At 64.9% G+C, this 40,657-nt stretch carries 43 protein-coding genes; 26 read left to right on the top strand and 17 right to left on the bottom strand.

The window, feature by feature from the left end; genetic code table 11:
* From flhF to motD, 5 genes are all read left to right on the top strand, one after another.
* Nucleotides 1–1,145: flagellar biosynthesis protein FlhF (flhF, locus tag J0L98_RS11785; protein WP_296411985.1), on the top strand; the 1,145-nt coding region annotated here is incomplete at its 5' end.
* 1 nt (nt 1,146) lies between these two features.
* Entirely contained in the window at nt 1,147–1,932 is a 786-nt protein-coding gene (locus J0L98_RS11780) for a flagellar FleN (protein WP_296411984.1), read from the top strand.
* 113 nt (nt 1,933–2,045) lie between these two features.
* Nucleotides 2,046–2,819, top strand: a complete 774-nt coding sequence (locus tag J0L98_RS11775; RefSeq protein ID WP_296408642.1) for an RNA polymerase sigma factor FliA — start codon at nt 2,046–2,048, stop codon at nt 2,817–2,819.
* Between the two features lie 20 nt (nt 2,820–2,839).
* The gene (locus J0L98_RS11770) at nt 2,840–3,580 is read left to right on the top strand and encodes a flagellar motor protein (RefSeq protein ID WP_296411983.1); all 741 of its coding nucleotides are present in this window, start codon (nt 2,840–2,842) and stop codon (nt 3,578–3,580) included.
* Between the two features lie 3 nt (nt 3,581–3,583).
* Nucleotides 3,584–4,435, top strand: coding sequence for a flagellar motor protein MotD (gene motD, locus J0L98_RS11765; protein ID WP_296411982.1), 852 nt, complete (start codon nt 3,584–3,586; stop codon nt 4,433–4,435).
* A 50-nt stretch (nt 4,436–4,485) separates the two neighbouring features.
* Here the strand turns inward: motD and J0L98_RS11760 are convergent, their stop codons facing one another.
* The 3 genes from J0L98_RS11760 to flgA form a co-directional block, all read right to left on the bottom strand.
* Nucleotides 4,486–4,962, bottom strand: a complete 477-nt coding sequence (locus J0L98_RS11760) for a flagellar protein FlgN (protein WP_296411981.1) — start codon at nt 4,960–4,962, stop codon at nt 4,486–4,488.
* Nucleotide 4,963: 1 nt separating this feature from the next.
* Nucleotides 4,964–5,278, bottom strand: a complete 315-nt coding sequence (gene flgM, locus J0L98_RS11755) for a flagellar biosynthesis anti-sigma factor FlgM (RefSeq protein ID WP_296411980.1) — start codon at nt 5,276–5,278, stop codon at nt 4,964–4,966.
* 90 nt (nt 5,279–5,368) lie between these two features.
* On the bottom strand, nt 5,369–6,061 hold the full coding sequence (gene flgA / locus J0L98_RS11750) for a flagellar basal body P-ring formation chaperone FlgA (RefSeq protein ID WP_296411979.1): 693 nt from the start codon (nt 6,059–6,061) through the stop codon (nt 5,369–5,371).
* A gap of 333 nt (nt 6,062–6,394) precedes the next feature.
* Between flgA and flgB the strand changes: the two genes are divergently transcribed.
* The 13 genes from flgB (at nt 6,395) to J0L98_RS11685 (ending at nt 18,104) form a co-directional block, all read left to right on the top strand.
* Nucleotides 6,395–6,799 carry a flagellar basal body rod protein FlgB gene (flgB, locus tag J0L98_RS11745; protein WP_296411978.1) on the top strand — a complete coding sequence of 135 codons (405 nt, stop codon included), beginning with the start codon at nt 6,395–6,397 and terminating at the stop codon, nt 6,797–6,799.
* A 10-nt stretch (nt 6,800–6,809) separates the two neighbouring features.
* A complete protein-coding gene (gene flgC, locus J0L98_RS11740; protein ID WP_296411977.1) occupies nt 6,810–7,214 on the top strand; it encodes a flagellar basal body rod protein FlgC in 405 nt (134 codons plus the stop codon).
* A 16-nt stretch (nt 7,215–7,230) separates the two neighbouring features.
* On the top strand, nt 7,231–7,902 hold the full coding sequence (locus J0L98_RS11735; RefSeq protein WP_296411976.1) for a flagellar hook assembly protein FlgD: 672 nt from the start codon (nt 7,231–7,233) through the stop codon (nt 7,900–7,902).
* A gap of 12 nt (nt 7,903–7,914) precedes the next feature.
* Complete coding sequence (locus J0L98_RS11730) at nt 7,915–9,480, top strand: flagellar hook protein FlgE (protein WP_296411975.1); 1,566 nt, start codon at nt 7,915–7,917, stop codon at nt 9,478–9,480.
* 20 nt (nt 9,481–9,500) lie between these two features.
* Nucleotides 9,501–10,241, top strand: a complete 741-nt coding sequence (gene flgF, locus J0L98_RS11725; protein WP_296411974.1) for a flagellar basal-body rod protein FlgF — start codon at nt 9,501–9,503, stop codon at nt 10,239–10,241.
* 151 nt (nt 10,242–10,392) lie between these two features.
* The gene (flgG, locus tag J0L98_RS11720; protein ID WP_296411973.1) at nt 10,393–11,175 is read left to right on the top strand and encodes a flagellar basal-body rod protein FlgG; all 783 of its coding nucleotides are present in this window, start codon (nt 10,393–10,395) and stop codon (nt 11,173–11,175) included.
* 24 nt (nt 11,176–11,199) lie between these two features.
* A complete protein-coding gene (locus tag J0L98_RS11715; RefSeq protein WP_296411972.1) occupies nt 11,200–11,874 on the top strand; it encodes a flagellar basal body L-ring protein FlgH in 675 nt (224 codons plus the stop codon).
* Between the two features lie 11 nt (nt 11,875–11,885).
* Nucleotides 11,886–12,995, top strand: a complete 1,110-nt coding sequence (locus J0L98_RS11710; protein ID WP_296411971.1) for a flagellar basal body P-ring protein FlgI — start codon at nt 11,886–11,888, stop codon at nt 12,993–12,995.
* A gap of 1 nt (nt 12,996) precedes the next feature.
* The gene (gene flgJ, locus J0L98_RS11705) at nt 12,997–13,989 is read left to right on the top strand and encodes a flagellar assembly peptidoglycan hydrolase FlgJ (protein ID WP_296411970.1); all 993 of its coding nucleotides are present in this window, start codon (nt 12,997–12,999) and stop codon (nt 13,987–13,989) included.
* A gap of 80 nt (nt 13,990–14,069) precedes the next feature.
* The gene (gene flgK, locus J0L98_RS11700) at nt 14,070–16,022 is read left to right on the top strand and encodes a flagellar hook-associated protein FlgK (protein ID WP_296411969.1); all 1,953 of its coding nucleotides are present in this window, start codon (nt 14,070–14,072) and stop codon (nt 16,020–16,022) included.
* 17 nt (nt 16,023–16,039) lie between these two features.
* Entirely contained in the window at nt 16,040–17,233 is a 1,194-nt protein-coding gene (gene flgL / locus J0L98_RS11695; RefSeq protein WP_296411968.1) for a flagellar hook-associated protein FlgL, read from the top strand.
* A gap of 3 nt (nt 17,234–17,236) precedes the next feature.
* A complete protein-coding gene (locus J0L98_RS11690; RefSeq protein ID WP_296411967.1) occupies nt 17,237–17,710 on the top strand; it encodes a hypothetical protein in 474 nt (157 codons plus the stop codon).
* 91 nt (nt 17,711–17,801) lie between these two features.
* Complete coding sequence (locus tag J0L98_RS11685; protein ID WP_296408624.1) at nt 17,802–18,104, top strand: PilZ domain-containing protein; 303 nt, start codon at nt 17,802–17,804, stop codon at nt 18,102–18,104.
* A gap of 15 nt (nt 18,105–18,119) precedes the next feature.
* Here J0L98_RS11685 and J0L98_RS11680 read toward each other — a convergent pair whose 3' ends face one another.
* From J0L98_RS11680 to J0L98_RS11665, 4 genes are all read right to left on the bottom strand, one after another.
* The gene (locus J0L98_RS11680) at nt 18,120–19,757 is read right to left on the bottom strand and encodes an acyl CoA:acetate/3-ketoacid CoA transferase (RefSeq protein WP_296411966.1); all 1,638 of its coding nucleotides are present in this window, start codon (nt 19,755–19,757) and stop codon (nt 18,120–18,122) included.
* A gap of 23 nt (nt 19,758–19,780) precedes the next feature.
* Nucleotides 19,781–21,181 (bottom strand): GntP family permease, encoded by a 1,401-nt coding sequence (locus J0L98_RS11675; protein ID WP_296411965.1) that lies wholly within the window; start codon nt 21,179–21,181, stop codon nt 19,781–19,783.
* Between the two features lie 155 nt (nt 21,182–21,336).
* Entirely contained in the window at nt 21,337–22,761 is a 1,425-nt protein-coding gene (locus tag J0L98_RS11670) for a sigma 54-interacting transcriptional regulator (protein WP_296411964.1), read from the bottom strand.
* A gap of 114 nt (nt 22,762–22,875) precedes the next feature.
* Nucleotides 22,876–23,814, bottom strand: a complete 939-nt coding sequence (locus J0L98_RS11665; protein WP_296411963.1) for a LysR family transcriptional regulator — start codon at nt 23,812–23,814, stop codon at nt 22,876–22,878.
* A gap of 113 nt (nt 23,815–23,927) precedes the next feature.
* Between J0L98_RS11665 and J0L98_RS11660 the strand changes: the two genes are divergently transcribed.
* The 3 genes from J0L98_RS11660 to J0L98_RS11650 are packed head-to-tail and all read left to right on the top strand — an operon-like array spanning nt 23,928 to nt 25,661.
* Nucleotides 23,928–24,362 (top strand): TerB family tellurite resistance protein, encoded by a 435-nt coding sequence (locus J0L98_RS11660; protein WP_296411962.1) that lies wholly within the window; start codon nt 23,928–23,930, stop codon nt 24,360–24,362.
* Nucleotides 24,363–24,411: 49 nt separating this feature from the next.
* The gene (locus J0L98_RS11655; RefSeq protein WP_296411961.1) at nt 24,412–25,356 is read left to right on the top strand and encodes a sodium-dependent bicarbonate transport family permease; all 945 of its coding nucleotides are present in this window, start codon (nt 24,412–24,414) and stop codon (nt 25,354–25,356) included.
* Nucleotides 25,353–25,661, top strand: coding sequence for a transcriptional regulator (locus tag J0L98_RS11650; protein ID WP_296411960.1), 309 nt, complete (start codon nt 25,353–25,355; stop codon nt 25,659–25,661). Before J0L98_RS11655 ends, J0L98_RS11650 begins: the two co-directional genes overlap by 4 nt.
* Here J0L98_RS11650 and J0L98_RS11645 read toward each other — a convergent pair whose 3' ends face one another.
* Together J0L98_RS11645 and J0L98_RS11640 are read right to left on the bottom strand one after the other, a co-directional pair.
* Nucleotides 25,662–26,330 (bottom strand): Crp/Fnr family transcriptional regulator, encoded by a 669-nt coding sequence (locus J0L98_RS11645; protein ID WP_296411959.1) that lies wholly within the window; start codon nt 26,328–26,330, stop codon nt 25,662–25,664.
* Nucleotides 26,331–26,356: 26 nt separating this feature from the next.
* A complete protein-coding gene (locus J0L98_RS11640; protein ID WP_296411958.1) occupies nt 26,357–27,460 on the bottom strand; it encodes a cytochrome c peroxidase in 1,104 nt (367 codons plus the stop codon).
* 200 nt (nt 27,461–27,660) lie between these two features.
* Between J0L98_RS11640 and J0L98_RS11635 the strand changes: the two genes are divergently transcribed.
* Nucleotides 27,661–28,347, top strand: coding sequence for a cysteine hydrolase (locus J0L98_RS11635; protein ID WP_296411957.1), 687 nt, complete (start codon nt 27,661–27,663; stop codon nt 28,345–28,347).
* An 18-nt stretch (nt 28,348–28,365) separates the two neighbouring features.
* Here the strand turns inward: J0L98_RS11635 and J0L98_RS11630 are convergent, their stop codons facing one another.
* The 3 genes from J0L98_RS11630 to J0L98_RS11620 form a co-directional block, all read right to left on the bottom strand.
* A complete protein-coding gene (locus J0L98_RS11630; protein WP_296411956.1) occupies nt 28,366–29,139 on the bottom strand; it encodes a hypothetical protein in 774 nt (257 codons plus the stop codon).
* Between the two features lie 70 nt (nt 29,140–29,209).
* Nucleotides 29,210–30,745 (bottom strand): fumarate hydratase, encoded by a 1,536-nt coding sequence (locus J0L98_RS11625; protein ID WP_296411955.1) that lies wholly within the window; start codon nt 30,743–30,745, stop codon nt 29,210–29,212.
* An 18-nt stretch (nt 30,746–30,763) separates the two neighbouring features.
* Complete coding sequence (locus J0L98_RS11620; RefSeq protein ID WP_296411954.1) at nt 30,764–31,294, bottom strand: TIGR00645 family protein; 531 nt, start codon at nt 31,292–31,294, stop codon at nt 30,764–30,766.
* Between the two features lie 105 nt (nt 31,295–31,399).
* On the opposite strand from J0L98_RS11620, the gene purB reads away from it, so the two are divergent.
* Together purB and J0L98_RS11610 are read left to right on the top strand one after the other, a co-directional pair.
* Nucleotides 31,400–32,767: an adenylosuccinate lyase gene (purB, locus tag J0L98_RS11615; RefSeq protein ID WP_296411953.1), complete on the top strand. Its 1,368-nt coding sequence runs from the start codon at nt 31,400–31,402 to the stop codon at nt 32,765–32,767.
* Between the two features lie 159 nt (nt 32,768–32,926).
* On the top strand, nt 32,927–33,244 hold the full coding sequence (locus tag J0L98_RS11610; RefSeq protein ID WP_296411952.1) for a DUF2322 family protein: 318 nt from the start codon (nt 32,927–32,929) through the stop codon (nt 33,242–33,244).
* Nucleotides 33,245–33,330: 86 nt separating this feature from the next.
* Here J0L98_RS11610 and J0L98_RS11605 read toward each other — a convergent pair whose 3' ends face one another.
* The 5 genes from J0L98_RS11605 to J0L98_RS11585 all read right to left on the bottom strand — a co-directional run bounded on the left by J0L98_RS11605 (nt 33,331) and on the right by J0L98_RS11585 (nt 38,032).
* On the bottom strand, nt 33,331–33,690 hold the full coding sequence (locus J0L98_RS11605; RefSeq protein ID WP_296411951.1) for a VanZ family protein: 360 nt from the start codon (nt 33,688–33,690) through the stop codon (nt 33,331–33,333).
* A gap of 50 nt (nt 33,691–33,740) precedes the next feature.
* A complete protein-coding gene (locus J0L98_RS11600; RefSeq protein WP_296411950.1) occupies nt 33,741–35,477 on the bottom strand; it encodes a potassium channel protein in 1,737 nt (578 codons plus the stop codon).
* A gap of 4 nt (nt 35,478–35,481) precedes the next feature.
* The gene (locus tag J0L98_RS11595; RefSeq protein ID WP_296411949.1) at nt 35,482–35,865 is read right to left on the bottom strand and encodes a DUF6394 family protein; all 384 of its coding nucleotides are present in this window, start codon (nt 35,863–35,865) and stop codon (nt 35,482–35,484) included.
* Nucleotides 35,866–35,896: 31 nt separating this feature from the next.
* Nucleotides 35,897–37,321 carry a tetratricopeptide repeat protein gene (locus tag J0L98_RS11590; protein WP_296411948.1) on the bottom strand — a complete coding sequence of 475 codons (1,425 nt, stop codon included), beginning with the start codon at nt 37,319–37,321 and terminating at the stop codon, nt 35,897–35,899.
* A gap of 66 nt (nt 37,322–37,387) precedes the next feature.
* On the bottom strand, nt 37,388–38,032 hold the full coding sequence (locus tag J0L98_RS11585) for a TetR/AcrR family transcriptional regulator (protein ID WP_296411947.1): 645 nt from the start codon (nt 38,030–38,032) through the stop codon (nt 37,388–37,390).
* A gap of 99 nt (nt 38,033–38,131) precedes the next feature.
* Here J0L98_RS11585 and J0L98_RS11580 point away from each other — a divergent pair, with 99 nt between their 5' ends.
* Complete coding sequence (locus J0L98_RS11580) at nt 38,132–39,697, top strand: 4-hydroxyphenylacetate 3-hydroxylase N-terminal domain-containing protein (protein ID WP_296411946.1); 1,566 nt, start codon at nt 38,132–38,134, stop codon at nt 39,695–39,697.
* A 198-nt stretch (nt 39,698–39,895) separates the two neighbouring features.
* Nucleotides 39,896–40,657, top strand: a 762-nt coding sequence (locus tag J0L98_RS11575) for a lyase family protein (RefSeq protein WP_296411945.1), incomplete at its 3' end; no start/stop codon positions are given.

Below are 40,657 nucleotides of genomic sequence, written 5' to 3'. Positions count from 1 at the left end.
CCGTTCTTCCCTGGTGCGCCGCTGCGTTTCCAAGTCCAGCAAGCGCCTCTTCAAGTCCGCCGGCCGACCCCGTGGCGCCTTCTCCGCGCTCCCCGCTGCGTACCGATGCGGCCCCTCCCCGGGAGGCGCCGCCGCGCCAGCGCCCCACGGGGGTGGAGGAGGAGGCCCGCATCCGCGCCCTCGAATCCGCCAACTCCCAGATGGCCAACGAGCTGGCGGCCATTCGCGGGATGATCGAGCGTCAGCTCGCCGGCTTTGCCTGGGGCGAGATGGGGCGCAGTGCCCCCGGACGTACCCGCCTCATCGGTGATCTGCTGGAGGCGGGCTTCTCCGCCGTGCTGGCGAGGGAGCTGGCCGAAAGCGTCCCCGAGGACGAAGCCCCGGAAGATGCCCACCGCCTGCTTCACGATGCACTGGATCGGCGTTTCCGTGCCATGGCAAGCGACGCAGACATCATTGACCGCGGGGGGGTGTTCGCCCTGGTTGGTCCGACCGGCGTCGGAAAGACCACGACTACCGCCAAGTTGGCGGCGCGCTGCGTCGTGCGCCATGGCGCCGACAAGCTGGCCCTCATCACGACGGATGGATACCGGATTGGCGCCCACGAGCAATTGCGCATTTACGGGCGTATTCTCGGCGTGCCCGTGTTCGTCGTGCGTGATGCCACCGATCTGCGTGAAACGCTGGCCAGTTTGCGCGACAAGCACATGGTGCTGATCGACACCATGGGCATGAGCCAGCGCGACAAGATGGTGACCGAGCAGGCCGCCATGCTCACTGGCGCCGGCAAGGTTTCCCGCCTGCTGCTGCTCAATGCGACCAGCCGTGGCGACACCCTCGACGATGTGGTGCGGGCGTACGCGGGTGATGATCTGGCCGGTGTCATCCTGACCAAGATGGACGAAGCCATGTCCATGGCGCCGGTTCTGGACGTGGCCATTCGTCACCATGTCGAGGTGTTTTATGTGGCTAACGGCCAGCGCGTTCCGGAGGATCTTCACCTGCCCAACCGCGACACCTTGCTGTCCCAAGCACTCCAGGAACTGCCCGCTGCATCGCCCTTTCGTCTCGAGGCCCTCGAGGCCGGCTTGCTGATGGCGTCCGCAACCAAGCCGTCCACGTCATCCCTTCGCGGGGGGCTCTGAAATGTTGCACGCTTCCGACCAAGCCGCCGGCCTGCGCCGTTTGTTCCGTCGCACGCCCTCCGCTGTCGTCGCCTTGTTCGCCTCAGGTCGCGCCCCTCGAGCACTGGCACTGCAGACGCTGGTGGCGCTGACTGAAGGTGCGCGCAGGGTGGTGGTCATCGATGAGCATGCGCCCGATGAAGGCTCCCTGCTGAGCGCCTTTGGCTTCCCGGAGGGGGGCGACCTGCTTGGTGCCCTGCAAGGCCAACAGGATGTCACCGAGAACATGCGAGAGGTGGCTGACGGCCTGTGGGTCGTCCCTGCGGCAGCCACCGTCCATGCCGTTTCCCTGCTGGATGAGGCCCATCATGCCCGCCTCGAAGCGGGAATCACCGAGCTTCAGCGGCGTGCCGACCTTTTGGCCATTCACTCCGTGGGTGATGCCCGGTCGCTGACGCCCTTTGCCCGTGCCGCCGGAAGGCGTTTGCTGGTCGTCGAGGCGAGCGGCGTGGGTGCGCGCGGGGCCTGTCAGTGGATAAAGGGGCTGGCGGTTGCAGGGGCGGGCTCCCTCGAGGTGGCGGTTAGCGGGGCGCGAGATCGGGCCGATGCCACCGCCCTCTTTGCCAGCCTCAGCGATTTCACGTCCCGCCACGTGGGGCTGCCTCTTGTGTGGCGGGGCGAGGTGGAGCGCGACGGTCTGGCCGAGTCCATGGCCACGCCCCTGGGTGAGCGTCACCCGGCCGAAGGGGCCAGCGCCTTCATCCGTCGCTTGCGTGCCTGGTCGGTCCAGGCAAGTGTGGCCGGCTGAGGCCTGGATTGTGATTTTTTGTTTCCTTGGTAACGTAGAAGCCTATCGGTGCCGATGAAACGCATGAGACCTCGCGTATCGCCCGGACAACCAGATCAGAAAGCTGAGTAAAGATGTACACCGCATCCGGTACCCTCGACAAGGAACAGCTCGTCGTCCAGTACGCGCCTCTGGTCAAGCGCATTGCCTATCATCTGATGGCCAAGCTGCCAGCCAGCGTGCAGGTCGAAGACATCATCCAGAATGGCATGCTCGGCCTGCTCGATGCCATCAACCGATACGAGGAAGGGCTGGGCGCTCAGTTCGAGACCTACGCCGTGCAACGTATTCGCGGTGCCATGCTGGATGGCCTGCGTGAGAATGACTGGCTGCCTCGCAGCCTGCGCCGCGACATGCGGCGCATTGAGGCTGCTGTTCACCAGCTTGAACAGCAGAATGGCCGTCATCCCACTGAAAAGGAATTGGCCGAGTCCCTGGGCCTGCCGCTTTCCGACTATCAGCACATGCTGCAGGAGGCGCGGGGCTACCAACTGGTTTATTTCGAGGATTTCTCCGGCGAGGGTGAGGATGACTACCTGGAGCGTCATATCACCCTTGAGGGCAATGATCCGCTTACTCTCCTTCTTGAAGGCAACATGCGTGATGTCCTGATCAAGGCCATCGACGATCTGCCCGACCGGGAGAAGACCGTGATGGGGCTCTACTACGAGCAGGATATGAACCTGCGTGAGATCGGTGAGGTTCTGGGCGTGTCCGAGTCGCGGGTGTGCCAGTTACACAGCCAGGCCATCGCCCGCCTGCGCTCGCGTATCTCAGGTGCCATTCAGAACGCGCCCAAGACCAAGGGCGAAGGCCGGGGCCGCGGACGCCGGGCGGCTGCCACCTGAGTTTCCGGGCGGACATTTCCATGGACAGCATCAGCCTCATTGGCATCACCCTGGCCCTCGCCGCCATTCTTGTCGGCCAGGTGTTGGAGGGGGGCCATGTGGGGTCTCTCATCCAACCCACGGCTTTCCTCATTGTCATCGGGGGTACCCTGGGGGCGGTGATGTTGCAAAGTTCCCTTGCGGTCTTCCGCAGCGGTATGCAGATGGTACGGTGGGTCTTCATTCCCCCAAGGCTCGACCACGCCATCCTCATCGAGCAGGTCGTGAACTGGAGCCACGTGGCCCGCAAGGAAGGCTTACTGTCACTGGAGAGCCAGATCCCGGCCATTGACGATCCCTTCATCCGGAAGGGCCTGCAGTTGCTGGTCGATGGCGTGGAGCCGGAGCGCCTGCGTGAAGTCCTGGAGGTCGAGATCGACAGTTGGGAGGGGCAGTTGAAGCAGGGCGCCAAGATCTGGGAGGCTGCAGGCGGCTATGCCCCGACGATCGGTATCCTGGGGGCGGTGATGGGGCTGATCCACGTGATGGAGAACCTCTCCGACCCCTCCAAGCTGGGCTCCGGGATTGCCGTTGCTTTTGTGGCCACCATCTACGGGGTGGGGTCCGCCAACCTCATCTTTCTGCCGGTAGCCAAGAAGCTGCTCGGGGTTGTCGGCACCCTCGTGTCCTTGCGGGAAATGGTGGTGGATGGTCTCGTCGGTATTGCCAATGGCGACAACCCGCGGATCATCGAAAGCCGCTTGAAGGGTTACGGGGGTTGAGGTATGGCACGTCGCCGCAAGGGGGAGGACGAGCACGAGAATCATGAGCGCTGGCTTGTTTCCTATGCTGACTTCATCACGCTGCTGTTCGCCTTCTTCGTGGTGATGTACTCGCTGTCGTCCCTCAATGAAGGCAAGTACCGGATCATGTCCGATTCAGTGGTGAGTGCCTTTCGTAATATCGCCAGCAATAGCGACAGTCCGCGGATCATTTCCAGCCCGATTCCGTCGATTCGGCCCCAGGCCTCCCCGCCGCCTTCCAGTTCATCGGAAGCCGAAGAGGCCCGGAAGTCCAGGGCAGAGCGGGTCAAGAACATGGCCGAGGAGATCCGCAAGGTGCTTGCGCCGCTTGTGGCCGACGGGCAGGTGCGGGTGACGGAGGGCGCTTTTGGCATCACGGTCGAGATCAATGCCAGTGTGCTCTTCGCGCCCGGCGAGGCTCAGCTCGGCGCGGATGCGGTACGCGCCCTGCGGGCCGTGGCCGAGGTTGTGGCGGGTGCCGAGTTCCCGATCACCGTGGAGGGGCATACCGACATCACGCCCATTGCCACGGCCATGTTCCCGTCCAACTGGGAGCTCTCTGCCGTCCGTGCCTCAAGCGTTGTGCGATTGTTTGTGGATGGCGGGGTGAGGCCTTCGCGCCTGACGGCAGCAGGCTATGGCGACCAACGGCCGGTGGCCGACAACACAACGCCGGATGGTCGGGCGCGCAATCGGCGGGTCACCATTCTCATCGAGTCCCGCGTTGTCGAAGCCGAAGTCAGTAAGCCGGTGAAGGCGTCCGGCATTACCGATTCCATTCTGCCGCCAGATGCGGCGACACCTCTTCCGCAGGCACCCGCTGCCGGGCGCTGACGGAAACGCTGCCCGCTGAGGGCGCCCGGGCGGTATGTCGGATGAGGCGCTTAGACGGACCCGAGGTGCCGGCTTGAGGCCGTGGGGCGCGACTGCCCGTCAGGCCCGTAGATCTGGGGGTGTTCTGCGGCGGCAAGGAGCGTGCTGAGAGCCTGCTGATTGTTCTGCAGGCGTTCAGTGATCAGTTGCCCGTTGATCCGGTTCCGCTCCTTGGCGTCAGCGGCCAGGGTGACAACAACATCCCAAGCCGCCAGCGCGTCCGGTGAGTCTGCGAGGACAATCCGGATATTTTCCTTGCTTACTTTTGCCCCAAGTCGGGCGAACATCACCGTGCGGTCATCTGAAAGACGTTGTAGCGAACGGTATAGCTTGGTTTTCTCTTCCGCCAACGCGGTCAGGGCATCGATCTGGCCTTCCACAAGCAGCGCTTCCTCCCGTTGCAGCAGGGAAATGAAAGCCTTCAAGCCGGCCTGTTCGTCATGGATCAGGCGAGCAAGACGCTGGGTGAGGCCCGGATCAACGGACACGTCAGGCGGGCCCCGTTTGCGCGCGAAGCATCTGGCGGACACTCTCGATCAGGCCATCAGCAACCTTATCGGTGTCGACCTTGAAACGACCTTCGGTGATGGCCTGTTTGATCTCGTCCACCTTTGCACTATCCACTACCGGGGTGTTGGCGATCGTTTCCTCCATCTGCTGCAGTCGGGCAGACAGGGAGGACAGTTCAACCTTCTCACCACTGCCGCTGGCCGACTCGGCCTTTGGCGACTCTTTGGCAGAGCGGGTCCGGCCGTCGTTGGGCGGGAGGCCTGCTGCTGACTTGACGGAGTTATCAATTTTCATGGCATTGCCCTTTCTTCCATATGTCGATGGGGTCAACGACCGACGAAAGCGAAACTTTAACCGATTCGGGCAAATGCGGGAGTCCCATCCTCAGGGCAGGGTGACCTCCACGATGCCGCCGTTGCGGGCTGTGCCGCGGATGACCTGCCCATTGGCCAGGCGCACTTGTGCCCCCTGGCCGTCGGTGGCGTTGTTGAGGGCCACACCATCATTGGCCACCTGGAAGCCGGCGCCGCGGGAGACCACTTTAACGGGTTGCCCCTGAAGGATGGCGGGTGGCTGGCGCAGGTGACTGGCCGCCAGGGGGCGGCCGCCGGCAAGGCTGATGCGCGCTGCGTGCCCGACCGCCTGACTGGGATCGGTGAGGACATCGGCGACCTGGGCGGTGAGCTCCCCGGCCTCCCGGCGGACATCTGCCGGGCCCAGCACCTGGCCCGCGGAGATCGGCCCTGCGCTGACGAGATAGAGCCCCCTGACCTTCACCTCTGCCGGAACATAGGCCGTCCACGTCGTCGGTGCCAGGCAGCGAACGCCCACCGAAACCCGCCCCCAGGCCCGTGTGCCGGCGGGAAGGAAGGCCTCGAGCTGCGCGCAGGGGGGCAGTCCGTTGTCGCCATTGAATTCGCCGACCTGAACGCGGACTTCGCCCGGCAGGCTGCGGCTTTGCAGATCCAGAAAACGGCCGACCTCGGCCCGCACCGGCCCGGGATCCTGGCGCGCTTGGAGGGGCGTGGCTGACAGCAGCAAGAGTGCAGCGCAGAGGAGGGCGGGAAGATGAGGCATGGGGCTTGGTGCAGGGATATGCCGCCATTCAAGCACGTCGGCGCGTTTTGCGCCGTCGGAAACAGACGGCCTTTCCCGGGTCATTTCGAGTTGTCACCCCGCCACGGCAAGCTTCCGGCAAATCTTGCCGGAAGCTTGCCGTGGCGGCAGGGAGGGTTCGGGGGAGAGCGTGCAAATTGGCGCATGAATTGCCGCCTGTTCGGCCCTTTCCGGGGTGGGGCGGGCCTCTAGCATGGCTGGCATGGAAGGTGCAATGAAGTGCATGCCCACCACAGCGTGCGCGTCAGGCAGGAATGACGGCACAAGTGGAAATGAACTTTAGAGGTGAACCCAATGAGCAGCCGACTTGACGAAGCGATGCGTTTCCACCAGACCGCCCTCAATACCCGAGCCTATCGCCAGCAGGTCATCGCATCCAATATCGCCAACGCCGATACGCCCAACTTCAAGGCGCGGGATGTGGATTTCCGCGAAGCCCTGAAGGGGGCGCTGGCGGGCAAGAGCGGGAACCTTGCCCTCAGCGCCACCTCCGCCCGTCATCTGGCGGCTTCCGGAGCCAACCCTCTGGAGGCGAACCTGAAGTTCCGCAACGACCAGCAGGGGGCCGTCGATGGCAATACGGTCAACATGGACGTGGAGCGCAGCGCCTTTGCCGAGAACGCCATCCAGTACCAGGCCAGCGTCACCTTCATCAATGGCCTGATCACCGGCATGCAACGCGCCATCCAGGGTCAGTAAGGAGCAGTTCATGAGCATGATGAATGTCTTTCAGGTGGCCGGCAGTGCGCTTCACGCCCAATCCACCCGGCTCAATGCCACCGCCAGCAACCTGGCCAATGCCGACAGCGTCACCTCCAGCAACGGTCAGCCCTACAAGGCCAAGCAGGTGGTGTTTGCTGCCACGCCGATGGGCGCGCCGGCGGCCCAGGGGGTGCGCGTCAAGCAGGTGGTCGAAAGCGCTGCGCCGATGCGCATGGTTTACGACCCGAAGAGCCCTGCCGCAAATGGCGAAGGCTACGTGACCATGCCCAACGTCAACGTGGTGGAGGAGATGACCAACATGATCTCCGCCTCCCGGGCCTATCAGACCAATGCCGAAGTGATGGGGACCGCCAAGACCCTAATGGAACGAACCCTGGCCATCGGCCAGTAAGCACCGGACAACGATCATGAGCACAGTTAACTCAACCACCTCCTCCGACGTCATCGCGGCCCTCCAGAAGTCCTCGACCTCGACCACCTCGAAGACCGACGAAGCCCAGACCCGTTTTCTCAAGCTGCTCACCGAGCAATTGAAAAACCAGGATCCCCTCAACCCCATGGATAACGCCCAGATGACCTCCCAGCTGGCCCAGATCAGCACTGTGGATGGCATCGACAAGTTGAACAAGACGCTGACCTCTCTTCTGGAAGGCAGCCAGTCCAGCGAGGCCTTGCAGGCCGCAGCTTTGGTGGGCAAGGGCGTGATGGTCGAAGGCACCAACCTGACCCTCTCCGGCAGCAAGGCCTACGGCGGTTTCGAACTGGCTACGGCCGCCGACAAGGTGACCGTAACCATCAAGGACTCCAAGGGCCTGGAGGTGCGCAAGATGGAGTTGGGCTCCTCCGACGCCGGCGTCTTCAACTTTGCCTGGGACGGCAAGTCCACCAATGGCACCCAGGCGGTGGATGGCAAGTACACCATCAGCGTCAGTGCCACCCGGGGCAGCGAGACCGTCAAGACGACGGCCCTGGCGCTGTCCACCGTCAATAGCGTGCTGCGCACCAGCAGCGGCAACGTATCCCTCGATGTGGGCTCCGGAAATCTCGTGAGCCTGTCCGACATCAAGCAGATTCTGTAAGCGGAGGCAAAAATGGCATTCCAGCAAGGTTTGAGCGGTCTTTCCATCGCTTCCAAGGCCCTCGACGCCATCAGCAACAACGTGTCCAACTCGGGCACCGTCGGCTTCAAGCAGTCCACGGCCCAGTTTTCCGACGTGTTCGCTGCATCCCTGGCGGGCGGCGGTACCCAGGTGGGTATCGGCGCGTCCATCGACAAGGTGTCCCAGCAGTTCAACCAGGGCAACATCTCCACCACCAGCAACGCGCTGGACCTGGCCATCAACGGGCAGGGTTTCTTCCGCATGAGCGATGCCGGAACGATCACCTACAGCCGCAACGGCCAGTTCCAGACCGACAAGAACGGTTACATCGTCAATGCCGCGGGCTTGCGCCTGACGGGCAAGCTGGCCGATTCGAATGGTGTGCTGACGGGCACCAGTGGTGACATCAAGCTCAACTTCAGCGATGCCAAGCCGGCTGCCACCACCAGTGCCGGCTATAACGTCAATCTCGACTCCCGCTCGGCCACCCCGTCGGCCATGGCGAAGGCCGCCGTGTTCGGAACGGCCGCGCCTTCCCTCACGGTTGCGGCCTCACCGGCGAACGCCCTGTCCATCGTGGTTGACGGCTCGACTACGCCGGTCACGATCAGTATCGCCGCCGGCACCTATGCGGACGTAGGTTCCCTTGTCACCGCCATCCAGACCGCCGTCGATCAGACCTCGCTGAAGGACCGGGTCAAGGTTGCCAGTGACAGCACCGGCGTCATCAATTTCTCGTCGATGCGGAGTGGGCGTCTGTCTGACATCACTGTCACCGGCACCGCTGCGGCCGCCCTGAATGTGCCCGGCACTGCCGCCACCGCAACGAACTCCGCCTTCAGCACTTCGGATCCCACCAGTTACACCAGCACCACGTCCCAGACGGTATACGACTCCCTGGGCAACGCGCACACCCAGTCGATGTACTTTGTGAAGACCGCCCAGTCGAATATCTGGGACGTCTACACCAGTCTTGATGGCGGCTTTCCGCCCGAGATCGACCCGGTGACCGGCACCCACACGCCGAAGACCATCAGCTTTGACGCCAACGGCGTGCTGCAGACGCCCACCTCCTTCAGTTCCTCCTACACCGTGTCCACGGGTTCGGTGACCCCCCTGGCCTTCACCGTCGAGCTTGAGGGCACCACCCAGTTCGGCAACAGCTACGGGGTCAACCAGCTGACCCAGGATGGCTACACGACGGGCAAGCTGTCCGGTCTCACCGTCGATGCCGACGGCACCATCCAGGGCAACTTCAGCAATGGTCAGTCGCGGGTGATGGGGCAGGTGTGGCTGGCGTCCTTCCAGAACCCCAATGGTCTTCAGTCCCTTGGCGGCAACCAGTGGGCGGTCACCAATGCCTCCGGCCCCGAGCAGCCCAATGCCCCGGGCACCGGCAGCCTGGGCGTGCTGCAGTCTGCCGCAGTCGAAGACTCCAACGTGGACCTCACCTCCGAGCTGGTGAACATGATCACCCAGCAGCGTGCCTACCAGGCCAACGCCCAGTCCATCAAGACCCAGGACCAGATCCTGCAAACCCTGGTCAACCTGCGTTGATCGTGAAGAAAGCCTGAGCCATGGACCGCCTTATCTACACCGCAATGACCGGCGCCGCCGCCACCATGGGGCAGGAGGCAGCCGTGGCCCACAACCTGGCAAACGCCACCAGCACCGGCTTCAAGGCCGAGTTGCATCGCCTGCGTGCCGTGCCCATCCAGAACACCCAGCTACCTACCCGGGCCTTCGTGGTGGACGCCAGCGTGGCCGACGACTTCACCCCCGGCCCGCTGCAGCACACCAATCGTTCCACGGATGTGGCGGTGCAGGGCAAGGGCTGGCTGGCGGTGCAATTGCCCGACGGCACCGAGGCCTACACCCGCAATGGCAGCCTGGAGGTGAGCGCCAATGGCATCCTGCAGACCCGCAGTGGTCTGCCGGTGATCGGCGGCGGCGGCCCGATCACCGTGCCGCCGGACGTGGAAGTGGTGGTCGGGGCCGATGGCACGGTTTCGGCGGTTCCCCGGACCGGCGCGCGCAACAACACCACCACGGTCGGGCAGCTCAAGCTGGTCAATCCGCCCGAGCAGGATCTGCGCCGCGGCGGCGACGGCTACTTTCGCCTTGCCGACGGCAACCCGGCGCCGGCAGATCCTGCCGTGCGGGTGGCGTCCGGCTACCTGGAAGGCAGCAACGTCAACGTGGTCGAGCAGATGGTCACCATGATCTCCCTGGCTCGGCACTACGAAACCCAGACCAAGCTGCTGTCCGTCGCTCAGGAAATGGACCGTTCCGCCGCCCAGCTGGTTGCCAAGAGCTGATCCACGGGCTCGCTGAGCGCCCGCACCACAAATTGGCGGGGCTTTCCCCCCTTGCTCCGCCCCTGGAACGCCTCTTGCTGTAGCTAGTATCGAATCTGTCGCATCTCCTGCCGCCTTCGGGTGGCCAGCCCCTGACACACTGGAGCCCCCCATGATCCGCTCCCTCTGGATTGCCCGCACCGGCCTCGACGCCCAGCAGACCCAGCTTGACGTCATCTCCAACAACCTCGCCAACGTCTCGACCAACGGCTTCAAGCGCGCGCGGGCGGTGTTCGAGGATCTGCTCTACCAGAACCTGCGGCAGCCGGGCGCCCAGTCCACCCAGCAGACGACAATCCCCTCGGGCCTGCAGATCGGTACCGGCGTGCGTCCCATCGCCACCGAGCGCATCCATACCCAGGGCAACCTCACCCAGACCGGCAACGCCCTCGATGTGGCCATCCAGGGGGAAGGCTTTTTCCAGATACTGCTCCCCGACGGCTCCACCGCCTACACCCGCGACGGCGCCTTCCAGAAGGATGCCAATGGCCAGGTGGTCACCTCCAGTGGCTACGCCCTGCAGCCGGCCATCACCATTCCCGCCAACGCCCTGTCCCTGACCATCGGCAAGGACGGCGTGGTGTCGGTGACCCTGCCCAACCAGGCTGCCCCGGCCCAGATCGGCAACATCCAGATCGTCGGCTTTGTCAATCCCGGCGGCCTGCAGAGCGTGGGGGAAAACCTCTACCTGGAAACCGCCGCCAGCGGTGCGCCCAATCCCAACACCCCAGGCACCAACGGCGTCGGTGTGCTCAATCAGACCTACGTGGAAACCTCCAACGTCAATGTCGCCGAAGAGCTGGTGCTGATGATCCAGACCCAGCGCGCCTACGAGCTCAACTCCCGCGCCGTGTCCACCTCGGACAACATGCTCGGCAAGCTCACCTCCCTGTAAGCGCCCGCCGGGCGGAGAACGACCATGCAAGCGTTCCGTATCCTGTCCCCCTTGCTGCTGGCCACCTTGGCCGGCTGCTCGGCCCTTCAGACCACCCCGCCGACGGCGGTGCACCAGCCCCTGAGCATCCGCCCCGAGCCACGTACCGCCCAGGCGGCCCAGCCCGGATCCATCTTTCAGCCGAGTTTTTCGCGGCCGCTGTTCGAAGACCGGCGTGCCCGTTTCGTGGGCGACGTAATCACCATCAATCTGGTGGAGCAGACCCAGGCCAGCAAGTCCTCGTCGGCCAACGCCGAGCGCAATGCCACCCTCAGCGCCTCCATTTCGGCCCTGGCCAAGGTGCCCCTGGCCGGCCTGGCCGGGCTCGGCGCTACGGCCTCGGACGCCAGCAAGTTCGAGGGCAAGGGCGACGCTGCGGCCAACAACGATTTCCGTGGCACCATCACCACCACCGTGATCGAGGTGCTGCCCAACGGCAACCTGCTGGTCTCCGGTGAGAAGCAGGTGGCCATCAACCAGGGCAACGAATTCATCCGCTTCTCCGGGGTGGTCAATCCGGTCTATGTCACCGGCAGCAACACGGTCCAGTCCACCCAAGTGGCGGACGCCCGGGTCGAGTACAAGGCCAACGGCTACATCGACGAAACCCAGCGCATGGGCTGGATGCAGCGTTTCTTCACCACTGTGCTGCCGTTCTGAGGAGGCCCGTCATGACCCGGATCTCCCGCCTCTGCCTGGCCCTGATGACTTGCATCGGCCTGCTGGTCAGCACCCCGGCCAGCGCCGAACGCCTGAAGGATCTCGCCTCCATCGGCGGCGTGCGTCAGAACCAGCTCATCGGCTACGGCCTTGTGGTCGGCCTCGACGGCTCGGGCGACCAGACCACCCAGACCCCCTTCACCGTCCAGAGCATCATCAACATGCTCGGCAACCTGGGCATCACCCTGCCGCCCGGCCAGTCCCTGCAGTTGCGCAACGTGGCGGCCGTCATGGTCACCGCCAGCCTGCCGCCCTTTGCCCGGCCGGGTCAGCAGATCGACGTCACCGTGTCGTCCATGGGCAATGCCCGCTCCCTCAAGGGCGGCACCCTGGTCATGACGCCGTTGAAAGGGGCGGACGGGCAGATCTACGCCATGGCCCAGGGCAACCTGGCGGTCAGCGGCGCCGGTGGCGCAGCGGGCGGCACCAAGGTCACCGTCAACCACCTGTCGGCCGGGCGCATCCCCGGTGGTGCCACCGTCGAGCGGGCCGTGCCCAGCCCGGTGGGGCAGGGCGGCTCGGTCTTCGTCGAGCTCAACGACGCCGACTTCGGCACTGCGCAGAACGTGGTCGACGCCATCAACCGTGTCGCGCCGGGCAGCGCCCAGGCCGTGGATGGCCGGCAGATCCAGGTCCGCGCGCCGGATGATCCCAACCAGCGGGTGGCCTTCCTGGGCCGGCTCGAGAACCTGGATGTGACGCCGGCCATGCAGGCCGCCAAGGTCATCGTCAACTCCCGTACCGGCTCGGTGGTGATGAACCAGAAGGTAGCCCTGCAGAACTGTGCCGTGGCCCACGGCAGCCTCACCGTCACGGTCAGCAATGACCCGCAGGTCAGCCAGCCTGGTCCGCTGTCTGGCGGTCAGACGGTGGTCACCAACAAGGGGTCGGTGGATGTCAAGCAGGAGGGGGGCACCCTCTTCAACATCAAGGGCGGCACCAACCTGGCTGACGTGGTCAAGGCTCTCAATGCCGTGGGCGCCAATCCCCTCGAACTGATTTCCATCCTGCAGGCCATGAAGGCCAGCGGCGCGCTGCGTGCCGAACTGGAGGTGATCTGACATGGCTTCCCACGATTTCAGCCAGATCAATTCCCTCGACCCCAATACCCTGTCGGGTCTACGCCGCCTGTCCAAGGAGAACTCTCCCGAGGCCACCCGCGAGGCGGCCAAGCAGTTCGAGGCGCTGTTCCTGCAGCAGGTTCTCAAGGCCATGCGTGATGCCAGCCCCAAAAACAGCATGTTCGACAGCGAGGAGTCGCGCATGTATCAGTCGATGCTTGATCAACAGATGTCCCTGCAACTGGCCACCCGTGGTGGTGGTGTGGGCCTGGCCAGGGTGATCGAGCGGCAGCTCTCGGTGACCCGTGAGACCGTGACACCGCCCGAAGGGGGCGTTCCCCTGACGGTGTCGATCGGTCGTGGCTTCGATACCGCCGCGTCGCCGACCTCAACGGCAGCTTCTGCTAGCGGGCCGGCAGTATCGACGGCAAAAACTGCCGCAGTGCTGCCGGCTTTCGCCCCCACAAGCGTCGCACCGGCAAACCTGCCCAACATGCCGGCGGGTGCCGGCCCCCGCGCTTTCGTCGACAAAGTGTGGCCCCAGGCGGTCGAGGCCAGCCGCGTTACCGGTATCCCGGCCCGTTTCCTGGTGGCCCAGGCGGCCCTCGAAACCGGCTGGGGCAAGCACGAGCTGAAGAATACCGACGGCAGCCCCAGCCATAACCTCTTTAACATCAAGGCTGGTCGGCGCTGGTCGGGCGAGACCGTGAACACCACGACCACCGAGTACAGCAATGGCGTTGCAGGCCGCGAGCATGCGCGATTTCGGGCCTATGGCTCGTATGCCGAGTCCTTTCAGGACTATGCCCGCCTGATCCGTGACAACCCGCGCTATGCCGGCGTGGCGGGGCAGGTTGACGCGGTGGCCTTTGCCCGCGGCCTGCAGTCGGCAGGCTACGCCACCGATCCCCTGTATGCCGACAAGCTCGCCCGCATCATCAACGGCAACACCCTGCGCACGGCCCTTGCGGCCAGCGCCACCCGCAACGCCTGAGGAAATTCTCGCCAGTCTGACGAGCTGGCAAAGTTCTTGCACTGCTGTACCCGGATACCCCCGAACCAAGGAAGCGGATCATGGGCAGCAGCCTCTTCAGCATCGGTCTCACCGGCCTCAACGCCGCCCAGGCGGGCCTGGTGGTGACCAGCCACAACATCTCCAACGCCGGCACCACGGGCTACAGCCGTCAGAGTACCGTGCAGAGCACCAACCCGGCCCTGTTCACCGGTGCAGGCTTCTTCGGGGAGGGGACCAAGGTCGATACCGTCAAGCGCGCCTATGACAGTTTTCTGACCACCCAGGTGCTGTCCGCCGAGACCAAGTTCAACGAGTACGACACCTACAGCACCGAGATCAGCCAGATTGACAACCTGCTGGCCGATGCCAGCGTGGGTCTGACGCCGGCGGTCGCCTCGTTTTTCGAGGGCGTGCAGGAGATGGCGGCCAACCCTTCGAGCATCCCTGCCCGGCAATCCATGATCTCCACCGCCCAGAGCCTGGTGGCGCGTTTCCAGAACCTCTCCGAGCGGCTCAATGACGTGCGTGCCGGGCTTGAGAACCAGATTAAGGATACGGTCAGCGCCATCAGCACCTATGCCGCCGAGATCGCCGAGATGAACCACAAGATCTCGGTGGCCCAGCAGGCCGGGTCGGCCCAGCCGGCCAATGATCTCCTGGATACCCGCGATCGCCTTGTCAAGGAGCTCAATCAGCTCGTTCGCGTGTCCACCACGCCGGCCAGTGATGGCTCCGTGTCGGTCTTCATCGGCACGGGTCAGCCCCTGGTGGTCGGTACCAATGCCACCAAACTCTTGGCCCAGGCCTCACCGTCCGACCCGGCTCGTTTTGACGTCAACATCATCACCCAGAGCGGCGGTGCCATCACTATCCCGGAGAGTCTGCTGGGCGGAGGCAAGCTGGGCGGCCTGCTGAGCATGCGCTCCGGCTCCCTGGACGCCACCCAGAACCAGCTTGGCCTGATCGCGGTGGGCCTCAGTACGGCCTTCAATGCCCAGCATGTGCTCGGTCAGGATCTCAACGGCAACCTTGGCACCCACTTCTTCACTGAGCCGGCTGTGGCCGTGCAGCGCTTCGCCTCCGCCTCCACAGCCAGCCCGGACGTGCAGTTCGACGATATCTCCAAGCTCAGCGGGGACGACTACAAGCTGACCTTCACCAATACCACCGGCGGCTACTCCCTGACCCGTGTCTCCGATGGTGCCTCCGTGACCGCTGCGGGTATCGGCCTGACCATCACCCCCGCGGCCACGTCCAAAGTAGGTGACTCCTTCCTGATCCTCCCGACCCGCTATGCCGCCGCGAACATCGGGGTGTCGATCACCGATACCCGCATGCTCGCCGCCGCTGTGCCGTTGGCCAGCAAGGCCACGACCGGCAATCTGGGCACTGGCAGCATCAGTGCTCCGGTGATATCGAGCACTACCGATCTGGCGAGTTTCGGCACTGCCGCTGCGCCGCTCAAACTGACCTACTCGGGGGGCAACCTGAGCGGTTTTCCCGCCACCCTGCCGGTCACCTACACGCCGCTCAACGGCAGCCCGGTGACACTCGCTGCACCGGTGGCCTCCATTCCCTACACCAGCGGTATGAGCATCAGCTTGGGTGGCGCCCAGTTCACGCTCACCGGGGCCATCCAGGACAACGATACTTTCAGCGTCGGCCCAAATACGGGCGGCGTTTCCGACAGCCGCAACGCCGTGTTGCTGGGCAACCTGCAGACCACCAAGACCCTACTGTCCGCCAACGGCCAGCCCTCCGCTACCTTCCAGTCCGTCTACTCCCAGCTGGTCAGCTCGATCGGTAACAAGGCGCGCGAAGTGGAAGTGAACCGTGATGCCCAGGAAAGTCTGGTTCAGCAGGCCACCAAGGCGCAGCAATCGGTGGCCGGCGTCAATCTCGATGAAGAAGCGGCCAATCTGATCCGTTATCAACAGGCATACCAGGCGTCGGGCAAGGTCATGAGCATCGCCTCCAAGCTCTTTGACGAAGTCCTGGCCCTTGGCCGCTAACACGGAAGGAACCCATCATGCGCGTCACCACCGGGATGATCTTTGACTCCGGCCTGTCGCAGATCCAGCGCCAGAACAGCCAGCTGCTCGACACGCAGCAACAGGTTGCCACCGGCCGGCGCATTCTCAAGCCGTCCGACGATCCCGTCGCCTCCGCACGGGCGCTCGAGGTGTCCCAGTCGAAGAGCGTCAATGCCCTTTATGCGGCCAATCAGGGCTATGCCAGCGACGCGCTACGTGTGGTGGATAGCAAGCTGGATGCAGCCAACGAACTGGTGACCTACGTGCGCACGCGTGCCGTCGAAGCGGGCAACGGGGCCTATTCCAATTCCGAGCGGGTGGCCATCGCGTCCGACATCTCCCAGCAGTTTTCCGCCTTGCAGTCCATTGCCAACAGCCAGGACTCCACCGGCGACTACGTCTTTGCCGGCTATCGCAGCAACACCCAGCCCTTCGTCGGCAGCATGGCCGGCGGCATTACCTACCAGGGTGACCAGGGGGCCCGCACCCTGCAGATCTCCTCGTCGCGCAACCTGCCGATCACCAGTTCCGGTGAAGAGATCTTCAACCGCATCCGGGCGCCCATCGGATCGGGGTTTGCCCTGTCCGCAGCCGCCAACACCGGCACTGCCCTGGTGTCGGGGGCCAGCCTGTCCGGCTATAACGGCCATACCTATGCGATCAACGTGAGCGCCGGCCCCACCTACCAGGTCTTCGATTCCACGGTCGATCCGACCCATGCGTCGCCGATTGCGCCGACCGTCGCCACCAGTGGCAGCGACACGACCTTGAGCTTCGGCGGTGTCAGCATGACCCTCACCGGTACGCCGGCGGCGGGTGACAGCTATTCCCTGTCTACAGTGGCCAGCACTTTTGATGTGATGGGCAACTTTGCCAATGCCCTCAATTCGGGGAACGACAAGATCAATCGCTTTGCCGTCACCCAGACCATTGCGGGCATGGATGCTTCCCAGGAGAGCATTAATCAGGTGCGCTCGGGAGTCGGCTCGCGCATGGTCGAGGTCGAGACGCAGCAGAACATCAACGGCGATCTAGACCTGCAATACGCTGAAACCCTGTCGCGGCTGCAGGATGCCGACTATGCCGAGGTGGTTAGCAACCTGACCCAGCAGCAGACCTACCTGCAGGCCGCCCAGCAGAGTTTCATGCGAGTCAGCAACCTGTCCCTGTTCAATTACCTGGGTAGCTGATCCGTGAAGCCTTTGCGCTTCCTGCCTCTCCCCCTGGCGACAGTTGTGGCCGGCATGCTGGGGGGCTGCAGCACCATTGGTGAGCCTCCCCACGATTGGTTGCTTCTGCCAGCCGCCGCTGTGGCCGCGGTACACAGTGGGTACATCAAGATTCCCGCTGCCTTGGCAGGGGTCGCCGTGTATGCCTTGGTGGACCCGCTGGCGCCCAATTGGGCCATGCAGGAGGCCCGTCTTGCCGAGGATCGTTTCCGCATCGTGCTGCGCATGAAAGCGCTGCATGCCGGGGGGGATGGCGAGGCGCGTCAGGTGTTTGCCCGTCGGGCGGCACAACTGGCCAGTCAGCCGGGGTTCGAGGCCTACGATATCGTTTCCTGGGAGGAGGGTATCGAAAGCACACGGCCTTTCGCCCAGCGGGTGGCCTGGGGCGAGATCCGACTGCGTCGCCAGCCGGTGCCGATGGCCGCACTGCGGCCCTGACGGCGCCAACCCTGCCTGCAAGCGTCTCTGAGCCTTGCCGTGGCGGGCCGAGTTTCGTAAGGTGCTCACTTAGACCGCTGGATTTGATCAAATGGACCGTATGACCGAACGTCGCAGGGATCGCCGCATTCCGCTAGGCTGCAAGGTGGGTATCAAGCTCGCTGGCGCCGCTGCCCCCATTGTCGGCGATTGTATTGAGCTGGGCGTGGGCGGCATGACCATCCACTCCACCCATGTCCCGCGAATGGACGAAGTCTTTGAGGTGGCGGTGCTGCCCCCCGAGCATGGTGGCCCCTTCATGCCGCTGCATGCCCGGGTGCGGGTGCGCCGTTGTCATGGCCTGGATGGCGGCCTCTACGAGATGGGCGTCGAGATCGTCGACGTCATCCGCTGAGGCCGACCCGGAGCGTCACGATGGCGTTCGAGGTGCGTCCGTCAGGATATCGTCACGCAGGTGCATGGGGCCCTCCGCAAAGATGCGCGGGTCCATAAGCGTGGGCGGTCGGGGGATGTGGGGGCGAAAGCTCATCCTTCCGATGATGTCCTTCTCGATGTCGATCCCCGGCGCCACCTCGATCAGTTCCAGCCCGTCCGGGCCCAGTTGAAACACGCAACGCTCGGTGATGTAGAGCACCGGCGTGCCGCGCCGTGTCGCCTGGGGGCCGCTGAAGGTCCGGTGCTCCACCTCATGGACAAACTTCGAGGCCTGCCCGTCCGCCAGGATGGCGAGGCCACCGTCGCGCACCAACACCTCCAGATTCCCCGCCGTGAAAGTGCCCACGAAGACGACCTTCTTGGCGTTCTGGCTGATGTTGATGAAACCCCCGGCGCCGGCCAGGCGGGTGCCGAAGCGCGACACATTGAGATTGCCCTCCCGGTCGGCCTGGGCCAGCCCGAGAAAGGCAATGTCCAGACCGCCCCCGTCGTAGAAGTCGAACTGGCTGGGCTGGTCGATGATGGCCTGGGGGTTCACCGCCGCGCCGAAATTGAGACCCCCTGCCGGTACGCCACCGATCACGCCGGGCTCGGCGGTCATGGTGATCAGATCGTTCACCCGCTCTTCTGCTGCCACGGCCGCCACCCCTTCAGGCATGCCGATCCCCAGGTTAACCACCGCGCCCCGGGCCAGTTCCATGGCCGCCCGGCGGGCAATGATCTTGCGCTCGCTCATTTCCATGGGCGCCAGCGCCGACAGGGGCACCTTCAGCTCGCCGGAGAAGGCCGGGCTGTAGGCTTCGATGAAGGTCTGCATGTGGTACTCGGGGCTTTCCGCCTGGACCACGTAGTTCACGAAGATGCCGGGGATCTTCACCTGCCGGGGGTTCAGGCTGCCTCGCTCGGCGATCCGTTCCACCTGGGCGATGACGATGCCGCCGCTGTTGTGGGCAGCCATGGCGATGGCCTGGGCCTCGAGGGTGAGGGCCTCCTTTTCCATGGTGATGTTGCCGTCCGGATCGGCGGTGGTCCCGCGGATGATGCCCACATGGATGGGGAAGGCCTTGTAGAACAGGTATTCCTCGCCGTCGATTTCCATCAGCCTGACGAGATCCGTGGTGGTGCGGGCGTTGAGCTTGCCGCCACCAAAGCGCGGATCGACGAAGGTGCCCAGCCCCACCCGGGTCAGGGTGCCGGGCTTGCCGGCGGCGATGTCCCGGAACAGATGGGTGATCACGCCCTGGGGCAGGTTCCAGGCCTCGACGCGGTCGGCCACGGCCAGGGCCTGCAGGCGGGGCACCAGCCCCCAGTGCCCGCCGATCACCCTGGCCACCAGGCCGTCATGGCCCAGGTGGTTGAGACCGCGGGTCTTGCCGTCGCCCTGGCCGGCGGCATACACCAGGGTCAGGGCCGAGGGGCCGTCCGGGGGCGGCAGGTCCTGGGCCTGGTTTTCAAGGTACAGGGCCTCCAGGGCCACGGCGATGTTTTCGGGAAAGCCGATGCCGACGAAACCGCCGGTGGCCACGGTGCTGCCCTTGCGGATGCGGGCGACGGCGGCCCGGGCCGAGACGATCTTGCCCTGCCCGCCGGGGTGGGGAGTCATGGTGTCCATGCTTGCTCCTGGTGGCGGTGGGGTCAGACCAGACCGGTGGCGTAGTAGGTGCCGATCACGAAGAAGACCGCGCTGGTCTTGATCAGGGTGATGGCGAAGATGTCCTTGTAGGCCACCTTGTGGGTCAGGCCGGTGACGGCCAGCAGGGTGATCACGGCGCCGTTGTGGGGCAGGGTGTCCATGCCGCCGGAAGCCATCGACGCCACCCGGTGCAGGACCTCAAGAGGGATGCCCGCCGCGTTGGCGGCTGCGATGAAGGTCTCCGACATGGCGGCCAGAGCAATGCCCATCCCCCCCGAGGCCGAACCGGTGATCCCGGCCAGGGTCGTCACGGTGATGGCCTCATTGACCAGCGGATTGGGAATCACCTTGAGGGCGTCAGCCACCACCAGGAAGCCGGGCAGGGCGGCAATCACGGCACCGAAACCATACTCGGAGGCGGTGTTCATGGAGGCCAGCAGCGCACCTCCGACCGCAGCCTTGGTGCCCTCCGCGAAGCGTGTGGCGACGGTGCGCCAGGCAAACAACATCACCGTCAGGATGCCCACCAGCAGCGCACCCTCCACCGCCCAGATGGCGGCAATCTTCGACACATCCTGCACCACCGGTGCGGCCTTGCCGATCACCGCCGGTACGAAGGAATGGCTCTTGCCGTAGATCTGCGGGATGAGATCGGTGAACAGCTTGTTGGTGACGCCCACCAGCACCAGGGGCAGGATGGCCAGCACGGGGTTGGCCAGCTTTTCCTTGTCGTCGAAGGGTTCCGGCTCATTGACCAGCTCGGTGCCGTAGCCCTCGCCGGCCGCCATGGCCGTGCGACGGCGCCATTCCAGGTAGGCCATGCCCGCAATGAAGATGAAGATCGAGCCGATCACTCCGAGGGTGGGGGCGGCGTAGATATTGGTCTTGAAGAAGGTGGTGGGGATCACGTTCTGGATCTGCGGCGTACCCGGCAGTGAATCCATGGTGAAGGAGAAGGCGCCCAGTGCGATGGTGCCGGGGATCAGCCGCTTGGGAATGCCGCCCTGGCGGAACATCTCGGCGGCAAACGGATAGACCGCAAAGACCACCACGAACAGGGAGACCCCGCCGTAGGTGAGCACGGCACAGACCAGCACGATGGAGAGCATGGCCCGCTCGGCACCGACCAGCTTGATCACCGACGAAACGATGGCCTTGGAGAAGCCCGACAACTCAATGACCTTGCCGAAGATGGCGCCGAGCAGGAAGACCGGGAAGTAGTTCTTCACGAAGCCGACCATCTTGTCCATGAAGAGACCCGTGAACATGGGGGCGACCAGGGTCGGGTCGGTGAACAGCACCGCGCCGAGGGCCGCCACGGGGGCAAACAGGATGACGCTGTAACCCCGGTATGCGATGAACATCAGAAAGCATAGCGAGGCGAGTACGATCAGGAATGACATGGTTTTTATCTCCTCCGTTAAGTGATTGCGGAGGAGACCATGGCAGGTTCCGTGCCAAAGAATTTCTTATTGATTTATAAGGGGTTTCTTGGTGTCTGCGGTGTATCGTGCCTTGCCTGCCGGACAGGGTGTCAGGCAGGCCGGACAGTCGGCGGTCAGTGCTTGTCGCTGCCGATGCCCAGGGCGCCGATCTTCTCGTACAGGGAGGCGCGGGAGATGCCGAGCTTGCGGGCCGCCTGGGCCTTGTTGCCGGAGGCGGCGGCGATGGCCGCAACAATGGCTTCCCGTTCGGCGTCCTGCTGTACTGTCTCAAGTGTGCGCGAGCGAGCGCCCGGCGGCGTCCGGGGCTTCGCCTCCAGTCCGGGCAGGATTGGGGCAAAGTCGTCCTGCTCCAGCGTGTCCGCATCCGACATCAGCAAGGCCCGCTCGATCACGTTGGACAGTTCGCGGACGTTCCCCGGCCAACTATGCCGGGCCAGATAGGCGAGGGCCCCGGGCGCCATGCTGCGGGGGGGCTCGCCAAGGCGCCGGGCGATGCTGTCGGCGAGGGACTCGGCGATGATCGGCAGGTCGTCCAGACGCGCCCGCAGGGGCGGGACGTCCAGTGTCATCACGTTGAGGCGGTAGAACAGGTCGGCGCGGAAACGCCCGGCTTCCACTTCCTCCTGCAACTTGCGGCTGGTCGCTGCAATGATGCGCACGTCCACGCTGATCAGCCGGTTTGAGCCGACGGCTTCAATCTCCTTCTCCTGCAGGACGCGCAGGAGCTTGGCCTGGAGGGCTGGCGACATGTCACCGATCTCGTCGAGGAAGAGGGTGCCACCGTGGGCCAGCTCGAACTTGCCGCTGCGGCCCTTGCGGTCGGCACCCGTGTAGGCCCCGGGGGCGACACCGAAGAACTCTGACTCAAGCAGGGTTTCCGGGATGGCGGCGATGTTGACGGCGACGAAGGGTGAGGCTGCCCGGGGGCTGGCGGAGTGGATGGCCTGGGCTAGCAGTTCCTTGCCCGTGCCGGTTTCGCCGATGATCAGGACCGGTGAGCTGGATCGGGCGGCACGCCGGGCCTGATCCTTGACCTTGAGGCAAGCCGGGCTGGCCCCGACGAAGCTGGCGAAGGTGTACTTGGTGCGGCGGGCCTCATCCAGCTTGCGGCGGGTGTCGGCGAGCTCATGGCGCAGGTTCTGGAAGCGCGACATGATGGGGGCCAACTGACGGGGATCGTCGAATACCACCACGCCGAAGCCGCCGATGATCTCCCCTGTCTCGTCGCGCACGGGCAGGCGCATCACCACGAAGGACTCGCTGCCGAACTCCATGATGTCGAGCATGATGGGCCGGCCCGACGTGACCACGCTGCGCATCTGGCTGTTGGGGATCACTTCTTCGACCGGCTTTCCAATCGCCTCGGCCGGGTCGGAGAAGCCCAGGTGGCGGGGGTACTGCTCATTCATCCAGACGATGCGGGCATCCCGGTCCACGATGAGCAAGCCTTCGGAGAGCGCCGAGAAGGCGCTGAGCAGGGTATCCATGACCCGTTGGCGGATGCGATGGGCTTCGGCGGCAAAGCTGTCTGAGGGCATGCTGTTCAGCCTCCTTGCGTGAGGGGCGGTCGTCTCGCGACCCGGGGCATGCGCTGCTCGCATGCGGATCGAGTTCCGAGGATAGCTCAGCCCGGCATGAATGAAAGTGAGTGCTTACCGCAATGTCGCCACGCCATCTTCCGTGTCTGGGAGGGCTTGCCCGGGAGACGACAGGAGCATGTCCTCCAGGAAGGCCTTGGCGGGTACAGGGAGAATCTTGTTTCGCAGGTGCACGAGGTTCCACGGCCGATGCAGCGGAAAGCCCTCCACATCCACAACCACCAGGCCTTCGACTGCGAGTCTGTCGCCCAGGGCGTGCCGTGACAGCACTGCCAGCCCCATCCCGGTTCCAGCCAGTTCAAGCAAGGCCTCGTTGCTGGCCAGGGCGAGGCGTACCCGCAGGCTGATTCCGGACTGACGGGCGAAGTCATCGATGGCCCGGCGCGAACCCGAGCCCGACTCCCGCAGCAGGAAGGGTTCGTCGGCCAGATCGGCCAGGGTCATGCGCCGGCCCGCCGCCCAGTGATCCCGGGGGGCCAGTACGACCAGTTCATTGTCGAGAAAGGGATGGACCACGATGTCCAGGTCTTCGGGCGGATAGGACATCACGTAGAGATCGTCCTCGTTGTTGCGCAGGCGTTCGACGATGCGGTCCCGGTTGGCGATTTCCAGTTCGATGGAGATGTCGGGGTAGCGTCGGCAGAAGGCGCCGAGCATGCGGGGCAGGAAGTACTTGGCGGTGGTAACCAGGGCGACCCGCAGCTTGCCGCGTTTGAGTCCGCGCAGCGCATCAATGGTCGTTTCGAAACCGTTCCATACATCGTCGAGCTGGCGCGTGGTGGCCAGCAGCGCTTCGCCGGCCGCGGTCAGGCGCAGGCTGCGGCCGGCCTGATCGAAAAGGGGCAGTCCGACGGTGTCCGCAAGCTGGCGGACCTGGATGGAAACGGCGGGTTGGGTCAGATGCAGGGCTTCCGCGGCGCGGGTGAAACTGCCCATGTGTGCGACCGCGGAAAAGGTTTCGAGCTGGCGTAGGGTAATGCGTCGGCGAGGCATTGTATAAGTTTCTGGTTATGGTGAGGCTTAAGTTATTTCATTTGAGTTTATGAGGCAAGCCCCTCATTCTTGAGATGCCGCCCGAGCTTGACGGGCATTTCAAGGAGATTCCAATGCGCCACTACCCTTCCGACAGCCCCCAGGCCACTGCGCGTGTGCTCGCCCTTGCGCTGATGGCTGACGGGGCCATTGATGCCACGGAGTTGTCCATCCTGCAGCAGCGAGATCTGCTTGGCCGGCTCGGCCTTGGCGAGGCCGACTTCGACCGGGTCATGCACGAGTTTTGCGACGATCTGTTGATGAGCGGGGCGCGGACCGCGTCCGGCCAGTTGGTGCTCGGTGGTGAAACGCTCGGCGCGCTCTTGGCCGAGGTGCAGGATCCCGCGCTGAGGCGCCGTCTCTTGCGGGCGGTGCTCGACATCGTCAATGCCGATGGCAGCCTGAAGGGGGGAGAGGCATTACTGGTGTCCCGCGCGCTGAAGGACTGGGACCTCACCCTTAAGGATGTGGCGGACACGACGACGGCCGCTGCGGGCCGCCGCCATTGATCAGGCATGCCGACGGCCCCCGCGGCCGTCGGCATGAGAGTGGACACCCATGCCTTTCGAGCCCGTCATACTGTTTTTCCTGCTCGGCCTGCTGGCCGCCCTCGTGCGTTCGGATTTGAAGATCCCGGGCGTTGTCTATGAGGCCTTGAGCATCTTCCTCCTGCTGGCCATCGGCCTGAAGGGCGGCGTTGAACTGGCCCGTCACGACGTACTCGATCTGGCCCTGCCGGCCCTTGTGGTGGTCGGCGTGGCGATGGTGATTCCGCTGGCGTGCTTCCCGATCCTGCTTAGGCTGGGGCGCCTGCCGCGCGCGGATGCCGCTTCAATCGCGGCCCACTATGGTTCGGTGAGTGTGGTCACGTTTGCGGTGGCGAGCAGCTTCCTGGCCACTCGCGACGTGCCGGCGGATGGCTACATGACGGTATTTCTCGCCCTCCTTGAGTTGCCGGCCCTGCTCGTGGGGGTCTTCCTGGCCCGCCGCGGACAGGGCCAGGTGCAGTGGTCCACGTTGCTGCATGAGGTGCTGGCCGGCAAGAGCATCGTCCTGTTGGCGGGGGGCTTGCTCATCGGCTGGATTGCCGGGCCGGAGGGCATCAAGCCGCTGGACAGGCTATTCTTCGATCTGTTCAAGGGGATGCTCGCCTTCTTCCTGCTGGAGATGGGGCTGGTGGCGGCGGGGCGGCTCGCGGATCTGCGCCGGGCGGGGCCTTTTCTTGTGGCTTTCGCCGTCGGTGCGCCGGTTTGTGCCGGGCTCCTGGGGCTTCTGACCGCAGGCATGCTTGACTTCTCGGTGGGCAATGCCGTGCTCCTGGCCACCCTGTATGCCAGCGCCTCTTACATTGCCGCTCCCGCCGCCATGCGCATCGCGGTGCCGGAGGCCAATCCGGCACTGTCCATCGGCGCAGCCCTGGGGATCACCTTTCCTTTCAACCTCATGGCCGGCATCCCTCTTTACTACTGGCTGGCGGTGCATATGAACGGAGCCTTTTCATGAGTCCGGCTTTGACCTCCCGGAAGCTCGTCACCATCATCTGTGAGGCCGAACTTGAAGCCTTGCTGGTGCCCGAACTCGCGCGCCACGGTGCGCGCGGCTACACCCTCACCGAGGCGCGGGGGCAGGGGGCCCGGGGCGTTCGGGATGGGGCCTGGCGTGCATCGTCGAACATCCGCATCGAGGTCTTGTGCGACGCCACTGTGGCCGAGCGTTTGGTGGACATGCTCCAGGCGCGTTTCTACGCTGACTACGGCATCGTGGTGTTCGTGGTGGATGCCGCGGTATTGCGGCCAGGCAAGTTCTAGTCAGCCGGTATTCCCGTCCACTTCGAGCAGGCGGGCCAGGGCTGAGGAATCGAGCAGCCATGTGGCGCCCCGCCCGGTGCGGATCAACCCGCTGCTGACCCATTCGCCCAGGAGCCGTGCCACGACCTCCCGGGTGGTGCCCAGGTGGAAACCCATTTGCTGCTGGGTCATGCGCAGCTCACCGGTGGCACTGGCCTGGGTCAGAAGGAGGTTGGCGAGGCGCTGCCGGAGGGTATAGGCGTGCACCTCTTCGAGTTGCCCCATGAGGTGGAAGACCAGCGTGGACAGCGTGCGGATGGTGAAGTCCCGGATCGCGGCCTGTTCGGCAAATAGCTGGCGGTAGGTGTCCGAAGGCAGGACCACCAGTGTGGTGGCAGTCATCGCCTGCACCCAGGCGGGGTAGAGCAGATCATTGAAGAGGCTGTTGAGGGCGAAGACGCAGGTTTCGCCCGGATTGATCTCGTAGAGGGTGGCCTCGGTGCCATTGGGCGCCAGGGAATAGACCCGGAGTCGTCCCTCGAGCACGAAGTAGGCGCCGGATGCCCGTTGCCCCTTGTGGAGCAGCGGCGTGGCCGAAGGCAGGTGACGGTGGAGGGTGCCGTGGGCGAGCAGGCGGCGTCCTTCGGGTGGCAGTTCGCGGAAGGGGCTGAAATCGGCTAGCTGGGGCATGGCGCGTTCCGGAGCGGTAGGAATGATCAATGGTGCCTTCCGGGATCAGGGCCGGTCGACGCCTTGCTCAGGCGATCACTGCTGAGGGCATGCAGGAAGGCCACAATGTCCTGCACGTCCTGCTTCCCCAGGGGGCGGCGGTCTGCCTTCACGAGGGTCCCGTCGGGTCTGTACCAGGTGTGCAGGGTGGCACTGCGCGCAAGCTGGGACTCCGCCATGATGCGAACCACGTCCTCCAGGCGCTTCACCGCGCCATTGTGCAACCAAGGGCCTGTGAGTGCCACGTTCCGCAGGGATGGGATCCGCCATGCCCCGGCGCGGCCCTTGTCCCGCAAGGATGGGTGGCGCGCCTCGGCGGGGCCCGCGTGAGCGGGGAAGAGGCGCAGGGGGTGGCGGCCGCCCGGTGCGCTGGCGTCACTGAAGTTAGGGCCCCGGTGGCAGAGGACGCAGCCGGTGGCTTCGAACAGTGCCATGCCTCGCTTTTGAGTGGCGTCGAGCGCATTGGGATCGCCGCGCACAAAGCGGTCATAGGGGCTGTCGGGGGTGATCAGGGTGCGCTCGTAGGCCGCGATGGCCCGGGTCATGCCGTCGAAACGAATGGGGGTTCCCTTTCCAAAGGCGGCCTCGAAGGCCGGCCGGTAGCCCGGGATGGCGCGGATGCGCCGCTCGGCCTCCGCGGTCGAGGGTAGACCCATTTCGATCGGATTGAGGAGGGGGCCGGCAGCCTGGGCCTCAAGCGTCGATGCGCGGCCATCCCAGAACAGAACCCGCATGAAGGCGGCGTTCCAGACCGTCGGGGTATTGCGCGGGCCGAGTGCGCCGCCGACCCCGCGGGCGCGGGCGCGACCGTCGCCCCCGGCCTTGCGATCCAGATCATGGCAGGAGCGGCACGACAGTGAGCCATCGCGAGATAGCTGGCGCTCCTCGAACAGCTTCTTGCCCAAGGCGATCATGGCTGCACTGTCACCGGGGCCCGGGGCGCGCTCGGGCAGGGCTTCCCAGATGTAGCGACCCTCCGCTTGCGTTGCTGCGGGGATCGGTGCCGTCAGGCCCGACAGGGGCAGGGTGAGTAGCGCCAGCAGCAGGACGAGGCTGTCAGGGGCGTGCCGTCGCGCTGGTTTGCGGTCCATGATCCGCTCCGGGGCAATGAAGACGGTAGGCAGCGTAGCGGCCCCACGCGCGGGGCTCTGTAGCAAATGTTACGCAGCGCGGTCGGCTCCGCTGTGTATCCGATGTTACGGAAGCAGCGCGTTCCGATGGGCAGCATGGCGGTGCCGGTTGGGCAGAGGCCCTGCCGGAACGTCCAATCTTTTTGCCCGGGAGTCTGATCATGAAAGCGTTGAATGCCCTTGTTTCCCTGCTTCCCCTGTCCATACCGGTGGTGGAGGCCAACGGTGGCGGGCCGGTCCTGCCCTTGCTGGAGCGCGCACGAACTGCGGTGGTCATCACCGATCCGCAGAACGACTTTCTGAGTGAGGACGGCAAGCTGTATGGTCTGCTCGCCGACTCTCTGAGGAATCTGGGGGTCGCCGATCATCTGGAGCAGTTGATGCGGGCAGCCAAATCGTCCGGCTTCGTGCTGGCGGTGGATCCCTTGGTGTTTGGTTCGGGGGACGGCGCCTGGTCCCACCCGGGCATCCTGCAGCGCCAATTGTTGGACATGGGGGCCCTGCAGGGCTGGGGGGCGGAGTTCCATGGGCGCTACCTACCCTATATCAACGATGCTGCGACGGTGGTTGTGGCGCCCCACAAGCTCTATGGCCCCGAAAGCAACGATCTGATCTTCCAGTTGCGCAGCCGCGGCATCGATACCGTATTGCTGGCGGGGCTGGTGGCCAACCTGTGCGTGGATTCCCATCTGCGGGCGCTGAAGGAGAACGGCTTCCGGGTGTATGTGGTGAAGGATGCCGTGGCTGCACCCGGTGAGGAGGCCTACCGGGCCGCCTTGCTCAATTTCGGCATGATTGCCAACGGGGTGCTGACAACCGGTGAGGCACTTGCCGCCATGGCACACTGACCGGCGGCCGGCCCGTGTTTAGTGTGCAGGTGCCAGCCCGATCTCGGCCGCCGTGGCGGGGCCGATCATGGATCGGCCCAGGTGCCCGGGGATTTCTGCCCGCTCTTCGCTGAGGGGAATCCGTCCGGCCATGATCTCCGCGAGGCGCTGGGGGTGGCGCGGTTGCCGTTCGGGCTCGGCGTAGCCATCGGGGAAGACCGGTTGGTTGCTGCGCAGGTCGTACTTGTCGCTCGCGCCCAGGGTGTGGAGCAGTTCGTGGGCGATGATCACCAGGTTGCGCTGGTGCTCGTTGCGGTCGGCAAAGACCTTGATCACCCCGATCATGCCCTTGCGCAGGCCAAGGGAATGATCCAGGTGGGGGCTGAGAGCCGGGTCGTGATAAAGCACGAACAAACGGATTTGGGGCCGTGGCCCCGGCGCCGCGTCATGACGCCAGGCCCACCAGCGCAAATGCAGACTCCACCAGCCAATCGACAGGGCATTCCCCCCGGCAGGAAAGGAAGGCGGCTGCGCATCGAGGGGCGGGGCCAGATTGAAGGCCAGTGGTCGCTGCAGGGCGCGGCCATGGCGCTGGATTTGTTCCTCCAACCACTCGCCGATAGGCGCGAAGTCTTCGGGGCGGGCCGCTGTGACGGCCCGCCGGGTGACCGGCGAGCTGTCGGCGGCAATGGGGTACAGGGTGACGTGGAGGGTGTTCTTCCAGTCGGTGGCCCGGGCGTTGCTGCGCCATGTGCCGACAGCCACCGTGGCAAGGATGAACAGCAGGATCGCGATGCGCAGTTTGCGAAACATGGCGGTGGAGGGCGGAGAGGATGAAAAAAACCCGGCACGGGGCCGGGTTCCTTGCTGTGCTTGCCGGAGATCAGGCCACCGCGACCGGGATCTTTCCGATCTTTGCCTGCCATTCCCTCGGGCCGGTGTTGTGCACGCTGGTGCCGGCGGAATCCACGGCCACTGTGACGGGCATGTCCTGCACGTCAAACTCGTAGATGGCTTCCATGCCCAGGTCGGCAAAGCCGACGACCTTGGCCGACTTGATGGCCTTGGCCACCAGGTAGGCGGCGCCGCCGACGGCCATCAGGTAGGCGGACTGGTTGTCCTTGATGGCCGCGATGGCGGTGGGGCCGCGCTCGGACTTGCCGACCATGGAGATCAGGCCGGTCTGCTCGAGCATCATGCGGGTGAATTTGTCCATGCGGGTGGCGGTGGTGGGGCCGGCGGGGCCGACCACTTCGTCACGCACCGGATCCACCGGGCCGACGTAGTAGATCACGCGGTTGGTGAAGTCCACGGGCAGTTTTTCGCCCTTGGCCAGCATGTCGGCAATGCGCTTGTGGGCGGCGTCGCGGCCGGTCAGCATCTTGCCGTTGAGGAGGAGCTTCTGGCCGGGCTTCCAGGCCGCGACCTGTTCCTTGGTCAGGGTGTTCAGGTCGACCCGGGTGGCGGACTTGAGATCCGGCGTCCAGGTGACGGCCGGCCAGTCTTCCAGCTTCGGCGGCTCGATCTTGGCGGGGCCGGAGCCATCCAGGTGGAAGTGGCAGTGGCGGGTGGCGGCACAGTTGGGCACCAGGGCCACCGGCAGGTTTGCGGCGTGGCAGGGGTAGTCCAGCACCTTCACGTCGAGCACGGTGGTGAGGCCGCCCAGGCCCTGGGCACCGACGCCCAGCGCGTTGACCTTCTCGTACAGTTCGAGGCGCAGTTCTTCGGCGCGGGTGAGGGTGGCGCCTGAGGCGGCCTTGGCCTTCAGTTCATGGATGTCCACCGGGGCCATGATGGATTCCTTGGCCAGCAGCATGGCCTTCTCGGGCGTGCCGCCGATGCCGATACCGATGATGCCCGGCGGACACCAGCCGGCGCCCATCTCGGGGATCTTCTTGAGGACCCAGTCCACCAGGTCGTCGGACGGGTTGAGCATGGCGAACTTGGACTTGGCTTCGGAGCCACCGCCCTTGGCCGCACAGATCACTTCCACGTGGTGGCCCGGAACAAGTTCGAAGTGGACCACCGCCGGGGTGTTGTCCTTGGTGTTCTTGCGGGCGCCGGCCGGGTCGGCCAGCACCGAGGCGCGCAGGGGGTTGTCCGGGTTGGCGTAGGCGCGACGCACGCCTTCGTCGATCATCTGCTGGACGCTCATGGTGGCATCCGGCCAGGTGACCTGCATGCCGACCTTGATGAAGACCATGCCGATGCCCGTGTCCTGACAGATCGGGCGGTGGCCTTCGGCCGCCATGCGCGAGTTGGTCAGGATCTGGGCGATGGCGTCCTTGGCGGCGGGGGATTCCTCGCGCTCGTAGGCTTCACCCAGTGCCTTGATGTAATCCAGCGGGTGGTAGTAGCTGATGTACTGGAAGGCGTCCGCGACGGACTGGATCAGGTCTTCCTGTTTGATGGCGGTCATGGGTGAAGCTCCCTCTCTTTAGTGTTTTGACAGCAAAACGGTCTGGTTCATCATCTTGTCCACCATCGCCATGGCAAGGGCGGAGATGAGGAACACCACATGGATGATCACCTGCCACATGATGGTGTGCTCGGCGATGTTTGCGGCATTGATGAAGGTCTTTAGCAGGTGGATCGAGGAGATGCCGATGATGGCGGTGGACAGCTTGATCTTGAGTACGCCGGCGTTCACGTGGGACAGCCATTCGGGTTGGTCCGGATGGCCTTCCAGGTCAAGGCGCGAGACGAAGGTTTCGTAGCCGCCGATGATCACCATGATCAGCAGGTTGGCGATCATCACCACGTCGATCAGGCCGAGAACCACCAGCATGGTCTCGGTTTCGCTGATGTGGCCACCGGATTCGAAGACCGATGTGAGCAGATGACCGAGTTCGGCCATGAACAGCCACACGTAGATGCCTTGGGCGACGATCAGACCCAGGTAGAGGGGGGCCTGGAGCCAGCGGCTCCAGAAGATGAAGCGTTCGAGTTGTTGCGGACCTTTGCTCATGATGGGGGTGCTGCTGTTTGGGGAGCCCGGATTTTATCATCGGCGAACGGACCTCCAAGACGGTAAAATGGAGAACTTTGCTTTTTCGCCTCAAGGCCTTTACGCATGAATCTCCAGCCCATCACCGCGCTGTCGCCCCTCGACGGCCGCTACGAATCCAAGGTTTCCGCGCTGCGCGAGCACTTTTCCGAGTTCGGTCTGATCCGCAACCGGGTCAAGGTCGAGATCGAGTGGCTGAAGGCCCTCGCCGCTGCGCCCGAACTGGCCGAAATCGCGCCCTTCTCCGCCGCCACCGTGGCCGAACTGGACGCGGTGATCGCCGATTTTTCGGTGGCAGACGGGGAGGCCGTGAAGGCCATCGAAGCCACCACCAACCATGATGTGAAGGCCATGGAGTATTGGCTGAAGCAACGCCTCGGTCACAACCCCGAAGTGACCCGGGTCACCGAGTTCATCCACTTCGGCTGCACTTCCGAGGATATCAACAACGTCTCCCACGCCCTGATGCTGCGTGACGGCCGCGATGGCGTGCTGTTGCCGGCCCTCGACAAGATCATCGCCCGCCTGGTCGAGCTGGCCCACCAGCACGCCGAGCTGCCCATGCTCTCCCGCACCCACGGCCAGCCCGCCAGCCCCACCACCCTGGGCAAGGAAATGGCCAACGTGGTGCATCGCCTGCGCCGCACCCGCAAGGCCATCGCCGCCGTCGAGCTCACCGCCAAGTTCAACGGTGCCGTGGGCAACTACAACGCCCACCTGTCGGCCTACCCCGACTTCGACTGGGAGGCCTTCAACGGCAGCTTCATCGAATCCCTCGGCCTCAGCTTCAACCCCTACACCATCCAGATCGAACCCCACGACGCGATGGCCGAGCTGTTCGACGCCACCGCCCGCGCCAACACCATCGTGCTGGATATCTGCCGCGACATCTGGATGTACATCTCCCTGGGCTACTTCAAGCAGAAGCTGAAGGCCGGCGAGATCGGCTCGTCCACCATGCCCCACAAGGTCAACCCCATCGACTTCGAGAACGCCGAGGGCAACCTGGGCCTCGCCAACAGCGTGCTGCGCCACCTGGCCGACAAGCTGCCGGTGTCGCGCATGCAGCGTGACCTCACCGACTCCACCGTTCTGCGCAACATGGGTGTTGCCTTTGGCTACGCCGTGCTTGCCTACGACTCCTGCCTGCGCGGCCTGGGCAAGCTGGAAGCCGAGCCGGCCCGTCTGGCGGCCGATCTGGACGCCTGCTGGGAAGTGCTCGCCGAGCCCATCCAGACGGTGATGCGCCGTTACGCCGTGGCCAACCCCTATGAGCAGCTCAAGGAGCTGACCCGCGGCAAGGGCATCACCCGGGAAGCCCTGCAGGAGTTCATCGGCACCCTGGCCATCCCGGAAGCCGAGAAGGCCCGCCTGCTGCAAATGACCCCGGCCAGCTACATCGGCAAGGCCGCCGAGCTGGCCAAGCGCATCTAGGGGGCAAGCGCGGTGTGTAGGGGCGTGTAGGGGCGACTTCAGTCGCCCACCCCCTTCAAATCCGCCCGCAAGCCCTTGACCGAAGTCCGCAGGCGACTGAAGTCGCCTCTACACGGCACCCATTGCCACACCTGTTCGAACCTTTGTCGGAGAATATGAATGGCATTTGCAGACAAGCTGAAGACGCTTCCAGGCGTCTCCCACCTGGCTTCCATCCAACTCACCAATGCCGCTGGTGAGGTGGTGGCCACCATCGAGAACAAGCCCGGTCAGGCCGGTTCGTTGGCGGTGTACAACCACTTGGCACAGATCCACGGGGCGATCACCCCCGAGGCTGCTGCCCAGGGTATCGAGATCTACGCCGAACACAGTGAGGATGCCCGCCTCAACCCCGGCAAGCACCCCAACATCGATCGTCTGCTCGGGCTGGTGGAGCGGGGTGAAACCCTGCGTGTGAAGCACGTGTTTGCCGCCTGAAAAGAGGTGGCGACGGCCGGGGCGCTTACCCGCCCCGGTGAGATTGGAAGGGCTGCCTGCGGGCAGCCCTTTTCATGGGCGGCGTCTCAGCATTGCCAGCGAAGTACTGATGGCCGGCCAAGCAGCCAGCCGATGGCGACGCCCAGACTGTCGGCCACCACATCATGAAACTCTCCCACCCGGTTGGCTGTGAGGAGGTGCTGGCAGACTTCGATCAGGACGCCGTAGCCGATCAGCCCGACCACCAGGGCGATCGTCCGGGCGGGCCAGCCGCCCCGGCCCAGCAGCATCAGCACGGCAAATGCCGCGATATGGTGGAGCTTGTCCTGAAAGGAAACGACTTCAGGCACCACGGCCAAGGGGATCATCGCCAGGATGAAGATGATTGCCAAGGCCAGCACAAAGGAGCCACGCAGGACGGAAGCGGAAGGGCGGCGGATGGGCATGAGGTGGAGAGCGTAGGTGAATTGGGCAGGCGCAGGGTAGCGGCGTGGCGTCAGCCATGGGCGGCGTTTTTTTCCCGACGCCGTGCAGCCAGCCATTCCCAGACCAGGCCGCCGGGAGAGTCGAGGCCGGTGAGCACGTACTTGAGGGTGTGGGCATTGAAAAGGGTCAGGCCCAGCTCCTTGCGGGCGGCCTCCTCACCGACGAAGAGGAGTTGGTCGCCAAGGAGGATCTCCTGATCCGCGTCGGGTAGCAGGCGCGGTGGATCCCCTTCGCGCATCAGCAACAGTGGGCGGCAGGCCAGCTCGGGGCGCCCAGTGACCGGGGCGCGCAGCAGATCGCCCAGTTTCAGGCGGGCCTCATGACGCATCAGCAGGCGATACACCGAGGGCGCCTGGGCGATGTTGATGGCGACGCTCCATACCGCGGGCACGTCCCAGCCGAAGCGGCTGGTGACATCCAGCAGCAGGGCCTCGGCCCACGCGTCGTCGGCCTTGCGCACGGCCGCCAGGAAGGGCGCGAGCAGGGGCGTGGTAAGAATGGCCAGGCATTCGTGGGCGACGATCTCGCTGGGCACCATGGTGAAGTCCGACTCGAAGGCCTCGAACAGGGCGCGGTTGGCCACGTGATTCTGGCGCAGCACGGTGAACAGGCCGGGGTTCATCTGGTGGGCCGTGACGACGATGGACAGGTTATTCACGTCGTTGCCGGTGGCGGCGACGATGCCCACGGCTTCGCGGATGCCGGCAGCAGCGAGGGCGTCGGCGCCCGTGCCATCGCCCTTGATCCAGTGATGGGCCGGATCGACCGGAGGCGAGAGGTCGATGATGGTGACGGGCAGGGAAGCGTTCTCCAGGGCTTCGGTCATGACCTTGCCAAAGCTGCCGTAGCCGCACAGCACCCACTTGCCGGCGGGCGGGTCCCGGTGGCGGGTGACGGTGGTCCCGGGCAGGCCGGTGAGCCATAGCAGCAGGTGATAGGCGGCTGGTGAATGCAGGGCCAGGGCCATGTACTCGCCGAATTGCTCGAAGGGGTTAATGATGTGGCGGGTGCCGAAGGAAGCCATGTTGGCCACCGTGTCGCTGTGCTCGGCCCGACACAGGGCCGGCAGCGCCGGGGCCAGCAGGCGTGCAGCGATGGCGACGGCCAGATTGGTGCTGTCATCGTTGGTCAGGGCAATGACGCCGCGACAATACCGGCTGTTGAGGCCGGCAAAGAGCAGGGTGTCCGGCTCGCCGGCGTCGGCGCACAGGGCCGGCATGTCGGCCGAATAGCTCTGCAGCTCCAGGTCGCCCACCTTGGTTTCGTCCTTCTCGATGACCACCGCCCGGTAGCCCAGTTCGTCCAGGGCCTTGCAGATCAGGCGCCCGGTTTCCCCGTAGCCGCAGACCAGAAAGAAGTGCTCCCGCAGACTTCTGACCTGGCGGGCAAAGCGCTGCACGGCGACGGCGTTGAGGAAGTTCTTGTCCTGCAGCATCGCGAACACCGTACCCAGGGTGTAGGCCCAGCCGATCACCGACAGGTAGATGCACAGGGTGACCCACAGGCGTTGCTGCTCGGAGAAGGCGTAGGGGATCTCGCCAAAGCCGATGGTGGTGGCGGTGTAGCTGAAGAAGTACACCGCGTGGAAGAAGCTCAAGCGCTGGATCACGCCGCTGGCGTCGGGGGGGCCGGGCACCAGGGTGAGCCCCAGTACCGACAGCGCGAAGATGATGATGAGCACGATCAGCGGCGTGCGCAGCCGCCGCAGGACCAGGAAGATCGTGCTGGTGGGGGTGCTGCTGGTCACGGCATCAGCGCCGCTGCATGATGGTTTCGGCAATCAGGATGACCACCGAGATCACGTTGGCGAACAGGGCCCCGCCGGACAGGGAGACGATGCTCGACATGACCCCGGCGGTCAGGTCGGTGCCGGCCACATGGACGGCGTAGCCCCACACCATGGCGGCGGCGAGCAGTTGCAGGTCGGCCACCAGGCTGGTTGCCAGATGGATGGCGCCGATCTGGGTTCGGTCGCCGAATTTGAGCACGGTGGCGATCAGATTGACCACGATGGCCGCAAACAGCTCGTAGATGTCGTGATGACTCGGGTTGTCGATCTCGCCGATGAAAAAGCCGAAGTTGAGCGTGGCGGCGAAGACGATGAAGAAACCGAAAATGACTTTTTCTAGGTTCATCTGGGCTGTCCGGGCGGGGTGATCCCCAATGCTAGCACTCTCCATCGTGCGTCGGCCGTGGGCATTGGCCCCCTGTTGCCCAGGCGACGGCGCCCGCATGCTCCCAGAAAGCAAGATAGCGCTGTCGATAGATCCATGCCTCGTCACGACCACCAATGGCATGGACACCGGGTGTCATCCTGGGCTTGCGGGGCGCCGTGGCAGTGAGGGTCTTCAATATCTGTGGGCTGGTGCTCTGGCATTCGAGCAGGGCTTTTCGCGCTTCATCCTGCTGGCCCAGCGTGAACAGGGCCAGCACCCGACCATGGCGGCTGAAACTGTCATCCGGGCCGGCATGTTCGGCGACCGCCAGGGCTTCGGCGGCGTGGCCGCAGCTCGCCAGGCAGTGCACCAGCAGATCACGCAGGCCGGTTTCATCGCTGGGGTTGGCTACCCCCACTGACCAGCGCAAGGGGGCAAGGACAGCATCGTCGCCCGGGGCGGAAAAGTGCCGGGCGTAGTCGGCGGTCAGGCACAGCAGCGGTTGGTTGCCCGGATGGTGCCAGGGTAGGGGGCGATCAACGGCCTGCAGTGTGTCCAGCACCACCCCGCGCAGGGCTTCGCCGCGCAGCAGGAAGGCGCGGGTCAAGGCCCGGGCGGAGGCCGGGTTGCCAACGGGGGCCTGCTGCATCATCTCGGCCATGTCGTTCAGGATCAGGAAGGACTGACCGCTCAGGCGCTCGCCGAGCAGCATGTCCACCCAGGCGCCAGGTGCGGCGGCGTCGTTGAAGGGGGAGACGGCGGCCCAGCGTGCCTCGAGTCGGGCAAGGCCCGGATCGGGGCTCAGGGCCGCCTCTTGCAGGCGGTAGTGGCAGACGGGGGCTGGCCAGGCGTCGATCCGCTGCAGGATGCGACTGATCAGGCGCCCCCGGTCCGGGCCGTCATCGGTGAGTACGGCGGGGTCGTGGCTGGCCATGTCATGGAGGTGGGCGATGAGGTCGGAGAAATCGCGGGCCGGATTGCTGGCCAGGCGCAAGGCCCACAGACCGGCTTTGTAGCGGGCCTCGTCCCGGCGCCCTTCGGCCATGAGTGTGGTGACTTCGAGGCAGGCCAGGGCCGGCGCGGAGGGGTTCAGCCGGCTGGCTTCGTGGAAGGCTGCCCAGGCCGAGGGGAAACGCCCCCGGGCGGCATCGAAGGCACATTGGCGTTGCCAGCCGAGGGCGCGCAGATCGGGCGACGGTGTCTCCCGCAGGGCCGCCAGAAAATGCTCGGCCTTGCGTGGCGAGGCGGCGTCGAGATACGTGTCGAGGAGCAGGTCGGCGGCGGGGCCGCGGTCTGTGCCCGGGGCGGGCAGGTGCGTGAACAGGGCTTCCAGCAGGGCGATGACGCGCCTCTCGTGGCTGTTTCCCTGCAGCCTGGGGGCGGCGGGGCTATCGGCTGGGGGCTTCCGGCGGACAGTATTTGGGGGGCTTGGCATGACTACATGGTTGTAATGCAATATTCATTATCTTAATCTCATTATATTCATATTGAGTTGTGTTTTTCAGGGGCAGGCCTGGTGGGTGTCGATCCTGGCAACGAGACTGTCGAGGTAGGCCTCGAACAGGGCCGGCCCCTGTTGGCCGAACATGCGGATGCGTCCGGTATGTACCAGCAGCAGCACCCCCGTGGCGTGGGCGAAGAGGGCGGTGGTCTCGCGCAGGGCATCGGCCTCGGGCAGGCCCAAGGCCTGCAGGTCGGCCTGCATGCCGGTGAGGCTGTCGGCGAGCCGCTGGTTCAGGCGGGCGTCCAGTTCCGGGTTGAGGCCGAGGGGCTGCAGGCCGCGGAAAAGGTAGAAGCCCAGGTCCAGTTCACGGGGGTGGGCCAGGTAGAAGGCGAAGAAGCTCCGCGCCCGGCTGCGCAGGCGGAGGGCCGGCGCAGCATCGGCGGAGATGGTGCCTTCCACGGTGGCGTGCAGACGGTCGAGGGAGGCGGCGAGCAGATCGGCGTAAATCTCTTCCTTGCTGGCGTAGTACTTGTAGAGGGCGCTCACCGTGTAGCCGGCTTCTTTGGCGATGGCCCGCATGTGGGCGCCATCCAGCCCTTCCTGCTGAAAGATGCGTTCAGCGGCATCGAGGATCATCTGCCGTTTGAGGTCGGAAACGGCCTGGCGGCGCTGGGAGCGAGGGTCGGCGGGGGTGTCGTTCATGGGTGGAAATCTACCATGCCGTATTAGGAAGTGAACGTATTGACGGAATAGAGAACGATGTTCACATTATGGGTTCATTGTTTCTTTCTGGAGCCGTCCATGTTCATGTCCGCCGACGACTATCGTGAATCCCTTCGTTCCCATCGGCCCGTCGTGTACCTGGATGGTCGCCGGGTTGATTCGGTGTCCGACGAACCCGCCTTCGCGCCGGGCATCCGTGCCCTGGGGGTGACCTACGACTTTGCCCGCCGCGACGAGCTGGCCCCCCTGATGACGGCGGTGCAGCACACTTCGGGCAAGGTGGTGAACCGCATGCTGCACATCGACATGAGCAGCGGCGATCTCCTCAACAAGCTGGAGGCGGTGCGCCTGCTGTGCCAGGAAACCGGTTGCGCCCAGCGCTACCTGGCCCACGATGCGCTGGGTGCCTTGTTCCAGTCGTCCCGCCGGGTGGATGCGGCCACCGGCAGCGCGTACAGCGCCCGCTTCGACACCTGGCTGCATGCGGTGCAGGACGTCGACCTGTCCATCGGCATCGCCATGACCGACGCCAAGGGCGACCGTAGCCTGCGCCCCCACCAGCAGTCGAACCCCGACACCTACCTGCACATCGTGGCCCGGGACGCCAGGGGTATCACCATTTCCGGCACCAAGGCCATCGTCACCGGCGCACCCTACATGCATGAATTCCTGGTCATGCCCGGCCGCCAGATGGGCCCGGAGGATGCCGACTTTGCCGTGTGTTGCGCGGTGCCCTGCGATGCCCCGGGCCTGACCATCGTGGCGCGGCCCGCCGGGCGGCCCGGCGAGAAGACCGCCCTGTTCAGCAACAGGTATGGCCAGTCCACCGGCGTGCTGATCTTCGACCAGGTCTTCGTGCCCTGGGAGCGGGTCTTCCTGGCCGGGGAATGGCAGCACTCGGGCCAGCTCACCTGGGATTACGCCACCCATCACCGCCATAGCTGCATCGCCGCCCGGGCCGGATTCGGCGACCTGCTGATCGGTGCCGGCGCGTTGATGTGCGAGGCCAACGGCTTTGACCCCGGCAAGGAGACCCACCTGCGCGACCAGATGGTGGAACTGATCAAGATCGTCGAGGGCTTCTACGCCTGCGGCGTGGCGGCGTCCACCTACGCCCGGGCCGATGCCTACAGCGGCAGCTTCATGCCCGAGCCGGTGTATTCCAACATCGGCAAGCTGCTGCTGGCCAACCAGATCTACGACATGCAGCGCATCGCCCACTACGTGTCGGGGGGCCTCATCGTCACCCTGCCCGGGCCGGACGAGGATCACAACCCGGTCACCGCCGCCAGGCTAGCCGACGTGCTGCGGGCGGCGCCCGGTGTGCCCTACGACAAACGCATCCAGACTGCACGCTTCATGGAGGACCTGACCGCCTCCTACCAGGCGGGCTGGTACTCGGTGATCAGCCTCCACGGCGGTGGCTCGCCCGCGGCCATGAAGCAGGAGATCTGGCGCCACTACCCGGTGGGCGACAAGGTGGCGCTGGTGGAGAGGCTGCTTGACCGGGGGGTGGCCGCCGACCCTGAGCGCCCCATCACCCTCAAGCGCCAGCCCGGGCGTTGCTGTGCCAAGGGCTGTTCGGCGCCGGGGGAGGCCGTGATGACGGATCTGCCACCTGCGCGGCCCTCCGGCCTGTCCTGAGGGTTCGGATTTCCAGATGCCCGCGGCGGGCTTTATCCGGATAACCGGATGAAGCCTCCCGGGCATGAAACTCAAATCTTTTCGAATCAGTGTCTTATGGGAAATGGCAGACGCTCGCCGGGGTGGCATGCGTTCTGCAATGGAAAGGGACCCGGTCGGCATCAAGCTTGCGCCCGGCCCACACCCAAGGAGACACATATGAACACCGCCACCACCCGCCTCGAACACGATCTTCTCGGCGACAAGGAAGTCCCGACCGCTGCCTACTACGGCGTGCACACCCTGCGCGCCCTCGAGAACTTCCCCATCACCGGCATCACCATCGCCGTCTATCCGGACCTGATCCGTGCCCTCGCCCAGATCAAGCGTGCGGCGGCCCAGGCCAACTGCGAGCTGGGCCTGCTCGACGAGGAGCGGATGAAGGCCATCGTTGCCGCCTGTGATGAGCTGGTGGTCGGCCGCCTGCACGAGCAGTTCGTGGTGGACGTGATCCAGGGTGGCGCTGGCACCTCGACCAACATGAACGCCAATGAGGTCATCGCCAACCGGGCCCTGGAGATCATGGGCCACCAGCGCGGTGAGTACGGCTTCCTGCACCCCAACGAACACGTCAACATGAGCCAGTCCACCAACGACGTGTATCCCACGGCGCTGAAGCTGGCCACCTACGTGGGCATCTTCCGCCTGGTGGATGCCATGGCCTATCTGCGCGCTGCCTTCGAGCGCAAGGCCGAGGAGTTTGCCGACGTGTTGAAGATGGGCCGCACCCAGTTGCAGGACGCGGTGCCCATGACCCTGGGTCAGGAGTTCTCCACCTACGCCACCATGCTCGGCGAGGACGAGGAGCGCCTCAAGGAGGCCGCTCTGCTGATCCGCGAGATCAACCTCGGCGCCACCGCCATCGGCACCGGTATCAACGCCCACCCGGACTACGCCGGCCTGGTGTGCCGCCGTCTGGCC

This window comes from Zoogloea sp. (assembly GCF_017302315.1).
Classification (GTDB): Bacteria; Pseudomonadota; Gammaproteobacteria; order Burkholderiales; family Rhodocyclaceae; genus Zoogloea.
Note: the sequence above shows the minus strand (reverse complement) of the source record. Positions and strands in the feature narration are given on the sequence as shown.

Coding starts and splice junctions, on each gene's coding strand:
- J0L98_RS11665 (WP_296411963.1), bottom strand. CDS start 23,814: ATGCCTCGCCGACGCATTACCCTACGCCAGCTCGAAACCTTTTCCGCG.
- J0L98_RS11710 (WP_296411971.1), top strand. CDS start 11,886: ATGACCCGGATCTCCCGCCTCTGCCTGGCCCTGATGACTTGCATCGGC.
- J0L98_RS11630 (WP_296411956.1), bottom strand. CDS start 29,139: ATGTTTCGCAAACTGCGCATCGCGATCCTGCTGTTCATCCTTGCCACG.
- J0L98_RS11680 (WP_296411966.1), bottom strand. CDS start 19,757: ATGGACACCATGACTCCCCACCCCGGCGGGCAGGGCAAGATCGTCTCG.
- J0L98_RS11585 (WP_296411947.1), bottom strand. CDS start 38,032: ATGAACGACACCCCCGCCGACCCTCGCTCCCAGCGCCGCCAGGCCGTT.
- J0L98_RS11735 (WP_296411976.1), top strand. CDS start 7,231: ATGAGCACAGTTAACTCAACCACCTCCTCCGACGTCATCGCGGCCCTC.
- J0L98_RS11730 (WP_296411975.1), top strand. CDS start 7,915: ATGGCATTCCAGCAAGGTTTGAGCGGTCTTTCCATCGCTTCCAAGGCC.
- J0L98_RS11640 (WP_296411958.1), bottom strand. CDS start 27,460: ATGGACCGCAAACCAGCGCGACGGCACGCCCCTGACAGCCTCGTCCTG.
- J0L98_RS11620 (WP_296411954.1), bottom strand. CDS start 31,294: ATGAGCAAAGGTCCGCAACAACTCGAACGCTTCATCTTCTGGAGCCGC.
- flgL (WP_296411968.1), top strand. CDS start 16,040: ATGCGCGTCACCACCGGGATGATCTTTGACTCCGGCCTGTCGCAGATC.
- J0L98_RS11770 (WP_296411983.1), top strand. CDS start 2,840: ATGGACAGCATCAGCCTCATTGGCATCACCCTGGCCCTCGCCGCCATT.
- J0L98_RS11675 (WP_296411965.1), bottom strand. CDS start 21,181: ATGTCATTCCTGATCGTACTCGCCTCGCTATGCTTTCTGATGTTCATC.
- J0L98_RS11775 (WP_296408642.1), top strand. CDS start 2,046: ATGTACACCGCATCCGGTACCCTCGACAAGGAACAGCTCGTCGTCCAG.
- J0L98_RS11650 (WP_296411960.1), top strand. CDS start 25,353: ATGAGTCCGGCTTTGACCTCCCGGAAGCTCGTCACCATCATCTGTGAG.
- flgC (WP_296411977.1), top strand. CDS start 6,810: ATGAGCATGATGAATGTCTTTCAGGTGGCCGGCAGTGCGCTTCACGCC.
- flgG (WP_296411973.1), top strand. CDS start 10,393: ATGATCCGCTCCCTCTGGATTGCCCGCACCGGCCTCGACGCCCAGCAG.
- J0L98_RS11780 (WP_296411984.1), top strand. CDS start 1,147: ATGTTGCACGCTTCCGACCAAGCCGCCGGCCTGCGCCGTTTGTTCCGT.
- J0L98_RS11685 (WP_296408624.1), top strand. CDS start 17,802: ATGGACCGTATGACCGAACGTCGCAGGGATCGCCGCATTCCGCTAGGC.
- motD (WP_296411982.1), top strand. CDS start 3,584: ATGGCACGTCGCCGCAAGGGGGAGGACGAGCACGAGAATCATGAGCGC.
- J0L98_RS11610 (WP_296411952.1), top strand. CDS start 32,927: ATGGCATTTGCAGACAAGCTGAAGACGCTTCCAGGCGTCTCCCACCTG.
- J0L98_RS11580 (WP_296411946.1), top strand. CDS start 38,132: ATGTTCATGTCCGCCGACGACTATCGTGAATCCCTTCGTTCCCATCGG.
- flgK (WP_296411969.1), top strand. CDS start 14,070: ATGGGCAGCAGCCTCTTCAGCATCGGTCTCACCGGCCTCAACGCCGCC.
- J0L98_RS11595 (WP_296411949.1), bottom strand. CDS start 35,865: ATGAACCTAGAAAAAGTCATTTTCGGTTTCTTCATCGTCTTCGCCGCC.
- J0L98_RS11655 (WP_296411961.1), top strand. CDS start 24,412: ATGCCTTTCGAGCCCGTCATACTGTTTTTCCTGCTCGGCCTGCTGGCC.
- flgA (WP_296411979.1), bottom strand. CDS start 6,061: ATGCCTCATCTTCCCGCCCTCCTCTGCGCTGCACTCTTGCTGCTGTCA.
- J0L98_RS11660 (WP_296411962.1), top strand. CDS start 23,928: ATGCGCCACTACCCTTCCGACAGCCCCCAGGCCACTGCGCGTGTGCTC.
- flgF (WP_296411974.1), top strand. CDS start 9,501: ATGGACCGCCTTATCTACACCGCAATGACCGGCGCCGCCGCCACCATG.
- J0L98_RS11645 (WP_296411959.1), bottom strand. CDS start 26,330: ATGCCCCAGCTAGCCGATTTCAGCCCCTTCCGCGAACTGCCACCCGAA.
- purB (WP_296411953.1), top strand. CDS start 31,400: ATGAATCTCCAGCCCATCACCGCGCTGTCGCCCCTCGACGGCCGCTAC.
- flgM (WP_296411980.1), bottom strand. CDS start 5,278: ATGAAAATTGATAACTCCGTCAAGTCAGCAGCAGGCCTCCCGCCCAAC.
- J0L98_RS11625 (WP_296411955.1), bottom strand. CDS start 30,745: ATGACCGCCATCAAACAGGAAGACCTGATCCAGTCCGTCGCGGACGCC.
- flgJ (WP_296411970.1), top strand. CDS start 12,997: ATGGCTTCCCACGATTTCAGCCAGATCAATTCCCTCGACCCCAATACC.
- flgB (WP_296411978.1), top strand. CDS start 6,395: ATGAGCAGCCGACTTGACGAAGCGATGCGTTTCCACCAGACCGCCCTC.
- J0L98_RS11715 (WP_296411972.1), top strand. CDS start 11,200: ATGCAAGCGTTCCGTATCCTGTCCCCCTTGCTGCTGGCCACCTTGGCC.
- J0L98_RS11635 (WP_296411957.1), top strand. CDS start 27,661: ATGAAAGCGTTGAATGCCCTTGTTTCCCTGCTTCCCCTGTCCATACCG.
- J0L98_RS11590 (WP_296411948.1), bottom strand. CDS start 37,321: ATGCCAAGCCCCCCAAATACTGTCCGCCGGAAGCCCCCAGCCGATAGC.
- J0L98_RS11605 (WP_296411951.1), bottom strand. CDS start 33,690: ATGCCCATCCGCCGCCCTTCCGCTTCCGTCCTGCGTGGCTCCTTTGTG.
- J0L98_RS11670 (WP_296411964.1), bottom strand. CDS start 22,761: ATGCCCTCAGACAGCTTTGCCGCCGAAGCCCATCGCATCCGCCAACGG.